This window comes from Micromonospora sp. NPDC047740 (genome assembly GCF_043204735.1).
Taxonomy (GTDB): Bacteria; Actinomycetota; Actinomycetes; order Mycobacteriales; family Micromonosporaceae; genus Micromonospora.
In genome coordinates this window covers 1-57,671 of the sequence record NZ_JBIDCT010000006.1, presented here as the reverse complement: position 1 = coordinate 57,671, position 57,671 = coordinate 1, and the positions used below count along the sequence as shown (strand labels likewise).

Annotated in this window: 36 protein-coding genes and 4 pseudogenes (1 of these 40 running past the window's edge); 24 read left to right on the top strand and 16 right to left on the bottom strand. The window is 70.1% G+C overall.

The window, feature by feature from the left end:
- A protein-coding gene (locus tag ACGF4F_RS13080; RefSeq protein WP_393077250.1) for a hypothetical protein crosses the window boundary here: on the bottom strand, window positions 1–639 show its 5' end (the start). 3,069 nt of this gene lie to the left of the window's left edge; 639 of the gene's 3,708 nt are visible here — the first part of the coding sequence; its start codon is at window positions 637–639; its stop codon lies beyond the left edge, outside the window.
- On the opposite strand from ACGF4F_RS13080, the gene ACGF4F_RS13075 reads away from it, so the two are divergent.
- The 9 genes from ACGF4F_RS13075 to ACGF4F_RS13035 all read left to right on the top strand — a co-directional run bounded on the left by ACGF4F_RS13075 (window position 605) and on the right by ACGF4F_RS13035 (window position 11,174).
- Window positions 605–1,603, top strand: coding sequence for a LacI family DNA-binding transcriptional regulator (locus ACGF4F_RS13075; protein WP_357443561.1), 999 nt, complete (start codon window positions 605–607; stop codon window positions 1,601–1,603). The two genes, ACGF4F_RS13080 and ACGF4F_RS13075, sit on opposite strands and share 35 nt — an antisense overlap.
- Window positions 1,604–1,779: 176 nt before the next feature.
- Complete coding sequence (locus ACGF4F_RS13070) at window positions 1,780–2,676, top strand: NAD(P)-dependent oxidoreductase (protein WP_357443559.1); 897 nt, start codon at window positions 1,780–1,782, stop codon at window positions 2,674–2,676.
- Entirely contained in the window at window positions 2,673–3,944 is a 1,272-nt protein-coding gene (locus ACGF4F_RS13065; RefSeq protein WP_357443556.1) for an enolase C-terminal domain-like protein, read from the top strand. Before ACGF4F_RS13070 ends, ACGF4F_RS13065 begins: the two co-directional genes overlap by 4 nt.
- Before the next feature lie 160 nt (window positions 3,945–4,104).
- The gene (locus tag ACGF4F_RS13060; protein WP_357443554.1) at window positions 4,105–5,361 is read left to right on the top strand and encodes an extracellular solute-binding protein; all 1,257 of its coding nucleotides are present in this window, start codon (window positions 4,105–4,107) and stop codon (window positions 5,359–5,361) included.
- A gap of 115 nt (window positions 5,362–5,476) precedes the next feature.
- Window positions 5,477–6,388: a sugar ABC transporter permease gene (locus ACGF4F_RS13055; RefSeq protein ID WP_357443552.1), complete on the top strand. Its 912-nt coding sequence runs from the start codon at window positions 5,477–5,479 to the stop codon at window positions 6,386–6,388.
- Complete coding sequence (locus ACGF4F_RS13050; protein ID WP_357443550.1) at window positions 6,385–7,272, top strand: carbohydrate ABC transporter permease; 888 nt, start codon at window positions 6,385–6,387, stop codon at window positions 7,270–7,272. Before ACGF4F_RS13055 ends, ACGF4F_RS13050 begins: the two co-directional genes overlap by 4 nt.
- A gap of 107 nt (window positions 7,273–7,379) precedes the next feature.
- The gene (locus ACGF4F_RS13045; protein ID WP_393077243.1) at window positions 7,380–8,351 is read left to right on the top strand and encodes an acetylxylan esterase; all 972 of its coding nucleotides are present in this window, start codon (window positions 7,380–7,382) and stop codon (window positions 8,349–8,351) included.
- Window positions 8,348–9,484 (top strand): cellulase family glycosylhydrolase, encoded by a 1,137-nt coding sequence (locus ACGF4F_RS13040; protein ID WP_393077240.1) that lies wholly within the window; start codon window positions 8,348–8,350, stop codon window positions 9,482–9,484. The genes ACGF4F_RS13045 and ACGF4F_RS13040 overlap by 4 nt, the downstream gene beginning before the upstream one ends.
- Window positions 9,485–9,575: 91 nt before the next feature.
- Window positions 9,576–11,174: an FAD-dependent oxidoreductase gene (locus ACGF4F_RS13035; RefSeq protein WP_393077237.1), complete on the top strand. Its 1,599-nt coding sequence runs from the start codon at window positions 9,576–9,578 to the stop codon at window positions 11,172–11,174.
- Window positions 11,175–11,439: 265 nt separating this feature from the next.
- On the opposite strand, the pseudogene ACGF4F_RS13030 reads toward ACGF4F_RS13035, so the two are convergent.
- A pseudogene (locus tag ACGF4F_RS13030) lies at window positions 11,440–11,694 on the bottom strand (FAD-dependent oxidoreductase); the annotation flags it as partial.
- A gap of 35 nt (window positions 11,695–11,729) precedes the next feature.
- Window positions 11,730–11,927: pseudogene (locus tag ACGF4F_RS13025) on the bottom strand (hypothetical protein); the annotation flags it as partial.
- Window positions 11,928–12,360: 433 nt separating this feature from the next.
- Between ACGF4F_RS13025 and ACGF4F_RS13020 the strand changes: the two are divergent.
- A complete protein-coding gene (locus tag ACGF4F_RS13020; protein WP_393077234.1) occupies window positions 12,361–13,593 on the top strand; it encodes a hypothetical protein in 1,233 nt (410 codons plus the stop codon).
- Window positions 13,594–13,655: 62 nt separating this feature from the next.
- On the opposite strand, the gene ACGF4F_RS13015 is transcribed toward ACGF4F_RS13020, so the two are convergent.
- A complete protein-coding gene (locus tag ACGF4F_RS13015) occupies window positions 13,656–13,829 on the bottom strand; it encodes a hypothetical protein (RefSeq protein ID WP_357443538.1) in 174 nt (57 codons plus the stop codon).
- Between the two features lie 1,636 nt (window positions 13,830–15,465).
- Here ACGF4F_RS13015 and ACGF4F_RS13010 point away from each other — a divergent pair.
- The 5 genes and pseudogenes from ACGF4F_RS13010 (at window position 15,466) to ACGF4F_RS12990 (ending at window position 22,296) form a co-directional block, all read left to right on the top strand.
- Window positions 15,466–16,041 (top strand): annotated as a pseudogene (locus ACGF4F_RS13010) (IS607 family transposase).
- A complete protein-coding gene (locus ACGF4F_RS13005) occupies window positions 16,034–17,647 on the top strand; it encodes an IS200/IS605 family accessory protein TnpB-related protein (protein ID WP_393077231.1) in 1,614 nt (537 codons plus the stop codon). Before ACGF4F_RS13010 ends, ACGF4F_RS13005 begins: the two are co-directional and overlap by 8 nt.
- Window positions 17,648–18,651: 1,004 nt before the next feature.
- Window positions 18,652–19,059, top strand: a complete 408-nt coding sequence (locus ACGF4F_RS13000; RefSeq protein WP_357446575.1) for a PPOX class F420-dependent oxidoreductase — start codon at window positions 18,652–18,654, stop codon at window positions 19,057–19,059.
- Between the two features lie 409 nt (window positions 19,060–19,468).
- Window positions 19,469–19,555: pseudogene (locus tag ACGF4F_RS12995) on the top strand (IS5/IS1182 family transposase); the annotation flags it as partial.
- A 650-nt stretch (window positions 19,556–20,205) separates the two neighbouring features.
- On the top strand, window positions 20,206–22,296 hold the full coding sequence (locus ACGF4F_RS12990) for a bifunctional polysaccharide deacetylase/glycosyltransferase family 2 protein (protein ID WP_393077228.1): 2,091 nt from the start codon (window positions 20,206–20,208) through the stop codon (window positions 22,294–22,296).
- 69 nt (window positions 22,297–22,365) lie between these two features.
- On the opposite strand, the gene ACGF4F_RS12985 is transcribed toward ACGF4F_RS12990, so the two are convergent.
- From ACGF4F_RS12985 to ACGF4F_RS12970, 4 genes are all read right to left on the bottom strand, one after another.
- Window positions 22,366–23,406 (bottom strand): glycoside hydrolase family 6 protein, encoded by a 1,041-nt coding sequence (locus ACGF4F_RS12985; RefSeq protein WP_357446569.1) that lies wholly within the window; start codon window positions 23,404–23,406, stop codon window positions 22,366–22,368.
- A 451-nt stretch (window positions 23,407–23,857) separates the two neighbouring features.
- A complete protein-coding gene (locus tag ACGF4F_RS12980; protein WP_393077225.1) occupies window positions 23,858–24,664 on the bottom strand; it encodes a CPBP family intramembrane glutamic endopeptidase in 807 nt (268 codons plus the stop codon).
- A 7-nt stretch (window positions 24,665–24,671) separates the two neighbouring features.
- Window positions 24,672–29,222, bottom strand: coding sequence for an amino acid adenylation domain-containing protein (locus ACGF4F_RS12975; protein ID WP_393077222.1), 4,551 nt, complete (start codon window positions 29,220–29,222; stop codon window positions 24,672–24,674).
- 7 nt (window positions 29,223–29,229) lie between these two features.
- A complete protein-coding gene (locus ACGF4F_RS12970) occupies window positions 29,230–30,474 on the bottom strand; it encodes an LLM class flavin-dependent oxidoreductase (RefSeq protein ID WP_357446560.1) in 1,245 nt (414 codons plus the stop codon).
- Window positions 30,475–30,663: 189 nt separating this feature from the next.
- Here ACGF4F_RS12970 and ACGF4F_RS12965 point away from each other — a divergent pair, with 189 nt between their 5' ends.
- Complete coding sequence (locus ACGF4F_RS12965; protein ID WP_357446557.1) at window positions 30,664–30,942, top strand: acyl carrier protein; 279 nt, start codon at window positions 30,664–30,666, stop codon at window positions 30,940–30,942.
- Window positions 30,943–32,670 carry an acyl-CoA dehydrogenase family protein gene (locus tag ACGF4F_RS12960; RefSeq protein ID WP_357446554.1) on the top strand — a complete coding sequence of 576 codons (1,728 nt, stop codon included), beginning with the start codon at window positions 30,943–30,945 and terminating at the stop codon, window positions 32,668–32,670.
- Here ACGF4F_RS12960 and ACGF4F_RS12955 read toward each other — a convergent pair.
- Genes ACGF4F_RS12955 through asnB form a run of 4 tightly spaced genes read right to left on the bottom strand, consistent with a single transcriptional unit; the run spans window position 32,642 to window position 39,392 of the window.
- On the bottom strand, window positions 32,642–33,379 hold the full coding sequence (locus tag ACGF4F_RS12955; protein WP_357446551.1) for an amino acid racemase: 738 nt from the start codon (window positions 33,377–33,379) through the stop codon (window positions 32,642–32,644). The two genes, ACGF4F_RS12960 and ACGF4F_RS12955, sit on opposite strands and share 29 nt — an antisense overlap.
- On the bottom strand, window positions 33,376–35,634 hold the full coding sequence (locus ACGF4F_RS12950; protein WP_393077217.1) for a 7-cyano-7-deazaguanine synthase: 2,259 nt from the start codon (window positions 35,632–35,634) through the stop codon (window positions 33,376–33,378). The genes ACGF4F_RS12955 and ACGF4F_RS12950 overlap by 4 nt, the downstream gene beginning before the upstream one ends.
- On the bottom strand, window positions 35,631–37,475 hold the full coding sequence (locus tag ACGF4F_RS12945; RefSeq protein WP_393077214.1) for an amino acid adenylation domain-containing protein: 1,845 nt from the start codon (window positions 37,473–37,475) through the stop codon (window positions 35,631–35,633). The genes ACGF4F_RS12950 and ACGF4F_RS12945 overlap by 4 nt, the downstream gene beginning before the upstream one ends.
- A 42-nt stretch (window positions 37,476–37,517) precedes the next feature.
- Window positions 37,518–39,392, bottom strand: coding sequence for an asparagine synthase (glutamine-hydrolyzing) (gene asnB, locus ACGF4F_RS12940; protein ID WP_357446542.1), 1,875 nt, complete (start codon window positions 39,390–39,392; stop codon window positions 37,518–37,520).
- Window positions 39,393–39,599: 207 nt separating this feature from the next.
- On the opposite strand from asnB, the gene ACGF4F_RS12935 reads away from it, so the two are divergent.
- From ACGF4F_RS12935 to argH, 7 genes are read left to right on the top strand one after another with little or no spacing between them, the layout of a single operon-like run.
- Entirely contained in the window at window positions 39,600–39,815 is a 216-nt protein-coding gene (locus ACGF4F_RS12935) for an MbtH family protein (protein ID WP_357446539.1), read from the top strand.
- A 1-nt stretch (window position 39,816) separates the two neighbouring features.
- On the top strand, window positions 39,817–45,090 hold the full coding sequence (locus ACGF4F_RS12930) for an amino acid adenylation domain-containing protein (RefSeq protein ID WP_393077210.1): 5,274 nt from the start codon (window positions 39,817–39,819) through the stop codon (window positions 45,088–45,090).
- 5 nt (window positions 45,091–45,095) lie between these two features.
- Window positions 45,096–45,680: an NAD(P)H-dependent oxidoreductase gene (locus ACGF4F_RS12925; protein WP_357446533.1), complete on the top strand. Its 585-nt coding sequence runs from the start codon at window positions 45,096–45,098 to the stop codon at window positions 45,678–45,680.
- Window positions 45,677–46,630 carry a hypothetical protein gene (locus ACGF4F_RS12920; RefSeq protein WP_357446530.1) on the top strand — a complete coding sequence of 318 codons (954 nt, stop codon included), beginning with the start codon at window positions 45,677–45,679 and terminating at the stop codon, window positions 46,628–46,630. Before ACGF4F_RS12925 ends, ACGF4F_RS12920 begins: the two co-directional genes overlap by 4 nt.
- Entirely contained in the window at window positions 46,608–47,669 is a 1,062-nt protein-coding gene (locus ACGF4F_RS12915; RefSeq protein ID WP_357446526.1) for a pyridoxal-phosphate dependent enzyme, read from the top strand. The genes ACGF4F_RS12920 and ACGF4F_RS12915 overlap by 23 nt, the downstream gene beginning before the upstream one ends.
- Window positions 47,666–48,868 carry an ATP-grasp domain-containing protein gene (locus ACGF4F_RS12910; RefSeq protein ID WP_357446523.1) on the top strand — a complete coding sequence of 401 codons (1,203 nt, stop codon included), beginning with the start codon at window positions 47,666–47,668 and terminating at the stop codon, window positions 48,866–48,868. The genes ACGF4F_RS12915 and ACGF4F_RS12910 overlap by 4 nt, the downstream gene beginning before the upstream one ends.
- 1 nt (window position 48,869) lies before the next feature.
- Window positions 48,870–50,345, top strand: coding sequence for an argininosuccinate lyase (argH, locus tag ACGF4F_RS12905; RefSeq protein ID WP_357446520.1), 1,476 nt, complete (start codon window positions 48,870–48,872; stop codon window positions 50,343–50,345).
- A 3-nt stretch (window positions 50,346–50,348) separates the two neighbouring features.
- On the opposite strand, the gene ACGF4F_RS12900 is transcribed toward argH, so the two are convergent.
- The 4 genes from ACGF4F_RS12900 to ACGF4F_RS12885 form a co-directional block, all read right to left on the bottom strand.
- Window positions 50,349–52,139: an ABC transporter ATP-binding protein/permease gene (locus tag ACGF4F_RS12900; RefSeq protein ID WP_357446517.1), complete on the bottom strand. Its 1,791-nt coding sequence runs from the start codon at window positions 52,137–52,139 to the stop codon at window positions 50,349–50,351.
- 2 nt (window positions 52,140–52,141) lie between these two features.
- On the bottom strand, window positions 52,142–53,155 hold the full coding sequence (gene sbnB, locus ACGF4F_RS12895; RefSeq protein WP_393077205.1) for a 2,3-diaminopropionate biosynthesis protein SbnB: 1,014 nt from the start codon (window positions 53,153–53,155) through the stop codon (window positions 52,142–52,144).
- 14 nt (window positions 53,156–53,169) lie between these two features.
- Window positions 53,170–54,183: a 2,3-diaminopropionate biosynthesis protein SbnA gene (gene sbnA / locus ACGF4F_RS12890; RefSeq protein ID WP_357446511.1), complete on the bottom strand. Its 1,014-nt coding sequence runs from the start codon at window positions 54,181–54,183 to the stop codon at window positions 53,170–53,172.
- Window positions 54,180–57,671 (bottom strand): amino acid adenylation domain-containing protein (locus tag ACGF4F_RS12885; RefSeq protein ID WP_357446508.1); only part of this gene is annotated, 3,492 nt, incomplete at its 5' end. The genes sbnA and ACGF4F_RS12885, both read right to left, overlap by 4 nt.

Below are 57,671 nucleotides of genomic sequence, written 5' to 3'. Positions count from 1 at the left end.
AGCTCCGCCGGCGAAGGTGGTGACCGACAGCTTCTGCCACTGCGTGCCGGGCGAGAGCGCAAGGGTCTGCTGGTGCGCCTGCCCGGTGCTGTCGACAAGGCGCAGGACCAGGCCGGTCAGCTGGGCGCTGCGTACCGAGAGGTCGAGTCTTCGCAGGTCGAGCGAGGGGACGCCGCGCGCCATCTCGACCGTTCCGCTCGGCGCGTTCGCCTGGACACGGGCGGACGCGGTGCCACCCGCGGGGGCGTCGGTGGTGGTCGTGAGCGTCGCTGTGGCGCCGCTCGTCGTCACCGGGAACCACGGATCGGTGCCGTGTTCGAAGTCGCCGATCACGACGGGCCCGGTGTCGGCGGCGGCGGGCTGTGGGGCGGACAGCAGCGCCATGGCGGCAGCGAGGGAAGCCAGCAGCGTGAGCGCTCGGCGGGAGAGCGCCCTTTCGGAAAGCGGAGAGATCGTCCTGGGCATGAGCGCTCCTCGATGAGGCGTCGGATGATCGCGATCGGGGGACGGGGAGGCTTTGCGGTGCGAAATCGGTTTCGCAGTTCGGCATTTTTCGCTGGGCGGTCGGACTCTGTCAATGCCTTCGCGCCGGTATGCTCTCGGCATGCCGTCGAACCGCAACGTCCGGTTGAGCGACATCGCGGCGATCGCCGGAGTGTCGCTCTCCACCGCGTCCAAGGCCCTGAACGGGGGCGATCGGATCTCGGCGGAGACCCGGGCGCGCGTGCGTGAGGTCGCGGAGCGGCTCGATTTTCAGCCGAACGCGCTCGCGCGCTCCTTCGCGCTCGGGCGCAGCCGGACCATCGGGGTCCTGACCTACCGCGCGGCCAGTACCTTCGCAGGTCCGGTCCTCATCGGCGCGGTGCTGCAGCTCGGCGAGTTGCAGCAGGCGTCCCTCGTGTTCGACGAGGACCTGCTCGTGCCGCGTCAGATGACCAAGAGCATCCGGGCGCTCCAGGCGCGCCGCATCGACGGTCTTCTCGTCGTCGGGGACGGTCACGAACGCGTGTCGCCGTCGGTGACGCACCATTTCGGCGTACCCGTGACGTACGCGTTCGCGGCGTCGGACCAGCGCGAGGATGTCGTCTACCTGCCCGACAACGAGGGCGCGGGCCGCCTCGCGACGCGGCACCTGGTGGAGCGCGGTCGTACGCGTATCGCCCACATCACGGGCAGTCGGGACAGCATCGCCGTGCGCCTGCGTGAGCGCGGAATGCGTACGGAACTGGAGGCTGCCGGGCTGAAGCAGGCCGGTGAGACCCGGCACGGATCCTGGTCTCACGGATGGGGCGCCCAGGCGATGTCCGACCTGCTCGATTCCGGTGTCGAGATCGACGCCGTCTTCTGCGGCAACGACCATATCGGCCTGGGCGTGCTTGAGGTCTGCGCCGCGCGCGGCCTGCGGGTGTCCGCGGACATCGCCGTCGTCGGCGTCGACAACTGGGAAGGCATCGTCCTGGACCAGGGGATCCGCCGGCTCACCACCGTCGATCTGGAGCTGCAGCGGCTCGGCCGGCTCGCCGCCGCCGATGTCCTTTCTCCCGAGCGGGCGCCCGGCGAGCACCTCGTGGCGCCGACCCTCGTGCTCGGTCCTTCCTCCTGACGCACGGCCGGACAGCGCAGCGTTCCTGACCGCACGGCAGTCCTGACGGGACTGCCGTGCCTCGGCATGCGCCGCAGCGGTCCGTCGGCATCCGCGTATTGACATCCTTCGGGGCGTGTGCTTCTCTGCTGCGAAAGCAGTTTCGCAACATGTCTCCGACAGTGAGGATCACCGGCGTGCCTGAGCTCATCCGACCCACCCGAGTGTTGGTCACCGGTGCCGACGGGACCGTGGGCCGGCCGACGGTCGAGGCGCTCGTCGACCGCGGCATCGCCGTCACCGCGCTGTCCCGTACATGGTCCGCGCCGACCCCGGCGGACCGGGTCTTCACGGGCGACGCCGCCGATGAAGTCCTGGTGCGAGACGCGCTCGCGGACGTGGACGCGGTCGTTCATCTGGCGGCGACGGCGCACCCCGACCTCGACACGCCGCGGGCCGTGTTCGTCGGGAACACCTCCGCGACATTCACGGTCCTCGCGTGCGCCGGGGAGGCCGGCATCCGCCGGGCGGTCATCGCCAGCTCGATCAACGCCTTCGGGGTACCGATGAACCGGCACGATGTGATGCCGGCGTACTACCCGCTGGACGAGGCGTCGCCCGTGGCGCACGACGACGCGTACTCGCTGTCGAAGTGGGTCGACGAGCAGGTCGCCGCCTTCGCTTGCAGCCGTTGGGACATGACCGTCGTCGCGCTGCGCTTCCCGCTCGTCCGCGAACTCGCCGCGTTGCGGGACACGGTGCGGCGCATGATCGCGATTCCCGCGGAACGGGCGCGCCTCGCCCGGGAGGGGTGGGCGTACCTGGAGATGGCCGATGCCGTCGACGCGATCCTGCGCGGCCTCACCCAGCCGATCTCCGGGATGCACACGCTTCTGGTCGCCGCGGCGGACACCATCCTGAACGAGTCCACGGAGGACCTTCTCGATCGCTACGCCGCCCACGTCCAACGCAGGCAACGATTCGAGGGGCGTCGAGCGCCGATCGACACGTCCGCCGCGCGCCGCGTGCTCGGCTGGGCTCCCGTCGTCTCGCTCGCCGAGGGCGGGGCATCCGTCATGGAGGCATCTGCATGAGCACGCAGGACGCAACGTCCCCCTTCGCCCAGCCCTGGGAAGCACCCGACGACGTGCGCATCACCCGGGTCCGGGCGATCGCGACCGCACCGGAGGGCATCCCGCTGCTGGTCGTCAAGGTCGAGACGAGCGACGATGGCCTCTACGGGTTGGGCTGTGCCACCTTCACGCAGCGCTGGCGGGCGGTCGCGACCTACGTGGAGGAGCATCTCGCCCGGCTGGTCGTCGGCCGCTACCCGGGCGACATCGAAGACCTCGTACGCCTCGCCAGGTTCTCGTCCTACTGGCGTGAGGGCCCGGTCGGCAACAACGCGATCTCCGGGCTCGACCAGGCGTTGTGGGACATCGCGGGAAAACGGGCCGGACGGCCGGTGCACGAGCTTCTCGGCGGCAAGGTACGCGCGGCGGCCGACACCTACCTGCACGCCGCCGGCGCGACCGTCGAGGAGACCCTCGACCAGGCAGAACGTCTCCGGGAGGAGGGGTTACGGCACATCCGGCTGCAGACGGGCCAGCCGGGCGCCGGCCACTACGGTGCCCCGGCGGTGCCCCACGCCGCAACCGCCGACCACCAGTACCCGGGCGGTTGGAACGTCGAGGAGTACCTGCGGCTCACCCCCGAACTCTTCGCGGCAGCCCGCGCCCGGCTCGGCCCCGACATCGCTCTGCTGCACGACGTGCACTCGCGACTCTCGCCGAAACAGGCCGTCGCGCTCGCCCGCTCGCTCGAGCCGTACCGCCTGTTCTTTCTGGAAGACGTCATCGCGCCCGAGCATTGGGACCGCCTGCCCGAGGTACGGACGGCCTCACCCGTGCCCCTCGCGGTGGGCGAGCTGACCACGTCGCTGACGGACGCGGCACGCCTCGTGCTCGGCGGGGGCGTTGACTTCATCCGCTCCCACGTCTCCGGCATCGGTGGCCTCACCGCGGCACGCAAGATCGCCGCCGCTGCGGAACTCGTGGGGGTGCGCACGGCGTGGCACGCCCCCGGCGACACATCGCCCATCGGTGCGGCAGCCAACGTCGCGCTGGATGTGACCAGCCCGGCCTTCGGCATCCAGGAAGGCCACGTGTACACCCCCGCCGTGCACGAGGTCTTCCCCGGGACGCTGCGCATCGAGCGCGGCTGGCTGCGCCCCAACGAGGCACCGGGCTGGGGGATCGACCTCGACGAGGCCGCCGCCGCCCGGTTCCCCGCCGGGCTCTCCGCGCACGACGCGTGGGCCGCGCGGGTCCGCGGCCGGGACGGAGGACTCATCGCTCCCTGACCGGCAGCCCCGCCCACACTCAGTGATCCACCACCAACACCGTCCGAGGAGACTCATGAAAAGCACAAGAACCCGGCTTCTCGCGCCGGCAGCCCTCGCCGTCGCAGCGCTCGCCCTCGCCACCGGGTGCAGCGGGCCGAACAGCGACTCATCCGGGCCCGTGTCGATCACCGTCGCGGGCATGCCCACCAATCAGCAGCCGGAGGAGCTCAACAACTTCAACCGCGACATCGCCGACTTCACCAAGGCCAACCCCGACATCAAAGTCACCGGCGACGAGGCCACCTTCGACGTACGCACGTTTCAAGCACTTCTGGCCGGCGGCAAGCTCCCGACCGTCTTCTACGTCCCCTTCACCGAGATGCAGGGACTGATCGCTCGCAAGCAGATCGCGGATATCACCGGCACCATCCCCAAGGACTCCGCGATCGGCCGGATCAACCCGTCCATTCAGAAGATCGTCAAGGACTCCGGCGAGCACATTTACGGGGTGCCAGTTCAGGCGTACAGCATGGGTCTGCTCTACAACCGTGACCTGTTCAAGAAGGCGGGCCTCGACCCCGACAAGCCCCCGACGACGTGGGACGAGGTCCGCGCGGACGCCAAGGCGATCCAGTCGGCCACCGGCGTACAGGGCTTCGCGAGCATGACGAAGGACAACACCGGCGGCTGGGTGCTCACCACGATGAGCTACGCCAACGGCGGCACCATCGAGTCGGCGGACGGCAAGAACGCGACCGTCGACAACGACGCCACCCGCAGCGCGCTCGAGTTCTACCGCTCCCTGCGGTGGGAGGACAACACCTTCGGCTCGAACTTCCTGATCGGCTACAACGACGCCATGAAAGCGTTCGCTGGCGGCAAGATCGGCATGTTCGTGCAGGGCGCGGACGCGTACAAGACGCTCGTGTCGAACATGGGCATGAAGCCCGACGACTTCGGCCTCGCGCCGCTGCCGCAGGCGGCTCAGGGCCTGGGTACGCTCGGCGGCGGTACCGTCGCGATCATCAATCCGCGGGCCTCGGCCGCCGAGACCAAGGCCGCGATCAAGTGGGCGGAGTACCGGTACCTCCGCAAGTACGGCAGCCAGGAGGCGGCCGTCGCGGACGCAAAGGCCAAAGCGGCCGACAAACAGCCGGTGGGCGAACCGGCGCTTTCGCTCTTCGACCAGGCGACGACCGACAACTATCTCGCATGGGTGAAGGACTACGTCAACGTGCCGCGGCAGAACTACGCGGCGTACCTCACCTCCGCTCAGACGATGGCTCTGGTCCCCGAGCCGCCGACGAAGACGCAGGAAACGTACGGGACGCTTGACACTGTGGTCCAAGCAGTACTGACGCGCAAGGATGCCGACATCGACGCGCTGCTGAAGGACGCCCAGCGCAAGGTCCAGACGACCATCGACGCAGGCTGATCTCCGCTACCGGCTCCCCGTCCCGCCGCGGTCGCCGTGACGCGACGGGGAGTCCACCCGAACAGACGAGGTGATCTCGGTGACTGTCCAGGCACCGTCCCGGCCGGCGTCCCGCATGCAGCAGACCGTGGCGAACCGTCCTTCGCGGGGGCTCATGGGCTGGGTACGCCGTGGTGGGCTGTCCACGCTGGTGTTCTTCCTGCCGCTCTTACTGTCGTTCGGCCTCTTCTCGTGGTGGCCGATCCTGCGGTCGCTGCCCCTGAGCATGCAGCAGACCAATTTCCTGACGGCCGACTGGGTCGGCCTCGACAACTTCACGCGGGTCCTGGCCGACCCGCTGCTCCTGACGGCCGCGCTCAACACGCTGTGGTTCGCGCTGCTGGCCCTCGTGATCGGGTTCCCCGTGCCGGTGATCCTGGCGGTCTTCATCGCGGAGTTGCGTCGCACCCGGGGACTGGCCTCGGCGCTCGTGTACCTGCCCGTGATCTTCCCGCCCGTGGTCGCCGTCCTGCTGTGGAAGGCATTCTTCGACCCGAGCCCGACCGGCGTGCTCAACACCATCCTCGGGTGGGTGGGGCTGGGCCCGTTGTCGTGGCTCAACGACGGTGATCTCGCCATGACCTCGATCGTGCTGCAGGCCACCTGGGGGTCGTTCGGTACTGCGACAATCATCTATCTCGCCACGCTGATGGGCGTACAGACCGAGCTGTATGACGCCGCGGAAACAGACGGGGCGAGCGCCTTCCGGCGGTTCTGGCACGTCACTCTCCCGCAGATGCGCGGCGTGCTGCTCGTGATGATGCTGCTGCAGTTGATCGGCACCTTCCAGGTCTTCACCGAGCCTTACATCATGACCAATGGCGGTCCCGAGAACCGCACCGTCACGATCCTCATGCTGATCTACCGGTACGCGTTCGTATCCGGGGACTACGGGCGCGCGACGGCCTTGAGCCTACTGCTCGCGATCGCCCTGTCCGGCCTTTCCTGGATCTACCTCCGGGCGACCAAGCACTGGAGCAGCTCATGACCGCCGACGCCGAACGCAGCCTCCTGTCCCGTATCGATCGGCGCCGACCCGGCGTACGGATCGCCCTCGTCGCCGTCCGAGTGCTGCTGTTCGCCGCTCTCACCGTCTTGTGCCTGGGACCGCTGTTCTGGCTGTTCAAGGCCGCGACATCGACCACGACCGAGACGCTCTCCGCGCCGTTCTCGCTCTGGCCGAGCGGGGTCCACTGGAACACCTTCGCCGAGGTGTGGACAAAGGTCGACTTCGCGCGCTACTTCGTCAACACGCTCTGGCTCATGGCGGGGTCGCTGTTCTTCGGGCTCCTCGTCGCCACGACCGGTGGCTACGGGCTCGCCATTCTGAAGCCAAGGTACGCGAAGGCCGTGTTCGCAGCGATCCTCGCGACGCTGTTCATCCCCGGCGTCATCTCGCTCGTCTCGCTCTACCTGACGGTGATGGACATGCCGCTCGTGCGCGTCAACCTGATCGGAACCCTGTGGGCGGTGTGGCTGCCCGCCTCGGCCAACGCGGTCAACGTGCTGCTCATGCAACGGTTCTTCGCGGCCATTCCCGCCGACCTGTTCGAGGCGGCCCGAATCGACGGCGCGGGTCCCTTCCGGGTCTTCGTCTCGCTCGTGCTGCCGATGTCACGGCCGATCCTGGGCGTGGTGAGCCTGCTGACGCTCGTCGGGGCATACAAGGAATTCCTGTGGCCACTGCTGGTGCTGCCGAATCCGCAGGACCAGCCGATTTCGGTCGCGCTGCCGCGGCTGGAGAGTTCCGCCGACTTCGCGCAATTCATGGGCGCCCTGTTCATCTCCGTGATCATCCCGGTGGTGCTCTTCCTCGTGTTCCAGCGGCAGTTCCTGCGGGCGGCCGGCAACTCGGGAGCCCTGAAAGGTTGACATCCTCCTCTCCCTAACAGGAGGGGATTCTCCGGGCCGCCCCAAAGGTTTCCGCTGCAGTGCCGGCCGCCCTCGTCCGCCGAATGCCTGATCTCGGAAGGAACCCCATGCCTCGATTCGACCTCCCCCTCGACGAACTCCGCGCTTACCGGCCCGAGGTCCGCGAACCGGCGGACTTCGACGACTTCTGGACGCGTACGCTCGCCGAGGCGCGCGCCGCGGGCGACAAACCGTCGTTCACGCCGGTCGAGTCGCCCCTGGCGGCATGCCAGGTCTTCGACGTGCGGTTCTCCGGGTACGCGGGCGAACCGGTCGCAGGGTGGCTGCTCGTTCCGGCCAATGCCGAGGCGCCGCTGCCCACCGTCGTGCAATACCTGGGTTACGGTGCGGGTCGCGGCCTGCCGCACGAGTGGCTTCCCTGGGTTGCCGCCGGATACGCGTTCCTGGTCATGGACACGCGCGGGCAGGGGGCGCAGTGGGGCGTCGGCGGCCTCACGCCCGATCCGCACGGCAGCGGCCCTGCCGCCAGTGGCGTCATGACCCGCGGCATCGACAGCCCCGAGACCTACTACTACCGCCGGGTGTTCACCGATGCCGTATGCGCGATCGACGCTGTTCGGGAGCACCCGCTCATCGACGCCGCTCGCGTGTCGGTCTGCGGAGGCAGCCAGGGCGGCGGCATCGCGTTGGCCGCCGCCGGGCTGGCCGGCGGTCTCGTCGCCTCCCTGCCGGACGTCCCGTTGCTGTGTCACTTCGAGCGGGCGGTGGGCCTCACCGAGCGTGACCCGTACCAGGAGATCGTCCGATACCTCGCGGTGCAACGAGGCATGACAGAGCGGGTCTTCACGACTCTGTCGTACTTCGACGGGGTGTCCTTTGCGTCTCGCGCGTCCGCGGCGGCGCTCTTTTCGGTCGGTCTGATGGACCAGACCTGCCCTCCGTCCACGGTGTTCGCCGCGTTCAACGCGTACGCGGGGGAGAAGACGATCACGGTCCACTCCTACAACGGTCACGAAGGTGGTGCCGCAGGTCAGTGGACGCTCCAGGCGTCGTTCCTCGCGGATCGGCTGGGCCGGTGAGCACCTCAGTCCGCTACGGCGTCAACTACCTGCCCAGCCGCGACTGGTGGTACGCGTGGGTCGACTGGAACGACGCTGCCATCGCGCGTGATCTCGACGTCATCGCCGGACTCGGCTTCGACCACGTGCGCATCCAGTGCTTGTGGCCCTTGTTCCAGCCGAACCCGGCGTACGTCTCCTCGGCCATGCTCAACCGGCTCGTACGCCTGCTCGACCTCGCCGAAGCGCGCGGCCTGGCAGTCTGCCCGACAGTGCTCGACGGCTGGTTGAGCGGCTTCGACTTCCGTCCCACCTGGCTGCGGGATGCCAATCCCTTCACCGAGCCAGACGCGATGGACGCCGCCGCGCTGTTGGTGACCGCAGCCGCCAGGGCCGTCTCTGCGCACCCGGCCCTGTGGTGTCTCGACATCGCGAACGAGCCGAACGTGCTCATGCGACAATCCGGCCTCGGACCAGGCGCCTGCGATGCCTGGGCACGCCGCATGGTCACGGCCGCGCGCGCCGGGGCACCGGGCGTACCGGTGACCGTTGGTGTCGATCACGAACCCTGGATGACCGGCGACTGCGCGCTCACCGCAGACGCGGTGGTGGACATCTCGGACCTGGTCGCCATCCACGCCTGGCCGTACTTCACCGGGGCGCTCGCGCGGTTCGGTGACCAGGAGCGCGGCGCGTGGGCAATCCCCGACTATCTCGCCCAGGTCGCGTTGGCGACCCTCGGCGGACGGCGGAAGCCGCTGTGGGTGCAGGAGGTCGGCGTGTCCGACCTCTGGCTCGACCGGACGACGGTGCCGGACTTCGCCGAACGGATGCTGCGGCGGACCGCCGCGATCCCGGAGGTCACCGCCGTGACGTGGTGGGCGTCGCACGACATCGATCGCCGATTCCGCGGCTTCGACGAGCTCGAATACGGACTCGGTCTCATCGACACGAACAACTGTGTGAAGCCGGTCGGGGCGCGGGTCCGCGACGTGATCGCTGAGCTGCGGGCTCACCGCACGCCACCCGAGCTCGCCGTACCTGGCATTCCGCTGCCGGCGGGAACTGTTCCGGACCTGGATTTCGCGTCGGAATGGTTCGCCCAGCTGGGAACCGACGCCGGCCCACGGATCGTACGCGAGGACGCCCGATGAGGGCGCCAGCTCCTCGGTGCCCGACGCGCCAGTGGAGCCCGACCCCGGCCGACCGGCCCATGAACCCGAGACGCGAAAGGGGAACGACTGCGTGAGTACGCAGCTGCAGACGGATGTTCTGGTGGTCGGCGGGGGAGTCGGCGGCGTCGCCGCCACGCTGGCCACCGCCAAGCTCGGCCGCAAGGTGATACTCGCCGAGACCACCGAGTGGCTCGGCGGCCAGCTCACCAGCCAGGCGGTGCCACCGGACGAGAACGCCTGGATCGAGACCCAGCTCGCCGCCGTCAGTTACGCCGACTTCCGGCAGCGCATCCGCCGTCACTACCGGGACAACTACCCGCTGACGCCGCGGGCCGCCGCCGACCCGCTGCTCAACCCGGGGCTGGGTCACGTCAGCCGGCTGTGCCATGAACCCCGCTCGGCCCTGGCCGTCATCGATCAGCTGCTGGCACCGTGGCAGTCCGCCGGTCGCGTGACGGTCCTGCTGCAGCACGAACCGGTCGCGGCCGACACCACCGGGGAGCAGATCACCGCGGTCACCCTGCGCCGCCCCGACGGCAGCGACATCACCGTCACCGCCGACTACATCCTCGACGCCACCGAACTCGGCGACCTGCTGCCATTGGCCGGAGTCGAGCACGTCATCGGCGCCGAAGGCCAGGACACCACCGGCGAACCCCACGCGCTGCCGGTCGCCGACCCGCTCAACCAGCAGGCGATCTCTTGGTGCTTCGCCCTCGAACACCGGCCCGGCGAGGACCACACCATCGACCGCCCGGCAGGCTACGACTTCTGGCGTACCACGGTCGCCCCGTTCTGGCCCGGCCCGCAGCTGTCCTGGATCGACGTCGAACCGATCACCCTCAGTACGCGCAACCGGCCCATCTTCCGCGATGACCCCGCCAGCGGGCCCGCCGACGACCTGTGGCACTACCGGCGGATCCTGGCCGCCCGCCAATTCACCGGCACCACCTTCGCCGACGTCACCCTGGTCAACTGGCCGCAGATCGACTACTGGCAGGCCCCGCTGCTCGGCGTCGACGACGCCACCAGGGCCGCCGCGCTCCACGGCGCCCGCGACCTATCGCTGTCGTTCCTGTACTGGATGCAGACCGAGGCACCGCATCCGGACGGCGACGGCACCGGATACCCCGGGCTACGGCTGCGGGGCGACGTCACCGGAACCAGCGACGGACTAGCCATCGCCCCCTACATCCGCGAATCACGCCGCATCCAGGCCGAGTTCACCGTCCTGGAGCAGCACGTCGGCGTCGACGCCCGCCCACCCGGAGCCGGCAGCCAGGTCTTCTCCGACAGCGTCGGCATCGGCCACTACCGCATCGACCTGCACCCCAGCACCGCCGGGCGCACCTACGTCGACATCGAGTCGTACCCGTTCCAGATCCCGCTCGGCGCCCTCATCCCGATCCGGGTCGACAACCTGCTCGCCGCCGGCAAGAACATCGGTACCACCCACATCACCAACGGCTGCTACCGGCTGCACCCGGTCGAATGGAGCATCGGCGAGGCCGCCGGCGCCATGGCGGCCTACTGCCTCGACCGAGGCGTGCCACCCCGCAAGGTCCGCATCGACCACACCCACCTGGCCGACTACCAGCGGCTGCTCACCGACACCCTCGGCGTCACTCTCGCCTGGCCAGACGAGATCCGCAAACACCGAACACCGTGAATCCGCCCGGGAAGAGAAGGAACATCACATCGCGTCCACCTGAGACGGCCTGCGGGGCACGTGAGACCCGTACCGGCGACGAGGTGGCGCCGCCGCAGACGCCGACCCCGCGTACCCGGCCTTCGTCGCCCGGTCCAACCCGCAGGTCGCCATGATGCTCGCCGGCCGAGCGGCGAAAGGGCGCCCGAGTGCGGCTGTGTTTCGGTGATCCTCATGGCCCGGCTGCGACACTGTCCGCGCATCCGGCGAATGAGGATCTGAGGGCCTATGCGGCGGGCCATGCGATGACCTGGCCGCGCTCGACGAGTCGGGATTGGAGTTGGGCAACGTCGATGTCCTGCACGTCGGTGTGTTCGCGCAGGGACTGCACCGCGGCAACCGCTGCGGATTCAGCCAGGACGCAGAACACCGGTTCCATCCGGGTGGCCGCGTAGCCGATATGAGTGGCAGACAGGCAGACCGGGACCAGCAGGTTTCCGCAGTCGGACTGCCACGGGGGGACCGCCCGGTAGGGAACCGGTAGGGAATCGGATACGGCTCGCCGGTGCCCATGTGGCCGTCGAGAAACATGTCGCCCTCGGTCGCCACACCGAGTTGCCCGGTCGCCGGATCGCGATGCGGTATCCGCCGTACCGGGTAGACGTCCACGCCGAACAGGGCGAGGCCGATGCTGTCGCTGGGATCCGCCTGGTTGACAACGTCTGCGTATGTGACGGTGTAGATCCCGTCGAGCCGCCGCGACACCAGCACGTAAAGCTGCGGTGGTCAATCCCACCGGCCATGTCCGGCGCGTGCTGTCGATGACCGGGGTACTGCCGTTGCTCACCGAGCCCGACTCCGACGATTAGCGCCGGTGCACCCGCTTTCTGTTGGACCGCCGTACAGGGTCGCCCTTGTGGGGCCGGTTGATGTCTCCGTCACCGGGCCGCTGGGCAGGGTGGGGACGGCGTCGGATCCGTCGCTGAGGTCCGCGTAGAGGAGGTTGTGCACACGCCCCGGTTGGCCATCGGTGGCGGATGCGGTCATGACCTTGTTGAGCTGGACGCGGATATCGTCATTCCGGTCGGAGCAGCCGGCGGAGATCGTATGTCGTCTGTTCGTGGGATGGGTCGGGTGGACTTTTGGCTGATGGCGAGTAAGGTCAACTAGCTGTCCGCACCTGTGCGTTCAGAGGAGGCAGGCGACCGTGGCCGAGAGATCGACCGCTCGCCCCGCCGATGGGGCCGCCCAACTTAACGACCCGGCAAGTGACATAGACAGCTGGATCTCTCAACTGTCGCGACCGGCAGCAAGCGACTCGGACACAAACTCCGAGTGGCAGGCGGCCGCCGCGCCGCAATGGCGCGACGACGTCTCGGATCCCTACGAGGAGTTGTACACACCCGCGGAGACGAACCAGGAGCACGACGGGCGGCACGCACGGCACCGGGCACACCAATACGAGGATGAGTCCGAGCAGTTCGACGGGGCGTACGGCCAGTGCGAGCGCGCGTACCGGCAGCCGGACCCGATTGCCTACCCGGAACCGGAGCGTGACGAGCCCGACCACACTTATCAGTACGACGAGCACGAGCTGGCCGATCGGGAGCAACGGCGGGCCCCGGAGCCGTATGTCGATGCCGGACCGGTCCACGAGGACGCGTACGCGGCGCTGCAGGAGACATACGTCCTACCGGAGGTGGGCTATACCCACGAGGAACACCATCCGCAGGACGATGACCCCGGCCGCAACGGGTACCGCCACGAGGAGCCCGATGCCCAGGACCTCGAGGCGGTCGAGGACGGGCGGCCACGGGTGCAGCACCGGAAGCTTGATGCCCGCCCACGGCCGGCCAGCCGGCGGCGCCGGCTGATCACGGTCGGCGGGCTTGCCTTGGGGATGCTGCTCGGCGCTCTGGCGTTCATGTGGGGGTCGAGCCCGCCGCCGGAAGGCGGGCTGCCGCTGTCGACCGCGACCATCCCGCCGGACGCGTCTGAGGAGCCGATCACTCTCCCTGTGATGCCGTCAACGGCGCCCACTTCCGCGACGCCGAGCAGCTCTTCCGCCACGCCCAGGACTACACGGTCGGTCACACGGTCCGCCACGCATAGCGCCACACCGTCAACCACAGGTTCCGCCGCGCCGCCCTCGAGACGCGCCGTGACCACGCCGACGCCGACGCCGACCCAAAGCTCGGGTCCGCTCCTGCTCGGCCCGTCGAGCAACGACGGGGTGGCGACCATGGCCCAGCAGTACTGCGATCAACACGCCGCCGGAAGCTCAGCCCAGCCCCGCAACGACGGCCGTTGGCAGTGCACGAAGCTTCTCTTCGCGTCCGTCGTCGAGATGGACGTCGCCTGCCGCGACACGTACGGTGCGGGCGCCTACGCACAAACGTCGAATCCTGGCGATCCATACGCTTGGCGGTGTTACCGCTGACAATCATGGCTCCGCCACTGAGCCCGATCTCTGGCCGGCGTCCTACAACCACTTTCAGACACCTAGCGGCGTTGCTGATGCCGCTCGATCTCCTTCTCCAGCAGCGCGAGGCGAGCATAGATGTCAGCGAGGTGCGCTGCTGCCTGCTGCGTACGAGCATGTAGGTCGTCCAAGGTGCGGCAGATCTGGTCCTCGGCGTGATCTGGGACCGGAACGGGCGCCTCGGCCGTCGTCATCCCTGTTCTCCCCAGGTCGAGCAGCCCGTTGGCGGGGCAGCAGTTGCCCACACCGTACCCGGGCCTCTGACCAGGTAAACCATCATGCCGTGCGATCGGCGCCGTGTCATTGGCCTGCGATTCACTTGATCGGCCGGGCGGCGCCGAGGGGCGGGTGGAACCGCTCGAGGTCGTCGGCGTGTACCAGGTAGTGGTGGGTGAGCACCGTGACGTCGTCCCCTGATGCGCGAGCGGTGGTCGATCGCGAGCGGCTTCGTCGGCCGGCCACCTGAGCGTCGAGTGCCCTACGCCCTCACGGCCAGCCCTTCGTCACCTGCTCACCGAAAGGCAGGACCAGCGGCACCACATCGCGAACACTGTCTGCGCACGTCCGCTCACGCAAATGTAACGGCTGGAGGGGCGTACCACTTGTCATGGTGGAAGGTCGAGGGGCGTGGCCCTCGCGGTAGGCGACACGAACTCGTCCCGCTCACCCGAACAGCGCACCAGACGCTCCGTTGAAGGCAATCCGGTGGCGTACTCAACGACCCGCACCGAACCGACACGCCGGCGTGGCCGCCACGCCGCCGTATCCGTCTGGAACCAGTGTCGCGGTCACCGTGGTGGCCGGTAGGTGGGTTGGTCGATCTGCGCCAGGTCCAGTCGGGCCGCGTGGGTGCGCTGTTGGGCTGCCTGCGCGGGATGTCGCTCACTCCGCTGTACCCCGGGGTTGAACGGCGGGGCTGCCGGTCGGGTGATCATCGGTAGCACCGCCAGGCGTACGGGTCACCCGGATTCGATGTCCGTGCGTAGGCGCCCGAATCGTACGTGTCGCGGCAGGCGACGTCCATGTCGACAATGGACGCGGAGAGAAGCCTCGTACATTGCCACCGGCCGTCGTTGCGGGCCTCTGCTGAGCCCCCCGTGTACCGATCGCAGTACCGCTGGGCCATGTTCGCCACACCGCGGCTGCTCGATGGGCCGAGCAGGACCGGGCCCGAGCTCTGCGTTTGCGTCGGAGTGACCGACGGTGTGGCGCTGGGCGTGCCGGAGGAACTGCGTGGCGCCGCTGAACTGGGCGACGTGGACGGTACCTCCGGGAAGACGATCAGCTCCTCGGACGGGTCCGGCGGTGTGGTGGCCGCCGACACCGGCAGCCCGCCTTCCGGTGGGTGGCCCGACCCCCACATGAACGCTAGGGCGCAGAGCAGCGCCCCTAACGCGAGCCCTCCGACCGGAATCAGCCAGCGGCGCCCTCGGCTGGCCGGTCGCGGGCGGGCACGCCCGTGGCTGTGCTTCCCTCGATGCCGCCGGTCCTCCTCCGCCTTGGGGTCCTGCGGGTTGGACTCCTCGTGGCGGTACTCGTTGCGGCCGGCGGAAACATCGTGCGGGTAATACCCCTCGTCGGTGTAGCCCGCCTCCGGCAGGCCGTGCCTTTCCTGCTGCGCGCCGTACGCGCCTCGTGGACCGAACTGGCCTCGATCGGTCGGTACGGATCGTGGTCCCGGCGTTCCTCCCGATAGGCCTGGTCGTGCTCGTGGTACAGATAGGCCCGGTCGGGCCCGTCGTACTCGGGTTCGGGGTCGGAACTGCCCTCGAATGAGTGTGCGTGAGTGTGTATAAGGGCAGTCTGGGTGGGTGGTGCTACGGTCTTCGCGTGAATCTGACTGAGTGGGCGCGAGCGCAGGGGATTAGTCCCCACACGGCGTATCGCTGGTTTCGTAACGGGACGCTTCCCGTGCCCGCTTAGCGTGTTGGGCCGCGCATGATCCTGGTGAACGTCGAAGCCAACACCACTGCGGAAGCTGTCGGAGGGCTGGGCTTGTATGCCCGTGTGTCCTCCCACGATCAGAATACTGACCTGGAGCGCCAGGTCGCCCGGCTGTCGTCGTGGGCTGTGAAGGCCGGTCACCGTATCGTGCGTGTTGAGGCGGAGATCGGCTCCGGGATGAACGGCAGCCGCAGCAAGGCACGTCGCCTCCTCGCCGATCCGGACGTGACCACCGTGGTGGTGGAGCACAAGGACCGCCTTGGGCGGATGAATGTGGAGCTGGTTGAGGCCACTTTGTCCGCGCATGGCCGTCGTTTGGTCGTCCTCGATGACGGCGAGGTTGCCGACGATCTGGTGCGGGACATGGTGGAGGTGCTGACCTCGTTCTGCGCTCGCCTGTACGGCCGCGGCTCGGCTCGTGATCGGGCACGGAAGGCGCTGGAGGCCGCCTGGCATGGGTGAGCTGCGCCCGATCGATACGCCGTTCGTCGTAGTCGGCCCGTCCGGTGTCGCGATTCGCGACCGGCTCAAGGGACTGACCAGTGAGGATGAGGAGGTTCTGCGGCTGGTCGGTGACCATCTCGGCAGGCTTGCCGGGAAGGACCTCAAGGCCCGTTGCGTGACCGGCCTCGACCACGACAGCGACGCCTGGGCCGAGCGGAAACGTGCCCTGACGCTGGAGTCGTCCTCCCGCTGGGCCGGGTCGATCACGAAGGCCACGCACGACCAGTGGGCGCTGTCGCGCCGCGCTCAGCTTGCCCACATCCAGGGCCTCGAAGCCGGTATCAAGATGATCGCGCAGCGGCTGTCGCTGCCGGTGGGTGAGAAGGGCAGCAGGCGGGCTCCGGGCGGTTACCGCACCGCACAGGAGCGCTTCGTTAAGATCCGGCGCCTGCGTGTGCTCCAGGACCGGCTTGAGCGTGAGCGCAACGACCGCGCCGCGGGCCGAGTCCGTGTCGTCCGGGGCGGGAAGCGCCTGCTGCGCAACCGTAACCACCTCGACGCCGCCCAGCTCACCGAGGCCGAGTGGCGGCGCCGGTGGGAGGCCGAACGGCGGTTCCTGCAGGCCGACGGCGAGTCGGGGAAGCGGCACGGGAACGAGACGATCCGCGTCACCCCCGGTGGCGAGGTCTCCGTCAAACTCCCGGCCCCGCTGGCGCACCTGGCCAACGCGAAGCACGGCCGGTACGTGCTCGCCGCGACGGTGTCATTCCCACACCGTGGCGATGCCTGGCGCGACCGCATCACCGCCAACCGGGCGGTGGCCTACCGCATCCACGAAGACGTGGACCGGCGCCGCTGGTACGTGACCGCGTCGTGGACGATCCCTGCGGCCCGGATCATGCCGCTGGCCACCGCCACGGTGAACGGGATCATCGGTGTGGATACCAACGCCGACCATCTCGCCGCCTGGCGCTTGGACGAGCACGGCAACCCAGTCGGTGAACCGCGCCGCTTCTCCTACGACCTGTCCGGCAACGCGGACCATCGTGACGCACAGGTACGGCACGCCCTGATCCGGCTTCTGCACTGGGCCAAGCGGCACGGGCTGAACATCGCGATCGAAGACCTCGACTTCGCGGCGCAGAGCACGCGGGAGAAACACGGCCGCCGCAAGCGGTTCCGCAAGCTCATCTCCGGCATGCCAGTGGCCAAGCTGCGGTCCCGGCTCGTCAGCATGGCGGCCGAGTTGGGCATCACCATCGTCGCTGTCGATCCCGCCTACACCTCCAAATGGGGCGCCCAGCACTGGCAGCGCCCCCTGACCAGCACCAACCGCAAGACCACCCGTCACGACGCCGCCAGCGTCGCGATCGGACGACGCGCCCTCGGACACCCGATCCGGCGACGGACGACACCGCCCCCCGACGACCAGAGCGATCGCCGCGGGCATCGGAGCGCCCAGGCCGAACCTGGTGCCCGAGAGCGCGAGGGAACCCGCCCCCACATTCCCGGACCACGGACACGATCCGATGAAGCCGGACGCGGAGCGAACGCGGGAAACCAGTGTGCCCAACACCGTTCGGGGCACACGACTGAGCCTGTCCAACCCATGCTCAGTCTTTAGGAACGGTAGGCCAGCGGGTCGGACGTACGCGTGCCCGTGCTGGCGGTACGCCCCGTCGTACTGCTCGTACTGTTCGTCGTACTGCTGGTGTCGGTGCCTTGCGTGTCGCCCTTCGTGCTCCTGGTGGACGTTCTCGGGCTGGTACGACTCCGGCAGGTCCTCACGCCACTGCGACGTGGCCGCCCCCTGCCACTCGTGGCACAAGTCGGAATCGTCTGCTGCCAGCCGAGACTGCCGAGAGGCCCAGCTGTCCAAGCCATTCGCCGCGTCGCCGTTAGGTCGCGCAGCCCGATCGCCGGAATAAGCGGTCGATCTCTCGGCCACGGTCGCTGGCCTCCTCCGAAAGCACAGATACGGACAGCTAACTGACCTTACTCACCATCGGCCAAAAGTCCACCCGGCCATCACGCGAACAGGCGACCTTGAGCCCGTTCAGACGACCTGCGGCAGAGGCGTTAGGCGGGTGTAGCGGGCTGGCACAGCAACTCGCCCGTGGCCGGATCCTGGCACAGGTATCGGTGGCCCTCGTGCATCCACCCCCAGAGCCAGTCCTTGAACAGGGGTCGCCGGCAGTGCCGACAGGTGGCGCTTCGACTCTCCTCCTCGGGAGCCGGTTGTGCCACCTGGACAGGCGTTTCCACCTCTGCAGGCGCCACAACTGTGGGTTCCGACGAGGCGGTGGCGGAGTGGCGGGCTGGCCGGGGCTGCGGAGCAGGGATTGACGGTTTGGTCTCGACCATGCGTGTACTCCTCTGCGCCTCTACGACCGGGCCGGGCGGCACCCTCGGTTTGCCGCCACACCCGTCAGGGAAGGTGCTTAAGCCCGTTCTCTCCACAAAAGGAGGCGTTGCGGGTCGCCGTGCCGTTACGGCACCGCTGGTTAGCGGGGAAGGGGCGGGGTGTACAGGTCAAGCGTGACCTCGCCCGCCTCGCGCCGCAGGACGTCGCTTTCAAACCCCGGCGACCGCGTCCAACGCACAAACTGAACGTGTAGTTTCCGGACCATGGCCTTCACCGATGAGGAGATCGCGTACCTGCGGTCGCAGCCGCTCGGGCGGCTCGCGACGCTCGGCGCGGGCGGTCAGCCCGACGTGGTGCCGGTGGCCGTCGAGTTCGACGGGACCTTCCTGTGGGTCGGCGGTGGCGCCACCGTGCGCGGCACCCGGAAGTTTCGCAACATCGCCTCGGGAAACCACAAGGTGGCGCTGGTGGTCGACGACCTGGTGTCGCTCGAACCATTCGTCGCCCGGGGCATCCGCGTGTACGGCCACGCCGAGCAGCCTTTCGAGCGGGTCGGCCTGGTCGGTCCGGGCACCTACCTGCGCATCACGCCCACCGTGTCTTGGAGCTGGAACCTTGCCGGCGTGCCGGCCGGCGACACGTGGTACCCGTCGAACAAGACAGCGCACTAGCCCAGAACCGAACGGGCAGCGATCAGCGCCATCGGCACCGAGGAAACGGCCGGCCGGCGCGACACCGCCCATCGATCTACCGACCGTCACGCGACAATCCACGAACACGCTGAATTCAGTTGAAACGGCGTCTTACTGGGCGTTTTGATCTTGTCTGGGTGTGATTGGCGGCATACGGCCGGCCGAATGCCAGGCCAGCAGAGCAGCCGACTCATGGCTATCGGCACTATTTGCCCTGACTGATGCCGCACCGATATGCCAGCTTCGTTCCGCAGAACGTGTCTGGTTCAGAAAAGCCCTCGTATCGCCGGACTGCAGGTGCGATCCACCAGCTGGTCTACAGTAGACCATTGGCATGGTAGCGCCAGGCGATGCCGGTGCGGTTGACGTGGAGGCCCTAGCCGACAACTCCGCCAGCATGATCCGCATCGCGATGATCGACAACCTCACCAAACGCATCACCCACGAAACCACCCCAACCTGGCGAGACATCTGAAGGCGGCATTACCTACAAAATACGTGAATCAGACGCCCTCTTGAAGAGTTGCAGGCGGACGGAACGGGGGCGACGAAGGCGAATCCTTTCCGCAACTAAGATCCCGCGCGTGGATCAAACCGCCATCATTCCCGCCGTACCAGAGCCACCCCCGGTCTTTGTCGATCCAAGCGGCCGGCGGCGGCGGTGGCTGCGCCGCCTCGCGTACGGCTTCGGCGTGCTCGGTGTCGGCTACACGCTGGTGGTGGGGGTGAGCTTCGCTGGCGGTCCGGCGCGTCCCGAGACCGTCTTACCGTTTGTCGAACCCACTGCGAGCCCGTCCTGGCAGCCGCCCCCCGCCCTCTCGCCCGATCAGTCGCCCACCGCTGGTGCCTCCGCCAGGCCTTCGGCCCGGCCCACCTCGCTGCGTACCGGCACGCCGGCGGCCGGCTCTGGCGCAACATCCCGTAGCTCCACGTCTGCCAGGCCGAGTGCGCCCCGGCCCTCCGTCCCGACGTCGCCGAAGCCCAAGCCGGAGCCCACATCGCCAGGCCCGACCGGGCAGGGGTCTGCCGGTGACTGACCGCAGTGGCTTGGGGCTGAAGGCCCAGCGTCACGCGCGCCGGACGTACCGGCGTATTGTGCCGCGCCCCAGTTGGACGGTGCTCGCGATGGTGTTCGTGCTGCTCGGGGGGTTGCTCTTCGTCGAGGCGTACGCCAACGCCGCCTTCGTGCCCGATCACAAGGCCACCCCCAGAGGCCAGGACAACGTGCCCACCGAGGTACGCGACGGCGGCCCCATCCTCAACGTCGGCGCCGACGGGCGTACCCAGTCGCACCGCCTGCCGCCCCGTACCCTGGCGCTGACCTTCGACGACGGGCCGGATCCACGCTGGACGCCGGAGGTGCTCCGGGTGCTGGCGCGGCACCAGGTGAAGGCAACCTTCTTCGTCCTGGGCACGCAGGTTGTCCGGCATCCCGAGCTGGCCCGGGAGATGGTGGCGGCCGGACACGAACTCGGCGTGCACACGTTCACCCACGCCAACCTTGCCGACCTCCCCGCCTGGCGACGGCAGCTGGAGTACGAGCAGACCCAGATGGCGATCGCCAGCGCCACCGGAGTCCGGACTTCCCTTTTGCGCTTCCCATACTCGTCGCGCGCGGACGCCTATACGGACGGGGACTGGCCGCTGCTGCGGCAGGCCGGTGAGCTGGGCTACCTAACGGTGGTCAACGACGTCGACAGCCTGGACTGGGCGAAGCCCGGCATCGAGACGATGATCGCCAACGCCACGCCGTCGGGATACGCGGGAGCAATCGCGCTGTGGCACGACGCCGGTGGTGACCGGTCGGGAACGGTCGCCGCCCTTGACCGGTACATCCCGCTGATGAAGGCGCGCGGTTACCGCTTCACCACCGTGACCGAGGGGCTGAACCTCGCGCTGGCCGGGGCGGGTGTTGCGGTGGCGGGGCACACCCCGGTCAGGCTCGGCGAGCGGTGGCGCGGTGACGTGCTGGCGCTGGCGGTGCGCGCTGCTGATGCCACGTTCAGCGTCTTCGGTGTGCTCTTCGTGATCGTCGGGGTGCTCACGCTCGGGCGTACCGTCCTGCTGTTCCTGCTCGCCCTGCGGCACGCACGCCGGCGGCGGCGTCACGACTGGTCGTGGGGTCACCCGGTGACCGAACCGGTCTCGGTGGTCGTCCCGGCGTACAACGAGAAGGAGGGCATCGCCGCGGCGGTGCGGTCCCTGGCGGGCGGCGACCACCCCGGCGGGATCGAGGTCGTCGTGGTCGACGACGGATCCACCGACGGCACCGCCGACATCGCCGAGGCCCTCCGGCTGCCGAACGTACGGGTGGTGCGCAAGCCGAACGGGGGCAAGCCGAGCGCATTGAACACCGGCGTCGCGTTGGCGCGGTTCAACCTGATCGTCATGGTGGACGGGGACACCATCTTCGAGCGCGACTCGGTCCGGCGACTGGTCCAGCCGTTCGCTGATCCTCGCGTGGGTGCCGTGGCCGGCAACGTCAAGGTGGGCAACCGTGGCAGCCTGATCGCCAAGTGGCAGCACATCGAGTACGTCATCGGATTCAACCTGGATCGCCGCCTGTACGAGACCCTGCGGTGCATGCCCACCGTCCCAGGCGCGATCGGCGCGTTCCGCCGGCAGGCGCTCAACGAGGTAGGCGGGATGACCGACGAGACGCTGGCCGAGGACACCGACATCACCATGGCGCTGGGCCGGGCCGGCTGGCACGTGGTGTACGAGGAGACGGCCCGCGCGTGGACCGAGGCGCCGACCACCCTCGGACAACTGTGGAAGCAGCGGTACCGCTGGAGCTACGGCACCATCCAGGCGATGTGGAAACACGCGGCTTCGGTCTTCGACCGGGGCGCCTCCGGGCGGTTCAGCCGCCGCTGCCTGGCCTTCCTGGCGCTGTACGGGGTGCTGCTGCCGCTCGGCGCGCCGGTGATCGACCTGCTCGCCGTGTACGGCCTGCTCTTCCTCGACCGGACGGAGACCGTACTGGCCTGGCTGGCGATGCTCGGCCTGCAGTTCGTCACCGCGATCACGGCGTTCCGGCTGGACCGGGAGAAGCTTGGAGTGCTCTGGGCGCTTCCGCTGCAGCAGTTCGCCTACCGGCAACTGATGTACCTGGTGCTGCTCCAGTCGGTGGTCACCGCGTTGACCGGCGGCCGGCTGGGCTGGCAGAAGCTGCGCCGGACCGGGCTCGCGCCGCCAGCACCCGGCCGAGCCTAAGCTGGGGGTCTGTCTCGACGTGGGTTCCGTTCTGGCCTGGGTTGATGTGATGTTGCGGCGCGTCCGGGATCAGCCGGCCGCGTCGCGGGCGAGCGCGAGGGCATACTCGGGCCACCAGACCCCGCGTTCGGGTTCGCCGGGGCGGCAGGCTCCGTCGGACTCACCCGGGTACTTGATCCAGAGCAGCGCGTCGACCCGGTCGAGGCCGGGGGCATCGGTGGGTTCCTCGCCGAGTGCCCGGCCCGGCGGGTTGCACCAGCTCGGTGCGCCGTCCACGGTGGCGCCGGCGGCCGGGCCGTTGCCGTTGCGACTCGTGTCGATCACGAACCGGACATCGCCGCCAAGGGCATCGGACAACCGGTGGCCGTACCGGACGTTGTCCCGCGTACGGAGGAAATTGGCGACGTTGAGCGCGAACCCGTCGGCGTCGCGGACGCCGGCTTGGCCCAGTGCCGCGGCCAGCGACGCAGTGTCGCTGATCCACTCGGGGTGCCCGGCGTCGAGGTAAACCCGGGCCGCGCCGGTGCTCTTGAGCACGGCGACCGCGTCGCGCAGCAGCAGGAGCCGTTCCTTGAGGTTGCGGACGCACCGATCCACAGCGTCCGGGACCGCGCCGGGTTCGAGGACCACGATGACCGGCCTGCCCTCGATCCCGCCGGCCAGTTCACGGATCCAGCGCTGGTACTCCTGGCCGGTCGCTGCTCCCCCGGAGCCCTGCCGGTCACAGTCCCGGTCCGGCACGTTATGAATGACCAGGACCGGTGTCTGGCCCGCGATCGTCGCCCGGGTCAGGTAGCCGTCAACCTCCTCGCGAACCGGGGCATCGCCGCCGACCAGCCACTTCGCGCTCGGGCGGGTGCTGATCCGGCGCAGCGTCTCCGCGTCGGCGACCCTGCCGGCACGCTCCCATCGGTCGACCTCCTGAGCGGCCTCGCTGTCCGGGTCCACATAGAAGACAGGGGGCGGCGGGGGCGGCGAGAACGACGCGGAGTTGTCGACCCCACGTTCCGCAGCGCCACCGCCGCAGCTCGACAGCAACGCGATCAGTGCGACCCCGGCTGGAACAAGGGCCCAACGGCGTCGCCCGGGACGGTAAATGGTGCGTACCACGGCGGTCAGGCTACCGGCGTCTGCGCCGCCGACAGTTTCGCGGGCACGTCGCGCATCGTCCTACCGTCGTGACCAGGCGGTGGGCGACGTGCTTGCCGATGCCAGCCCTCCACCGCCCAGACCCGATCCGGATACCTGCGACCGTCCGCGAGCATGTCGGCGTAGCCGGCCTTATCGGTGCCGTACCTACTGTGATTGCTCAAGATGGGAACCCGCGTGAGGGACGCGATTTCCACTCAGAGCTAGGCAGAGTCGCCCTGCGGTAAGCAAGCTGGCAGCCGGCCGGCAGGCAAGCCCTCGACGGAGTGTCAGGTCCTGAGACTGATCTGTCACACAGGTCCCGAGATTGGACACCGGCTGCCGGCGTGTCCCACCACATGCTTGAGAGATGCGTCCCACGACATGGTTTACACATCGCCTAGCAGCCATCGTTAACCGCGCAGCGGCTGCATCAGACCTGTAGATAGATCAGGAGGCCGATCGTGGTGTTGGCGACCACGTGGGCGGCGAACGGATAGCCGATGCCGCCGGTCCGCAGCCGGATCACGCTGAGCAGGTAGCCCCACACCCCGGCCATCACGATGCCGAGCGGCCCGGAAGGGATGCCGTTGGCGTGCGAGATGCCGAACGCCACCGACTCGATCACCAGTGCCAGGTGGATTCCCCAGGTGTTGATGAGTTCGGTCTGCAGAACGCCACGGAACAGCAGCTCCTCCCAGGCCGAATTGACGAGGGCGAATCCCAGGATCACGGCGAACGCCTGCCACGGGGAGGCGTGCTGCAACTGGCCCAGGAACTCCGAGAGCTTGGGATCGTCGATGAGGGTCCAGAGGAACAGCCCGAGGACGCTGGTGACGACGACAGCGATGAAGAGCGCGATCCCGCCGGGCGTCAGCGGACCCCACCTCAGCCACGGCGCAATCGGACGCAGCAGTCCGCGCCGGTGCAGCACCCAGCCCGCCACCGCCGGCGCGACCACGAACAGCGCCGTGACCAGCGCCGGCGGGAAGCCTGCGAACACGTACAGGGAGAACAGGAATGCGACCAGGTCGCAGCAGATCACCAGGCGGAGCACGGCGGGCGACGGCCGCAGGGCCGCGACCAGCGTGATGAGCAGCAGGGCGATGCCGCCAGCCAGAGTGAGGGCGGGGCTCTCCGGCACGAGGACCACGGCGATGGCGAGGGCGGTGCCCAGGGTCAGCGCTCGCTCGGTGCGGGAGGAGGACGCCACCACCGGCACGGTCATCAAATCGTGCATCGTTCTCCTATCCGAATTGCGCCTCGAACTCCTCAATCTCCCATTGTTCCAGTTCGACCAGCGCCACGTCCGAAGGGGTGAGTCCGTTGGCCCCGGTCCGGGTGACATAGTCACCCAGTTCGTGAAGGATGGCGAGCCAGCGGTCTGCGATCTCGCCGGCCTTTCCCTCGTCGAGGACCTCTTCCGGCCAGGTCATCCGCAGGGACAGGCGGGGACCGCCCGGTTCCATCTGGACGATCGCCACGACGTCCAGGGCGTGGGTCAGCGGCATCTGCGGCGGCTGATGGGTCAGCGCGAAGGAGTTCTCGTCGGTCAGCCAGTAATCGTCGCCGCCCCTGGCCATCCGGAACCGGCCGAGGTAGTTGAACCGGACCTCGGGGGCCGGCAGCGCGGCCAGCACCGGGCGGGTCACCGGGTTGAGGTAGCGCAGCAGCCCGTACCCGACGCCCCGGAGGGGCAGTGCGCGCAGTTGCTCCTTCACCCGCTTGACTGACTCGACCGCGCGGACGCCAGGAGGGAGGTCGCCGGCGAGGTCGAAGCGCACCGGATAGATGCTGGTGAACCACCCGACGGTGCGGATCAGGTCCAGGCCGGGCACGACGTCCTCGCGGCCGTGGCCCTCGAGGTCGATCGGTACGCCCGTGCGGCTGCCGGTGACCTCGGTGAGCGCCATCGCCAGGCCGGTGACGAGCACATCCTGCGCGTCAGCGCCGAACGCCTGGGCGGCCCGGTCGAGGAGCGCCTCGGTCTCATCGGCGCCAAGGGTGCGCACCAGCGACTCCACCTTGCCGGCCCGGTCCCGTTCCGCATCGAGGGGGCGGCTGGCCAGCGTGGGCGCGTCCGGCACCAGCATGCCGGTCCAGACCGCCAGGGTGTCCGCCAGCGCGGGGTCCTGGGCCGCCAGCACCAGCTGCTCGGCCCAGCGCTTGACGGACGTCACGGGCCGGTCCACGGTGGCCTGCCCGGCGGCGGCCAGGTCGGCTAGCAGAATGTGCCATGACACGGCGTCCACCGCCAGGTGGTGGGCGACTAGCAGCAACTGGCCCGCGTCGGCGAACCAGACCACTTCCAGCATCCGCCCCGCCGCGGGATCCAGCCGATCGCGGGCTTGAACGAACTCGCTGCTCAGATCTCCACCGGTCACCCGCCGTACGCAGTTGCGGGCGTCAACCGCTCCGACCGGTGGGACGGACAGGCCCCACACCGTGCCGTCGCCGCTGCTGATCAGGCGCGCCCGCAGCGCGTCGTGCCCGTCGAGCACCGCCTGGACCGCGGCGATCAGCTGCTCCTCGCCGAGCGGCGGTACCTTCACCACCAAGCTCTGGTGGAAGCCCTGGACGTCGCCGCCGATCTCGCGCAGCCAGTGCATGACCGGCGTTGCCGGGACCCGGCCGGTGCCGTCGTCCGGCGCCGCTGCGCCCGCGTCCTCAGGCGTCGCGGTCGACGCCGCGCCGGCCAGCAGGGCGGGCGTCCGATGCCGGAACACGTCCCTGGGGGTCAGCAGCATGCCCGAGTTGCGGGCCCGCGCGGCCACCTGGATGGCCAGGATGCTGTCGCCGCCGAGCACGAAGAAGTCGTCGTCGGCGCCGATCCGGGCGATGCCCAGGACGTCGCCGAAGATCCGGCACAGGTCGTTCTCCTGGGGCGTGGCCGGCGCGCGGCCACCGGACCCGGACGCCAGGTCCACCGGCGGCAGCGCCTTGCGGTCCACCTTGCCGTTCTGGTTCAGCGGCAGGGCGTCCAGCGGGACGAGCACGGTCGGTACGGCGTAGTCGGGCAGCTGGTCGGCGGCGTATGCGCGCAGGGCCTGCAGATCGGAGCCGCCGACGACGTAGCCGATCAGGACCTTCTGCCCGGCCGGGCCGTCCACCGCGACGACCACGGCGTCGGTCACGCCCGGCGCGCCGCGCAGGACCGCGTCCACCTCGCCAGGCTCGATCCGTTGTCCGCGGATCTTCAGCTGGAAGTCGCGGCGGCCGAGGAAGTCGAGCTGCCCGTCGGGGAAGTAGCGCACCCGGTCGCCGGTCCGGTACATCCGGGCGCCGGTGTCGCCGGCGAACGGGTCGGGGAGGAACTTCGTGCAGGTCCGCATCGGATCGGCCAGGTAGCCGCGGCCCACGCCGATGCCGCCGATGTAGAGCTCGCCCGGCATGCCGAGCGGCACCGGCCGCAAGTTGTCGTCCAGCACGTATAGGCGGGTGTTGCGTAGCGGGCGGCCGACCGGCACCCGGGCCACGTCGTACGGGGAATTCTTGGTGAGCACGGCGTGCGAGACGTCGTCGGAGCACTCGGTGGCGCCGTACGCGTTGATGATGTTGGCATTCGGGTGGAGGGCGAACCAGCGCACGCACATCTCCGGCGGCAGGACTTCGCCGTTCACGATGTACCAGCGGAAGGCCGGCAGGTCTGGCGCGGCGGTGGCCGGCCCGCCGCCGCTCCATGCGGCGAGCGTCGCGCGCATGAAGGACGGCACCACCTCGAGGATGGTGACCTTCTCGGCGGCGATCAGCTGGAACAGTGCGAGCGGGTCGGCGGCCATCTCGTTGCCGACGATCCGGGTGTGGCCGCCGACCAGCAGCGGCGCGACCATCTGCCACACCGAGACGTCGAAGGTGAGCGGCGCGTTGTGCGCCACCGAATCGGCGGCGGTCATGCCGAGGTCGCGGACCTTCGCCACAAGGTGATTGATCATCCCGTGCTGGGAGACCATCGCGCCCTTCGGTCGGCCGGTGGAGCCGGAGGTGAAGTAGACGTAGGCGAGATAGTCGTCGTCCCCGGCCAGCGGACCGAGGTTGTTCGGGGCGTCGCGGTCCTCGTCGAGGACCACGATCTCGATCGGCCGGTCCGCAGCGGCGGCGATCGCCTCCGCCAGCCCGGCGTGCTCAGGCTCCACGAGCAGAAGAGCAATGCCGTTGTCGTGGACGAGCGAGGCGTTCCGGGTCGGTGCGGCATCCACATCCAGCGGGACGTACGCCGCGCCCGCGCCCCAGATGCCCAGCATGGACGCGACGACCTGCACACCCCGGCCGGTCAGCACGCCGACGAGCACCTCCGGGCCGGCGCCCGCCTGCCGCAGCTTGCCGGAGATCGCGCTGCCCCAGCCGACCAGCGCGGCGTAATCCAGGATGGTCCGGTCATCCACCGCCGCGACGGCCCGGGGTGACTCCGCGGCGACCTTCCGGATGCGCTGGACGACGTTCTCGAAGGACTCGCCCTCGTCGGTGGCGTTCCAGTCGACCAGCACCCGCTTGCTCTCTGCGGGCAGCAGGACCTCGGTGTCGGCGATCGGGCGGTGCGGGTCGGCGGCCAGCCGGTCCAGGAAAGCCAGCACGCGGTCGGCGTGCAGGTCGAGGTCGTCCGCGGTGTAGCTGCGCGCCGTGGCCGCGAGGTCGAGCACCAGGTCCGGGCCGGCTCCCGGGTGCGCGGTGAAGGCGATGTCCTCGACCGGGCCGTACGACACGTAGCGCAGCGTTGCCGGTGTCCCGGCGAAGTCGAACCGCTGGTCGATCGGCAGGACGTTGACCTCAGGTCCGTACAGGCGGCGCCCGGAGTCGAGATAACCCAGGTCGCGCCGGAGGAACTCCTGGTTGTACCGCTGATGCCGGACCAGCCGCTGAGTCTGCAGGCCGACGGCCCGGATCAGGTCCACGACGGTCGCGCCCGGTTCGACGGTGAGCCGCAGCGGCAGGACGTTCGACATCATGCACGGCGTCCGGAGGGCGGCGGGCGTGCGCCGCGCGGTCACCGTCATTCCCAGGACGATGTCGCGCGCGCCTGTGGTGCGATGCAGGTAGGCGGCGACCCCGGCGAAGAACGCACCCGGCCAGCCCTGGCTGGACAGGCCCGCGGCGGCGGTCAGCGAGTCCAGGGCCGACGGCGGGATCGTACGGGTCAGGCGCAGTTGGCCGTTGCCGGGCAGCGACACGGTGTCCGCGAAACCGGCGACCTCGGGCCGGTCGGCGAGGTGGTCGTTCCAGAAGGTCCGGTCACGCTCGTAGTCCGCCGAGCCGCGGTAGCCGGCCTCCTCCTCCAGGAGTTCCTCGACCGTCGCCCAGGATGCCTCGGGGCAGCGGGCCCCGGTCACGTCGGCGGTGTAGAGCTCGGCGACCCGGCGGGCGAGCAGGCCAGCGCCGTACCCGTCGATGACGACGTGGTGCCCGCGCATGTACCAGATCCAGTGCTCGTCGCCGAGGGCGAGCAGGGCGGTTGCGAACAGGTTCCGCCCGGTGAGATCGGCCGGGCGGTCGATGTCGGCGGCCATCCAATCCACCGCGGCCTGCCGGGGCTCAGCCGTACCGGTCAGGTCGACGTGCGGGAAGTCCATGTCCTGGGCCGGCGCGACAACCTGATGGAAACCGTCATCATCGAAGGACACCTGCAGCCGGATCGCCTCGGACTCCTCCATCACCCGGCGCACCGCCCGGTGCATGGCGGACCGATCGAGCGGGCCGGTGATCTCCACGTACTGGCCGGCGGTGTAGGAGCGGTCGTCCGGGTTCAGGTACTGCGCCGTCCACACGCCGGACTGCGCGGCCGAGAGCGGGAGCCGTGACTGCATGCGTATCTCAGCCCTTCTGCACCGCAGAACGCGGCAACGCGGTCGGCATGGCGGTACGGGGCACCCGGTATTCCGGGTCCACCTCGCGGGCCGCGGTGCGGCGGGCCAGCGCGGCCTCGATCGCCGGGGCCAGCCGCTTGGCCTTGGCCAGCTCCGCGCTCTCGTGCCGCTCGGCGAACTCCGGCATCACCTCGCGGGCGAACAGCTCCATCGAGGAGCAGATGTGCTCGTGTTTGATCCGGCCGGACTGGGCGATCAGCAGGATCTGGTCCACGCCGGCCGCCTCGTACTCGCGGAGCGTCCTGCGGATCTGCTCCGGGGTGCCGATGCCGCTGTACGCGCCCTCGAGCACCGCGGGAAACTCCTTGTCGACCTGGTCTCGCGGCGTGTCGAGCCCGAGGTCGCGAGCGAGGTCGCCCTTCCCGGGCACGTGCGAGCCCAGACCCCAGTAGTAGGCGAGCGACCGGGCGAAGAACCGGTGGTCGGCCAGCCCGCGCTCGCGCGCGGTGGCCTCGTCCTCGTGGCACATCAGGTAGAGCGTCATGGCGACCTGGGGATTGACCGAGTAGCCGGCCGGCACGCAGTCCTCCGACTCGATGGTCGCGTAGTAGTCGCCGATCCACTTCTCGGCCTCGTCCGGTGCGACGAAGGAGAAGGTGAGGGCGCCGAGGCCGTGCCGGGCGGCGTGCGTGAGGCTCTCCCGCTTGCTGCACGCGGTCCACATCGGAGGGTGCGGCTTCTGCAGCGGCTTCGGCACGATGTTACGCGGCGGCATCTGCACGTACGTGCCGTCGTACCCGGCAAACGGCTCCTCGACGAACATGCGGGTGACCGCGTCGATCGACTCCCGCCATTGCGCTCGCTTGGCCGACATCTCGATGCCGAACGCGCCCAGCTCGACCTCGGTGCTGGACTCGCCGGTGCCGAACTCGGCCCGGCCGTTGCACAGCAGGTCGAGCATGCCGATCCGCTCCGCCACCCGGGCCGGTGCGTTGATCCCCGGCGGAAGCACCATGATGCCGTGGCCGAGCCGTATCCGCTCGGTGCGCTGGCTCGCGGCGCCGAGCAGCACCTCGGGCGCCGAGCAGTGGCTGTACTCCTCGAGGAAGTGATGCTCCACGGCCCACGCGTAGTCGAAACCGAGCCGGTCGGCCAGCTCGATCTGCTTCAGCGTGTCGTGCACGATGCGCAGCTCTGAGTCAGGCCGCCACGGCCGAGGGAGCTGAAGCTCGTAGAACAGACCGAACCGCATGATCGTCCCTTCGCGAGGAATGCTGCCGCCGGAGAATACGATAAGAGGAATTCGCGGCCTGCCGGACCTGGATTTGCCGCCGGTCCCGGTCGCTCTTAAGCGCCGATTAAGGTGCCTTTTATGGCCCGCTGTTACTGTCCTGACAGTCTCGCCCGCGATACCCAGTGCCGCGTCCGGAGGAAAATAGCGATGACAAAGAGCCTTGATATCGGGAGCACGAGTGAGCTTCAGTCCTGGTTGCGGGAGCGGATCGCGTTCTATCTGGACCAGCCGGCGGACACCATCGATCCGGACACCGAGCTGGCACACTATGGCATGAACTCCGTCTACGCCGTCAGTCTGCTGGCCGACCTGGAGACCAAACTCGGCGTAGAAATCGATTACATGCAGGCGACGTGGGGCTATCCCACGGTCAACAAGCTCGTCGAATACCTCGAGGCCCTGCCAGCGAATCGCGAGGGTGAATAGGTGACTGGATTGTTGTCCCCCGCCCAGGTGCTGGCGGGTGCCTTCGACGATTACCTGGGCGACCCCTACGCGGGCGGGACGCCGTTCTCCTACGACGAGATCGTCGCCGGTGACGAGGCCTCGGAACTGCCGCCGAACGCCCGCTCGACGATCGAGAAGTGGGGGTTCCACGAACTCCTCGTGCCGGTGGAGCAGGGTGGCCGGCTGCGCACCCTGGACGAGCTGCTGCACGTCTGCCGGGTTCTGTCCCGGCGCAACCCGACGATCGCCGTGATGTACGGCTCCACCCTGCTGGCGGCGAACCCGGTGTGGCTGTGGGGCAGCGCGCGGCAGAAGCGGGAGCTCGCGGGCGAGCTGCTGTCCGGTGGGCTGGCCTGCTTCGGGGTGTCCGAGGCCGATCACGGCAGCGACCTGCTGTCCACCGAGGGGACCCTGGTCCGCGAGAACGGCGGCTTCCGCCTGAACGCGGCGAAGTGGCCGGTGGGCAACGCCACCCGGGCCCGGTTCGTCACCGTGCTGGCCCGCACCGGCGAGCATGACCTCTCGCTGGCTCTGGTGGACAAGCAGCAGCTGTCCGACGGCGCGGTGCGCAACCTGCCGTTCGTGCGCACCCTCGGCCTCAAGGGGCACGACCTGAGCGGAGTCGAGTTCCACGATGCCGTGCTGCCGGGTGACGCGTTGGTCGGGCCGCCCGGCATCGGGGTGACCCAGGTGCTCAAGACCCTGCAGATCACCCGGACGGCCATCGCGGCGATGTCGCTGGGCGTGATGGACGCGGTGCTGCGCATGGGGCTCGGCTACGCGATGGACCGACGCCTGTACGGCGATCGGATCTTCGCCATTCCGATCATCCGGCATCAGCTCGTACAGGAGCACGTCAACCTCTTCATCGGTGAGTGCACGACGCTGCCGATCTCCCGGGCGCTGGTGCTCGCGCCGGAGCGGCTGAGCCTCTGGTCCGCGATCGCGAAGTACCTGGTTCCGGTCATGGCCGAAGAGACGGTGCACAACGTCGGCGTGGTGATGGGCGCCCGCAGCTACCTGCGCGAGGGCGTCGCCTCCGGCGCCTTCCAGAAGCTGCAGCGCGACCATGCGATCGCGAGCGTGTTCGAGGGCACCACCCACGTGAACCTGCACTGGATCGCCGAGCAGTTGCCCGCCGTGGTGGCCGGCGCCGGCGAGCCGGACGACGCGGCGCAGGACCTGCTGCGGCAGCTGTTCGACCTGGGCGACAACACCGCGGCGTGGCACCCCGACGGGCGACGGCTGCGCCTGGCCAACGGCGGCTTGGACGAGATCACCGGGGCCTGGCCACTCGCCGTCCGCCGCGCCGAGGCGCTGCTGCGGGGGCCGCGCCCGCCCGCGGCCAGCGCCGAGATTCTGGACCTGTGCGCCAGGCTGAGCGAGCTGCGCGCCGCCCTGCACCACCGCATCACGGCCACCGAGTCCTGGCAGTCAAGCTCGGTCGCCGCCATCACGGCCGCGCGGGAGCACTGTGCCCACCACGCCGCCGTGTCATGCCTGCTGATCTGGCTCGACAATCGGGATCGCCTCGGCGGTGCCTTCGCCGACGGCGGGTGGCTGGTGCTGTCGCTTCAGCGGTTGCTGCAGCGCCTCGGCGTGACCGTCGCGGTCGACGAGCGCCACGAGGCGGAGCTGGCGCAGCAGTTGGAGCGCGGCGCCGAGAAGAAGGACTGGTTCACCCTGGCATCACTCCCGGCCGGATGAGCGTCGGCGTGCCCGACTCGCCGCGCAGCCGGTCGAGACACGCCAGCGCGAGAGCCTGGAGGCTGGACACCATGGCGTCGGCGGGCAGGCCGGCGGCTTCGTACGCGATGGGCAGTTCGGTGCAGGCGGCCAGCACCGGAACCCGGTGCTGGCGCCACAGCCCGCGGGTCGCCGCCGCGAACACCTGCCCGGCTTCGGCCGTCCGTCCGGCCTTGACCAGGACGCTTGTCTGCTGAATGGCAGCCTGAGCCGCGGCGCCGGGCACGTGCAGCGGGTAACCCAGCCGGCGGGCCCGGTGCTGGTAGAGACCGCTTGCCACGGTGCCGGTGGTGGCCGCGAGCCAGCCGCCGCCGGGCGCCCGCCGGACGGCCTCCCGCAGCGTCGCGTCGACGATGTGCACCAGGGGCAGCGGCAGCTCGTCGCCGATCCGGTCGATGAAGACGTGCGCCGTGTTGCAGGGGACGGCCAGCAGGTCTGCCCCCCAGCGCACGAGATCCAGCAGGCCCGCCCGGATCGGGGCCAGCGGGTCCAACCGGCCGGCAAGTACTGCGGCGCTGCGGTCCGGGATGGCCGGCTCGGAGATCAGGAGTACGCGCGGGTGCTCCTGATCGCTGGTAGCCGGCGATTCGGCGGCCAGCAGGCGGAGGAACTCGGCCGTCGCGGCCGGACCCATCCCGCCGAGGACGCCGAGGTTTCGCCGGATCGTCATGCGGCCGGGGAATCGCCGGCCGAGAGGTTGCCGGCCGGCCGCTCCAGCCGGGCTGCGATCCGGGCGGGATCGACACCGGCAGCCGGCCCGCCGGTCCAGTGCAGACGGAGTCGTCCGTCGATCAGGCTCACGCCGAGCTCCAGCGGATACACGGCCGGCAGCGCGGCCAGGCCGTGGCCCGGCAGGGCTGAGGGCTGGAATGGCTCGGCCTGGCTGGCCTCCGCCCCGAACGGCCCGAAGTAATGCAGCCGGATGGGCGCGATGTCCGGCCCGGCGACGGGCCCGACGGCGAGAAACGGGCCGAGCGTGGTCGTGGACCCCGCCGTGTGGTCGACGACGTCCACGGTGAGCGGGGGCGCGCCGATCACGGCCAGCACGGCGGTGATCTCCGCGGGCTGGGCGGTGGGCGGTGATGTCCGGTCGAGCTGGGCGAGGAACGATCCGGCCGGCGGCGGCTCGGGAGCCGCGTCGTCGAGCCAGTCCCACACGTCGGCTAGATCGGTCAGCAGCAGCCGGAACGAGCGGACGTCGAGGACCAGGGCGTGCGCGGCGAACAGAAGCAGGCGTGCGTCGTCGGTGTCGACGACCGCGCAGCGCACCACCGGGCCGGCCACCGGGTCCAGCTGTGCGAGCAGCCGGTCCGCCACGGTCGGCAGCAGGTCGATGCGCGGCTCGGGGCGCCCGCTGAGGTCGACCCGCGGCACGGCGATGCGCCCGATGCCGCCGTCGACCTGCGTCCACCCGCCGTCCGGGCCGGGCGGCACGAAGCGCAGCCGGAGCGCGTCGTGGCGCAGCATGAGCCGCAGCACCGCGCGGCGGACCTTGGCGAGGTCTGCGTCGTCCGGCAGCCCGACCAGGGCGACCCGTCCGGGCGTGCCGCTCTCCGCCAGGATCTGCTGCTGCGCGGGGGTTAGCGGGAACGACTCGGCGGATGCTTGAGGGGGTTTCGGCTCGACGGTGGCCGGGGCCGGGGAGGGCAGTTCCTGCCGCTGCAGCACGCCGCCGTCGCGAGGGATGCGGTCGACCGCCACCCACTGCTCGGGAACGAGGAAGTCCGGCAGGGTCCGCGCGGAAAAGCTGCGCAGCGTACCCGCGGTGACCGGCCCGCTCGCCACGTAGTAGGCCACCAGACGGCGGCCGAGGCGCTGCCGGCCGGCCGGATCGGTATAGCCGATCTTGGCGAGCATGCGCCGGACCCGCGGGATGTCCACGGGCGTGCGGAGCTCCTCGTCCGCGGCTGCCCGCTCCAGGTGGCCGAGCCGCACCTCCCAGCGGGTGGGCGACTCGTAGTTGTGGTAGCCGCGCTCGGCACTGTGGACGTACACGCCGACGTCGTTTATCAGGCAGTTGGAGCTGCAGAAGCCGGTGTCGGTGGGCTGCGTCCAGGCGGTCGCCTCCTCAGCCAGGTAGCGCAGGATCTCGCCCTTGCTGACGTCGCTGTAGCGGAAGAAGTCGACCACCTCGGACGCCTCGACCGCGTTCGGGTCGACCCGCTCACCGATCTGGTGGTAGACCCGGCGCCCGACCGCCAGCTGCTCCTCGATCTCCCGCGGGTCGAAGATGCCGCGCCGGTAGAACCAGCTCAGGCGCTCGTCGATGATCTGGCCGCGGGACAGGCCGGTGACGATGACCGGGATCTTGCGTTGCGCGGCCAGTTCGGTGCTCAGGCCCAGCAGCGAGCGAAAGCATCCGTTGCACACGCTCTGGTGCTGCCGGAGGCTCTCCACGAAGACCCGGTTCTGGTCCGCTCGGCCGAGGGTGACGTGCTCGATGCCCAGCTTGGCGGTGATGTTCTCGACATTGCGTAGCGCGGTCTGCGAGATGAATCCGTTGTCGAAGGTGAATGTCATCACCCGCAAGCCCAGGTCCACCAGGCGGTGCAGCACGTACGTGCTGTCCTTGCCGCCGCTGAACAGGAGCAGGACGTCGTATTCCGGGGCGCCGCCCGCGGTCTTCTCCCGCACTTTCCGCAGGAAGCCGTCGACATCCCCGAAGTACGAGTGGATCGCCGCTTCGTTGCCGGTGTAGAGGCGGCAGAAGTAACAGGTGCCGCCGTCGTCCAGGTCCGCACCGGGGTAGGCGGCGTCCATGCCGCAGCGCGCGCATGCCCGCGCCACCTCGGTGGCCGGCGCGGAGCCCTGGTACACGACGGCGCAGTCCGCGACGTTCTCGTGCGCCAGGATCGCCGTCTCGACCTCCTGCTCGAGAACGCGCGCCTGTCCCTGCTGCAGCGTCGCCGGCTCCACCTGCGTCATCGCGTACCCCCCGCAACGTCGGTCAGCGCGTCGAGCAGGTCCTCGGCCTGATCGGGCTCGCTCGCCAGGGCCTCCTCGAGCTGCTCGGCCAGCGCCTCGATGGTGCGCGCGGTGAGGAACGCCTGGAGGTGCACCTCCACGCCGAACTCCGCGCGCAGCCGGGAGAGCATGGTCATGACCAGCAGCGAGTGCCCGCCCATGTCGAAGAAGTCCTGCCGGACGCCCACCTCCGCCACCGGAAGCAGCTCCTCCCACAGCCGGGCGAGGGCCTTCTCGGTCGGCGTGCGCGGCGGCACGACCTCTTGGTCGTCCTGGGCGGCCGGCACCACCGGAACCGGCAGGGCGCGCCGGTCGATCTTCCCGCTGATGGTCCGCGGGAGCTGGTCGAGCGGCACCAGCACGGCGGGTACGGCGCTGGGCAGCAGCCGCTGCGCGACGTGCCGGCGGATCTCATCGTTGTCCGACGGGCTGGACAGCTCGAGGAAGGCGCACAGCGAGGACGCCCCATCGGGCTGCTCATGCACCACCACCGCCGCGTCCCGTACGGCCGGGTGGGTACGCAGCACGCTCTCCACCTCGCCCAGTTCGACCCGGACGCCGCCGACCTTGACCTGGTGGTCCTTGCGGCCGATGTACTCCAGCTCGCCGGTCGCCAGCAGACGGCCGAAGTCGCCGGTGCGGTAGACCACGTCCGCCGGGTCCCCGGTCAGCGGGTTGGTGACGAACGCGGCGGCCGTCTCCTCGGGTAGGTCGCGGTAGCCGAGCGACCGGTGCGGCGTCCGCAAGTAGATCTCGCCCATCCGCCCCTCCCGGCAGGGCCGCCCGGCCGCGTCGAGGAGCAGCACCTCCGTCTCCGGCATGGGCCGGCCGATCGGGATCGAGGCGGCCTGCGTGTCCTCAGCGGTGACGAAGCGGTAGGTCTTCGTCATCGTCGTCTCCGACGGGCCGTACAGGTTGAGCAGGCGGATCCGCTCGCCGTACCGCTCGAACCACCGGGCCGCGTCGGCGGGGGACAGCCGCTCGCCGGACATCGCGATGCAGCTCAGGTGCTGCAGTTCGAGCCCGTCCACCGAGGCAAGGCCGCGAAAGATCGACGGGACGCAGTGCACCAGCTGGATGCGCTCCGCATCGATCCAGCGGAGCAGGCCGGGCGGGTCGAGGAGCAGGTCCGGCGGCGGAATGACCACCGTCCCGCCGTTGGCGAGCGGGACGAACAGGTCCCGCAGCATGGCGTCAAAGGCAGGCGAGGTGAGGTGGCTGACCCGCCAGCCGTCCTGCGCGCCGAGCAGCTCGGTCTCCCAGCGGATGTAGTGGTCGATGGCGCCGAGCCTGCCCACGATGCCCTTCGGCCGGCCGGTGGAGCCTGAGGTGTGCATGACATAGCACGGGTCGTCGGCCGCCGGGATGTGCCGGACCGCCTCCGCGTCGAGCGTGTCCTGATCCGGGTCGCCCACGTCCGCGCACAGCAGGCGGGCGCCCGGCAGGTGCGTACCGCAGAACTCCTCGGCGGCCGCGCCCTGCACGATCGCGTGCCCGGCGGCGGTGCCGGCGAGGATGTCGCCGTTGCGCGCCTGGGGCGCCGCCAGGTCGACGGGGACGAAGACGGCACCGATCTTCAGGACGGCCAGGATGGCGATGATCGTCTCGTCCCGGTTCGCGGTGAGCACCGGGACGAGGTAGCCGGGCCCGACGCCCGCCGCGCTCAGCCGGCCGGCAAGCCGGTTCGCCGCGTTCTCCAGCGCCGCGTAGGTCAGTGTGCGTTCGGGGGACGACACCGCACGGCGTCCCGGCGACCGCTCGGCCGCTGTGCGGACCAGCGAATGGATCGCCTCGAAAGCCATCCTCTTTCCTTCCTCCGTTACGGCCATGCCAAATGCCGGGAATCAATGGTGGTCGGGCAGGTCGAACTCATCGAGCAGCACCCCGAAGCTGAGGACGACCAGCAGCAGGTCGTCGCCCACATGCGGATGCACGTCGAAATCGGCGCTCAGGTATTGGGATTTGAGCCGCTCGACGGTGTCGGGATTGAAGTAGCCCTGTCGTTTGATGCGGGCGTGTGACAGCAGGTCGTTCGCCCATTCCGGATGCTGGCGCAACAGCCAGGGGCTGCTGGGCGCCCGGAAGCCGAATTTCTCCCGCTGAATGATCTCGGTGGGCACCAGCCCGTGCGCCGCCTGCCGGAGTAGGTGCTTCTCGCCGCCCTGTGGGGTCACCATCAGGCGCGGAGGTATGGTCCGGGCGAAGTCGATGACGTCCAGATCGAGGAACGGGTAGCGCGCCTCGACGGCGTTGGCGAGTCCCATCCGGTCGCCGTGGTCGGCCAGCAGGTGGTCGGAGAGCCGTAGCTTGAAGTCCAGGTAGGACCGCTGGTGCAGCGGATGCCGGTTGCGCAGCATCTCGTGGTCGACGAGCGGCAGGGCCAGACACTCGAAGGTGTCGAATTCGGCTGCCGCCTCCGCCGAGTACAGCTCCAGCTTGGTGTCGCTCCAGGCCAGGTAGTCGCGTTCGTAAAAGACCTTCTCGTCGCCCCACAGGTGCTGCCGGGCCTCGGCCTCCAGCAGGTCGAGGACGCCGCGACGGTGCGGCAGGCCGGTGCGGTCGATCTGGTCGAAGCGGTAGCCGGGATAGCCGCCGAACAGCTCATCGGCGCCCTCCCCGGTGAGGATGACCCGGACCCCCGCGCGCCGCACCGCGGCCGACAGGGACAGCGAGCAGGTGTTATAGGTCTCCTTCACCGGGCACTCGGCGTGCCGGATCATCCGGCGGAAGCTCTCGGCGGCGTCCGCGACGCCGAAGATCTCCTCGTGATGGACCGAGGAGAGCTTGGCCGCCATCAGCCGCTGGAAGGGCGACTCGTCGATGCCGGCGTCGCGGAAGGCGATTGAGAAGGAGTGGCGCCGGGTGTGCGGCGAGACCTCGCCGACCAGGGCGCCGATGAGCGACGAGTCCAGTCCGCCGCTCAGGTAGAACCCCACCGGCACGTCGGCCAGCAGCCGCCGCTGCACCGACGTCGCGAGCAGGCCGCGCAGCCGCTCGACGTAGAACTCCTCGGGCCGTTCCGCGGGCCCCTCGCCGAGTTCGGGATAGTCCAGGTCCCAGTAGCGGACCTTCCGCACCTGCCCGTCCTGGACCAGAAGATAGTGGCCGCTCTCCAGGCTGTGCACGCCGGCGAACATGGTGCGCGGGCTGACCAGCCCGGGAAACGTGAGCACCTGGTCGAGGCCCGCCAGGTCGACCGCGCGCGGGACGGCCGGGTGACTCAGGACGGTCTTGTTCTCCGAGCCGAAGACGAAATGGCCGGCAGTCCGCGCGTAGAACAGCGGCAGGATCCCGACGTGGTCCCGGGCCAGGAAGAGCCGGCGCCGCGCCCGGTCGTAGATCGCGAAGGCGAACTGCCCGCGAATCACGTCGAGCAGCCCCGTCCCGCGCTCCTCGTACAGGTGGACCAGAACCTCGACGTCGCTTCCGGTGCGGAAGGTGTGCCCGCGGGCGGTCAGCCCGTCCCGGAGCTCCCGGTGGTTGAAGATCTCGCCGTTGCAGACGAGGACCACGCTGCCGTCCTCGTTGGTGATCGGCTGAGCGCCGGTCGTGAGGTCGATGATGCTCAGCCGCCGGAAGCCCAGTCCGATTCCCGGGTCGGTGAACCGCCCGGCACTGTCCGGGCCCCGGTGCTCCAGCGTGGCCGTCATCGCCGACAGAACCTCCTGGTCGACGGGGTGGTCCCCGCGGAGGTCCAGATACCCAGCGATTCCGCACATGGCTCCGCACTTTCCTCGGGGCTGATGGCCGCATACATCATGCGGGCCGGTGCGGTATTCAGTCATCGGTCCCGAACCGGCCTGAAGACATTCTTTGCCGATCACCATGCAGCCGCTTAAGCCGCAGCTAAGTCGAGTGTTAGGAGCGATTGTTAGCCTGCCGGAAGCCAGTACCGGAATCCATTCGAGACGGACCGGAGCATCGCTGTGACGAATCCTTTCGACGACGAGGGTGCGCCCTTTGTGGTTCTCGTGAACGATGAGGGTCAGCATTCCCTGTGGCCGACGTTCGTAGACGTGCCGGCCGGCTGGACCGTGGTGTTCGGCGAGGCTGACCGCGCCGCCTGCCTGACCTACGTGTCCGAGAACTGGACCGACATGCGGCCGAGGAGCCTGGTCCAAGCAATGGAACGGCAGGCGTGACGTGGCGGACCGGGTCCGAGTGGTGGACATCCTGCCACTGACGCCCTTCCAGGAGGGCGTGCTGTTCCACGCCCTGTACGACCGGGAGGGCCCGGACGTGTACCACGTCCAGTACTCCCTCGACCTGGCTGGAGACCTGGACCCGGCCGCGATGCGGGCCGCCGCGGACGCGCTGGTACGGCGCAACGCGGCCTTGCGCGCCGCCTTCCGCCAGCGCGACAACGGCCAGTCGGTGCAGCTGATCGTCGAGGGCGTGGCCGCGTCATGGCGCTTCGAGGACCTCCGGGAACTGCCCGCCGAGCGCCGGGACGTCGAGGTGGCCCGGCTGACCGCGGCGGAGCTGGACCGGCGCTTCGACCTGGCGCAGCCCGCGTCGATTCGCTTCACCCTCATCCGCAGCGCGGACGACCAGTGGCGCCTGCTGCTCACGAACCACCACATCCTGCTGGACGGCTGGTCGATGCCGGTGCTGCTGCAGGAGCTCTTCCGGCTGTACGAGCGGCGCGGCGACGCCGGCGCGCTGCCGGCTCCGGTGCCGCACCGCGACCACCTCGCCTGGCTGGTCCGGCAGGACGCCGAGAAAGCCCGGGAGGCATGGCGGGCGGCCCTGGCCGGCCTGACCGAGCCGACGCTGGTCGCCCCGGCCGACCCGGCCCGGCTGCCGGTCATGCCGCACAAGCACACGATCGTGCTGCCAGCCGAGTTGGCGGCGGCGATGACCCGGCTGGCGAAGGGGCACGGCCTCACCGCGAACACGATCATCCAGGGCGCCTGGGCGATCCTGCTGGCGCGCCTCACCGGCCGGGACGACGTGTGCTTCGGCGCCACCGTCAGCGGCCGGTCCGACGAGGTGGCCGGCGCCGAGGAAATGATCGGCTCCTTCATCAACGTCGTGCCGGTCCGGGTTCGCCCGCGGGCGTCGCGCCCGGTGGTCGAGCTGCTCGCCGAGCTGCAGGAGCAGCAGGCCGAGTTGCTGCCTCACCAGCACCTGGGCCTGACCGATATCCAGCGGACGGCCGGCCTGAGCCAGCTCTACGACACGGTGGTGATTGTCGAGAACTACCCGCTGGACCTGGCGAAGTTCAAGAACCTCGGCGCGGGGCTGTCGCTGGCCGGTGCCGACGTGCACGACGCGGCCCACGTCCCGCTCCGGCTCGTGGCCATCCCGTTCCCCGACTGGCAGCTGCAAATCGACTACCGGCCGGACCTGTTCGCCGCGGCCGAGGCCAAGACCATCGGCGACCGGCTCATCCGGCTCCTGGAGCAGATCTCCGGCCACCCCGAGCGCGCGCTGGGCCGGCTGTCGATACTGGGTCCCGACGAGCGGGCCCGGCTCATCACCGAGCTGACCGGGGCGCACCGGCCCGACGCCATGAGCAGCCTGCTGGAGCGGGTGCACGAGCTGGCGGCGGCCCACGGCGAGGCGCCAGCGGTGATCGCGGACGGCGTCCGCATCACCTATGCGGAGCTCGTCGGCCGAGCCGGCGCGCTGTCCCGTCAGCTGTTGTCCCTCGGCATCCCGCCGGGCGGCAGATGCGCCATCTACGCCGAGCGCGGCGTCAACGTCATCGTCGGGGTGCTCGGCACGCACGGGGCCGGCCACGCCTTCCTGCCGCTCGACACCCGAGCCCCGGCCGCCCGCAACGCGTCGCTGCTGCAGTCGAGCGGGGCGGATGTCCTGCTCGCCGGCCCCGAGCACGCCGAGACCGCCGCGGAGATCTCCACGGCTGCGGGGGTGCGAGTCGTCGTCCTCGGCGAGGTTGCCAAGCCGGCCGGCATCGAGCCGCCCCCGGTCCAGCCGGATCAGGCGGCGTATCTGCTTTACACCTCCGGCAGTACCGGACTGCCCAAGGGCGCCCTCGTCCATCACCTCGGCATGGTCAACCATCTGGCGGCCAAGAACGAGGACCTCGACCTGGTCGCCGCCGACGTCGTGGTGCAAAACGCCCCGCTGACCTTCGACGTCTCGGTGTGGCAGATGCTCGCGGCGCTTACCGTCGGCGGCTGCGTCCTGGTCGTCGACGACGACACCGCCCTCGACCCGGTGGCGCTGTTCCGGCAGACCGACTGGGAGCGGGCCACAGTACTGGAGGTGGTGCCGTCGCTGCTGCGCGCCGCGCTGGACGCCTGGGACGACGGCGCGCCGCTGCCCAGGCTGGAGACGCTCCGCTGGCTGCTGGTCACCGGCGAGGCCCTCTCCGCCGACCTGTGCCGGCGCTGGTTCCGGCATTTCCCCGGCGTGCCGATGGTTAACGCGTACGGGCCCACCGAGTGCTCGGATGACGTGACGCACGGGTTCATCCGAAGCGCGGCGGACGTCGCCGGCGTGGTCGCGCCGATCGGCCGGGCGGTCCGCAACACCGAGCTCTACGTGCTGGACCAGACGCTCCAGCCGGCCCCGGCGGGCACGGCCGGCGAGCTGTACGTCGGCGGGCAGGGCGTGGGACTCGGCTATCTCGACAATCCGGTCGGCACGGCGCTGGCGTTCGTGCCGGATCCGTTCTCCGGCCGGGCTGGCGCGCGCCTGTACCGCACCGGCGACCTCGTACGCAGACTTCCCGACGGACAGCTCGAGTTCCTCGGCCGGACCGACCACCAGGTGAAGATCCGCGGGCGGCGGGTCGAACTGGGGGAGATCGAGGCGGCGCTGCGGACCACGCCAGGCACCCGCGACGCGGTGGTGATGCTGCGCGCCGACACAGCCGGCCACGAGCGGCTAGTGGCCTACCTGGCCGGGCCGGTCGACCCGCAGGACGCGCACAAGACGGCGGAGTCCCTGCTGCCGCCGCACATGGTGCCGGCGGTGTTCGTGGTGCTGGACAGCCTGCCGGTCTCCCCGAACGGGAAGATCGACCGCAAGGCCCTGCCCGTGCCGCAGAGCCCCGCCGGCAGCAGCGGGCGGGCGCCGCGCACCGCGACGGAGACGACGCTCGCGGACCTGTTCGCCGACGTCCTCGGCACCGCCGGCGTGACGATCGACGACAACTTCTTCCAGCTCGGCGGGCATTCGCTGCTCGCTACCCGGCTGGTCAGCCGGATCCGGGCCACCCTGAACACCGAGCTGCCCACCCGGGCCATCTTCGAGGCACCCACCATCGCCGCCCTCGCTGCCCGCCTCACCGAGGCAACCGGCGGGAGCCGGCCCGCGCTGACCGCCGGGCCGCGGCCGGCCGGGCCCCCGCTGTCCTACGCGCAGCGCCGCCTGTGGTTCCTGGCCGAGCTCGAAGGTCCGAGTGCCACCTACAACCTGCCCAATGCGCTGCGGTTCGACGGCCCGATCGACCACGACGCCCTGCACGCCGCGTTAGGTGATCTGATCGGCCGGCACGAAAGCCTGCGCACCCTGATCCGAGTCGTCGAGGGGGAACCGACCCAGCACGTCCTCGAAGACTTCTCCGTGCCACTGCAGCGGCACGACAGCACCGCGCCGCGGTTGCCCGACGACCTCGCCGCCGCCGCGCGCCGGCCGTTCCACCTGGACCGTGAGCTACCGCTGCGCGCGGACCTGTTCACTCTGGACGACCGGCAACACGTGCTGCTGCTGACCCTGCACCACATCGCGGGCGACGGCTGGTCCTTCGCGCCCCTCGCCGAGGACCTCACCACCGCCTATCAGGCTCGCCGGCAGGGACAGCCCCCCGGCTGGGCGCCCCTGCCGGTCCAGTACATCGACTACACGCTCTGGCAGCAGAAGCTGCTCGGCACCGTACGCGACGAGCAACTCGCTTACTGGCGCCAGAAGCTCGAAGGGCTACCGGACCACCTTGTCCTGCCCACCGACCGGCCCCGGCCGGCCATCGCCAGCCATCACGGCGCCACCACGCACTTCACCATGCCGGCCACCCTGCATCGGGACCTCACCCGCCTGGCCCGGCGGCACGACGCCACACTGTTCATGGTCATCCACGCCGGACTGGCCGCCCTGCTGACCCGCCTCGGAGCCGGCACCGACATCCCGATCGGCGCACCCATCGCCGGGCGTACCGATCCCGCTCTGGACAAGCTGATCGGCTTCTTCGTCAACACCCTCGTGCTGCGCACCAGCACGGCAGACAACCCCACCTTCACCGAGCTGCTGCAGCAGACCCGCGCCACCAACCTCGACGCCTACACCCACCAGGACCTGCCCTTCGACTACCTGGTCGAGGCCCTCAACCCCAACCGCTCCCTGGCCCGCCACCCGTTCTTCCAGGTCATGCTCGTCCTGCAGAACGTCGCGAAGGTCGACTACGCGGGCCTGGGCATCACTGACGAAGAGATCTTCAATCCGATCTCCCGGTTCGACCTGGTCATCGAGGTGAACGAGCGCTTCGGCGACAACGGCAGCGAGCGGGGGCTGCAGGGCTTCATCCAGTACGCCGACGAACTCTTCGACCGGGCGACCATCGAATTCTTCGTCGCCGCCTGGGAGCGGCTGCTCACCGCGGTTGCCGCGGACCCGTCGTTGCCAGTCGGCCGTCTGCCGGTGCTCGGCGAGCAGGACCGGCACGATCTGATGGCGGCCGGCAACGCCAGGCAGTCGTTCGTGCTCGACGACGCGCTGCAGCCGGTGCCGTACGGCGTGCTGGGCGAGCTGTACGTCAGCGCGGAAGGGCCGGCGGCGGACACGGTGGCCAACCCGTTCGGACCCCCGGGCACGCGTCTGCGGCGTACCGGGAACCTGGCCAAGTGGACGCGGCAGGGAGAGTTGCACGTCGCAGGCCGCGTCGAGGACCAGGTTTTGATCGACGGGGTGCCGGTGCACCCGGCGGAGATCGCGGCCCGACTGGCGGACGGCGACCTGCTGTCCCAGGCCGTCGTGGTGGCCGACGAGGACGGCCTGCTGGCCTACGTGGTGCCCCGGCAGTCCGGCACCGTAGTCCACGCCATCCGGCGGGCATGGAGCGAACGGCTGCCCGACTACCTCGTCCCCCGGCGACTGGTGCTGCTGGACGCGCTGCCGCTGACCGCCGCAGGCACGGTGGACACGGACGCGCTGCCCGCCCCGGCAGAGCCGGGCGCGGCGGGGCCGGCCTCGGCCGGCGGGCGGGAGACGATCCTGCGCAAACTCTTCGCCGAGGTCCTGGAGGTGCCGTCGGTCACCGATGACGACAACTTCTTCGACCTCGGCGGGCACTCCCTGCTGGCCGTCCGCTTGCTCAGTCGGATCCGCAGCGAGCTGGGCGTCGAGCTGAACCTGCGGGACGTGATGATGGACCCGACCGTTGCCGGCGTGGCGGAAGCCCTGGCCGGCGCGGCGCAGACCTCCCGGCCCCCGCTGCGGCGCATGCGGTGAGCGACATGGGCGTGATCCGCGTGGTGGCCCTGTGCGGAAGCCAGGCGCCGCAGTCGTCCACGGAGAGCCTGCTGCGGGTGGCGGCGACGCACGCCGAGCTGCTGGGCGCAGACGTGTGCTTCTTCCGGGGCGAGCAGCTGCGGCTTCCGCTGTACGGTTCGCCGGTCGACGCCCGCGACGCGGCGGCGGTCGGCGAGCTCCTCGCCTCGGTGGCCGCGGCCGACGGCGTACTGCTGGGATCGCCCTCCCATCACGGCTCGCTCTCGGGACTGCTGAAGAACGCCATCGACTACCTGGAAGGACTCCGGGACCACGCGAATCCGTACCTGACCGACAAGGCGGTCGGCTGTGTCGCCGTCGGTGCGGGTACGCAGGGCCCAGTCAACACGATGCGTTCCCTGCGCGACACGGTGCACTCCCTGCGCGGCTGGCCGACCCCGCTGGGCGTCGCGGTGGACCGCGCGTCGGCGCTGTGCCAGGGGATACCGAGCCCGGCCGTTGAGCACCAGCTCGCCCTGGTGAGCCGGCAGGTGGTGGAATTCGCGCTGGCACGCCGCGCCGGCGCTGGAGAGAGACGGGTAGGCAATTGAGCAGCCAGCAGGACGAGGCGCAGGGCACCCTGCTCCTTCCCGGCGACGGCGACCGCCGGGGGTGGGGGACCGCACACGGCCACCACGGCGAGCTTCTGCAGGGTGTCTTCGAGTTCGCCGGTTCCCTGCACCGGGGACTGGTCACGCTGCCCTGCCCGATCATGAGCACCGAGGTGAGCGTCGTCGTCACCGAGGAAACTCCGGAGTGGACGGCGCACCCGCCGTGGAAGACCAAGGCGTTGCTGGCCGCCCGCGCCACCGCCGACATCCTGGGCGAAAAGGCCGGCGGGGCCGTGTCGGTGCAGAGCAACATCCCTACCGGCTTCGGTATGGGGTCGTCCACCAGCGACGTCACCGCCACGATCCGGGCCGTGCTGAGCGCGTTCGGCGCCACCCTGCCCACCGACCGGATCGCACGCATCGCGGTCGAGGCCGAGCGCGCGGCGGACCCGCTGATGTACGACCGCATGCTGCTGTTCGCCCACCGGGAGGGCCTGATCCTGGAGGACTTCCAGGTGCGCATGCCCCGGATAAAGGTGATCGGCTTCGCCGCCCGCCCCGAGCCGATCGACACCTTGGCACTCGCGCCGGCCCGGTACAGCCGGTGGGAGATCGAGAGCTTCCGCACGCTGCGGGGCATGCTGCGCCGGGGCGCGGCCGAGGGTGACGTGGCGGCGCTGGGCCGGGTGGCCACCGCGAGCGCCCGGCTGAACCAGCGGTTCCTGCCGATCGAGCACTTCCCGCGGCTGCTCCAGGTGGCCGAGGAGACCCGGGCGGCCGGCATCGAGGTGGCGCACAGCGGCAGCGTGGCCGGCCTGCTCTTCGACGCCGCGGACCCGAATCTCGCCGGCAAGATCGACCGGGCCCGGCGTGAGCTCTTCCGCATCGGTATCTCCCGCACCTGGGAGTTTTTCACGGACGGGGACGATGAGCGCCTTCCGGATTCGTAAGCCCTTCACGGACGTCGTGGATTCGGCCGTCCTGCCGCGGCTCATCCACCTTTCCGGCGACCTGTACGCCGCCGCCTTCCAGCTCATGAAGCTCCTGCCCGCGCAGTTCGTGCTGCAGCGGGCCCTGGAACAGGGGCAGCTGACCGAGCGCAGCACGGTCATCGAGACCACCTCCGGCACGTACGGGCTGGGGTTGGCCATGGTGTGCCGCCGGCTCGGGCTACCGCTGATCCTGGTCGGCGATACCGCCATCGACAGTCACCTGCGGCGCCGGCTGGAGGCGCTCGGCGCCCGGGTGAGCATCGTCAGCGGACAGGCCGCCCGGACCGGTGGGATCCAGCAGGCGCGCCTCGACCGGGTGGAACGCATCCGGGCGCGGCACCGCTCGCCATTCACCCCCGGCCAGTACGACAACACCATGCACGCCAACGCGTACGGCCGGGTCGCCGAGCTGATCACCGAGTCGTTCCCGCAGGTGGACGCACTGATCTGCCCGGTCGGCTCGGGCAGCTCCTCGACCGGCATCGCCGGTTTCCTCCGGCTGCTCTGGCCCGATCTCGTGCTGATCGGCGTCGACACCCCCGGCAGCGTCCTGTTCGGCGCGCCGAACGGCCGGCGCCGACTCCGCGGCCTGGGCAACGGACTGCTGCCGAAGGTGCTGGACCATTCACTGTTCGACGAGGTGCATTGGGTGCCGGCCGGGGACGCGTTCGCCATGACCCGGCGGCTGCACGCCGACCACACGCTTTTCATGGGCCCGACCAGCGGTGCCGCCTACCAGGTGGGGCAATGGTGGACGCGGCACAACCCGGGCGGCACGGTGCTGGCCGTGATGCCCGACGAGGGGCACCGCTACCAGCGGACCGTCTTCCACGACGCGTGGCTGCGGCGGGAGGGGCTGGCCGGCGTCGAGGCGCCCCGCGAGCCGACGGAGATCGCCCATCCGGGCGACCTGGAGGACCGCTGGAGCCGGTACGCCTGGGGGCGGCGCACCCGCGACGAGGTCGTCGACCTGCGGGCGGCGGTGGGTACGCGATGAGCGACCGCATCCTCGTCCTGGTGGAGAGCAACACCTCCGGCACCGGACGGCTCTTCGTCCGGCGCGCCCGGGCGAGCGGCCTGAGGCCCGTGCTGCTCACCGAGAACGCGTCCCGCTACCACTGGGGAGACGACGAGCCGGACGTCGTCGCGGCCCGGACGGACGACCTCGACGACGTGGTGCGCGCGTGCGCGAGGCTGGCCGGCGATCTGGCCGGGGTAGGCACCAGCTCGGAGTACTACGTGGGCATCGCGGCCGCGGCTGCGGGCCGGTTCGGGCTGCCCGGCGCCGACCCGGCCGCGGTCGAGGTCACCCGGGACAAGGAACGGCAGCGCGAGCGGCTGCACGCCGCTGGCGTTCAGGTCCCGCGCTTCGCCGGCGTCTCCGATGCGGACGAGGCGGCGGTCGCGGTTGACCGGCTCGGCACGCCGGTCGTCGTCAAACCGGTCTCCGGCAGCGGCAGCCGCGGCGTGCGCCTGTGCGGCACCGCGGAGGAGGCCGTCCGGTACGCGGGCAAGCTGCTGGGCGAGCGGGTCGACGAGCGCGGCCGGCCGCTGCCGCAGCGGATCCTGCTGGAGCAGTACGTCCCAGGGACGGAGTTCTCCGTCGAGCTCTTCGGCGGTGTCCCGGTCGGCGTGACGCGCAAGCATCTCGGCGCACCGCCGTCCTTCGTGGAGGCCGGCCACGACTTTCCGGCGATGCTTTCCCCGCCGGACGAGGACGCTTTGCGAGACGCGGCCCGGCGGGCGGTGTTGCGGCTCGGGCTGTCCTTCGGCCCGGCGCACGTGGAGCTGCGCCTCGGCCCGGACGGCCCGGTGCTCATCGAGGTCAACCCGCGGCTGGCGGGCGGCTGGATTCCCCGCCTGGTGCAGGAGGCGACCGGCCTGGACCTGGTGCTGCAGACCGTCCGCGGGTTCGCCGGCCTGCCGCCGCGCCTGTCCCAGGACGTCGCACCGCGACCCAGCTCGATCCGTTTCCTCATCCCGGACACCGAGGGCGAGCTGGTCGCCGTGCACGGCGTCGAGGACGCCGCGGCGATCCCCGGCGTCGTCGAGGTGCAGATCTACCGCGAGCCGGGCACCCTGCTGGCCCGCAACGGCGACTTCCGCGACCGCATCGGCCACGTCGTCGCGCAGTCCGGCGCGGCCGCCGAGGCGGCGCTGCACAAGCTCACACCGGAGATCCGGAAGGAACCCTGAGTTGACAGCGACAGGAGGGGCGGACACCGGACGGCTGACCACCGGCCTGGACCCCGAGCTTCAACGCATGCTGCTGGAACCCCGCTGGAAAGTCACCGCGCCGTGGAAGGCCGAGCTGGACCGCATCGCCCGGGTGGACCTGGCGCACGTGGTCATGCTCGCCGAGAGGGGCATCGTCGGGCGGGCCGCGGCCGCGGCCCTGCTGGCGGCCGTCACCGATTTGCGCCGGCAGGACTTCCGGCCGATCGAGGGCCGGCCCGCGCCGCGCGGGCTGTACCTTGCCTACGAGGGCCACCTGATCGAGACGCTGGGCGAGGGGGTGGGCGGCCTGCTGCACACCGGCCGCTCGCGCAACGACCTCAACGCCACCTGCCTGCGGCTCGGCTTGCGCGAGCCGCTGGCCGAGCTGATTCACCGCCTGATCCGGCTGGAACTCGTCCTGATCAACCGCAGCCGGCGGTACGGCGAGTGCGTCATGCCGGCCTACACCCATTTCCAGCCGGCGACCCCCATCACGTACGGGCATTACCTGACCGGCCTGGCGGGCGGCCTGGCCCGGGAGGTGGACGCGCTGCTGGCAGCGGGCGAGGGGCTGGCGTACAGCTCGCTAGGTGCCGGTGCCGTCGGTGGCACCTCAATCCCGATCGACGCGGATCGGACCGCCGAGCTGCTCGGCTTCGCCGGCCCGCTGCGCAACTCGATCGACGCGGTAGCCGCGCGGGACGTGGTGCTGCGAATCGGGGCCGCGGCCGCGACGCTGGGCGTGCTGCTGAGCCGGGCCGCGACCGACCTGCTGCTCTGGTCGTCACAGGAGTTCGACCTGCTGACGGTGCCCGATGACCTGGTGGGCTCGAGTTCGATGATGCCGCAGAAACGCAATCCGTTCGTCCTTGAAAACGTACGCGGCAAGTCCTCGGCTGCGCTCGGGGCGTTCGTGACCGCGGCCGCGGCGATGCGCAACGAACCGTACACCAACTCGATCTCGGTGGGCACCGAGGGAGTCAAGCCGATATGGGACGCGCTGCGCGAGAGCAGCGACGCCGCAGCGATCCTGGTCAAGGTGTTCTCCCGGACCACAGTGAACCCCGCGGCCATGCAGCGGCGCGCGCGGGACGGCATGACCGTCGCGACGGCGATCGCCGAGGAGCTGGTGCGCAGCGGCGTCCCGTTCCGGCGCGCCCACCACGAGGTGGGCCGGGCCGTGCGGCTCGTCCTGGACGCGGAGGCGTCGTCGATGGGTGAGGCGCTGAAGGACCGCATCGAGGACGTGCCGACGGAACCGGCGGAGGTGTGCGCCGCGGCCGAGTACGGCGGCGGCCCGGGTCCCCGGTCCCGAGCCCGGGCGATCGCCGAGGCCGGTGAGCGCGCCGTGGCCCACCGGCGCCGCCTGCTCGGCTGGACGACGGGATGGGAGGCGGGAGAGGAGCGGCTGGCCGCCGCCGTGCAGGGGATCATCACCGGCACGCCGACGGCGTGAGACTCACAGCCGCCAGCGTAACCAGCGGGCCGACCCAATCAGGCCGAGCAGCGCCATCCCGGTGAGAACGACGAGATCGACGGTCAGCGGCATACCCAGGTCTCCGCTCATCGTCCGGCGGAGCGCGTCGGCCGCGTACGTGGGCGGCAGCGCCCATCCCATGATCTGCAGCGGCACCGGGAGCGCGGCCGCCGGGATCATCACCGGGGCGATCAGCAGCAGCGCGAACACCAGGATGTTGGTGACGATCGCGATGATGTCCACCCGGGCGAACAGACTGCCGATCATCATTCCCAGCGATGCCAGGGACAGCGCCGACAGCGGCAGCACCAGCAGCAGGAGCGGGGAGGGTGACAGCTGCAGGTCGTACAGCATCGCCCCGGCCACCATCGGGGTGAGCAGGCCCGGAGCTATCAGCAGCAGCCGGGAGAGCATGAGCGCGGAGACGAACGAGACCTTGCTGATCGGCAGTGACGCGTAGTACATGATCGTGCCTTCGGCCTTGAGCATGCCGACCCGTTGCGCCAGGTTGCTGACGTTCTCGGTGGTCAGCGCGAAGACGGTGGCGCCGCTGATGATGTAGAGCATGCTCTGCCGGTCGGTCAGCCCGGAGCCGATCTTCGTCATGCCAAAGACCATGGCGAGCGGCATGAGAACCCCGAACAACACATTCCACACCCAGGTGGTACGGGCTCCGAGCATCTGTTCCAGCCACAGGTGGCCCACCTCGCGCACCCGGCGGCCGATCGACTCCCGGGCCGGCGGCCGCGGGCGGGGGGTTGCGGCGGGAACGGCCGGGGGCACCGGCGCCGCCGGCGGCGAGGGGAACTCCCGCCGGTCGCCGGTAGCCTCCAGTTCCAGATAGGCCTCCTCCAGGCTGGGGCGCGCGACCCGGAAGTCGTCGACGCGCTTGAGCCGGACGTCGGACACCACCACGTCCATCAGCGCGCCGATGCGATCCGGTTCGGCCCGGATCACGTACCCGCCCTCCTTGCCGCGCGGAGCCAGCGAGCCGAACGACGCCAGCCGCGCGGCGGCGGCCGGGGTGAGCGTCTCACCCTCCTTGAGGCGTAGCTCCAGCCGGACCTGGCTGCCCAGGTGCTCCTTGAGTTCGCCGGGAGTGCCCTCGGCGACGATCCGGCCGCCGTTCATCACGGCTACCCGGTGCACCGCCTGCTCGGCCTCGTGCACGTTGTGGGTGACCAGCAGGACGGTGGTGCCGTCCTCCTCGTTACGGCGTCGCAGCGCGTCCCACACCAGCCGGCGACTGCGCGGGTCCAGTTCGTTCGTCGGCTCGTCCAGCACCAGCAGCCGCGGCCGGCCGACCAGCGCCATGGCGAGGTTGACCAGGCGCAACTGGCCGCCGCTCAACCCGTTGACGTAGCGGTCGGCGTCGGCGGCGATGCCGAACTCGTCGAGCAGGTCGTCGCTCTGCCGCCGGGCGGCCCCGCCGGACAGCCCGCGGAGCCGGCCGGTGTAGGCGAGTGCCCGCCGCACCTCGATGAGCCGCATCGCCAGGCCCTGCTGCGGCAGGAAACCCACCAGGTGCTTGACTGCCTCCGGCTGCCGGACGACGTCCACGTCCGCCACCCGGATCGATCCCGATGTCGGCGTGAGCAGTCCCAGGATCTGCATGACCATGGTGGTCTTGCCCGCGCCGTTGGCGCCCAGCAGGCCGAACACCTGACCCGGCGCGACGGCCAGGTCGATGTCGACGTTGGCGTGCACCAGGGCGCCACCCTTGCTCCGGTACGTACGGGTAAGGCCGTTGATGTCCAGGAACGGCTCGTCCATGGCTAACCCGCGGGGAAGAAGCCGGCCACCGGGCTTCCTCCGCCGAGTCCGGCCACCCGGTCGTAGACGTGCTTGCCGACGGCCAGGTCGAGCACGCCCAGCCCGAACGGGGAGAAGACGACGGCTCGCCCCGGGTCCCGGGTGAAGCCGCCCGTCAGCACATCGGCGAGTGTGCCGTCGATGAAGTTCTGGTGTCCGAACCGCTCCGCCGCGAGGTGCAGCGAGGTCCGCTCGCGCACGACGTGCCCGATGTCGTCGGTGACGTTCTGCGCCGCAGCGATCAGCGCCGGGTCGAGGTCGCGGAGCGAGACGTGCAGCACAACAGGGGCGTGCCGGAGGAGCTGTGGGTCGGCGAGGTGCGGCGTGCCCGCGACGGTCGCGAGGATCACCAGGTCGCACGCGGAGAACGCCTCACGGACGTCGCCGACGGCCTTGACGTCGGGCGCGTCGGTCTCGCGCAGCGTCTGCGCGAACCGCTCGGCCGCCGCCGGATCGGTGTCGAACAGCCGGTACCCGCCGATCTCCCAGCCGAGCTCGGTGAGAAAGCGCCGGATGTGCTCGGCGATCAAGCCGGTGCCGACGAAGCCCACCCGCCCGGCACGCCGCCCGCCGATCAGTTCCTCGGCGGCCAGCGTGGCGGAACCGGCGGTGCGGGCGGCCGAGATGAGCGAGGACTCGAGGCACGCGTACGGGAACCCGGCCCCGGCGTCGTTGAGCAGCAGGATGGCTGACGCCCGCGCCAATCCGTGCGTGATGTTGCCGGGAAAGCTGGCGATCCACTTCACGCCCGAGACCCGGAACCGCCCGCCCAGGTAACCGGGCAGCGCGATGATCCGGTCCCGTTCCCGGTCTGGGAAGCGCAGGAAGCTGCTGTGCGGCAGCGACGAGTCGCCACGGGCGTGCGTCAGGTAGGCGTCACGCACGATGTCCTGAACCGTTTCCCGGTTCCCTTCGATCTGCTCGGCGACCTCGGCGCCGCGGACGACGAGCAGTGCTTCGGGCGGGGCGTAGGGCATGCTCTCTCCTCCAATCACACTGATGCCGTTGAGGAGATCAACACGTCGTCGATCCGCTCCGGATAGGTCTCGGCGACCCACTGTGGGTTGAAGACGGTGTCGGCATAAGCGTTGCCGCGGTCGGCGCACAGGAACACGACCCGCGGGCGGGGCCCGCGGTAGCCGGCGAAGTAGCGCTGGACGGCCGCGTAGACGCTGCCGCTGGACCCGCCGGCGAAGATGCCGTGCCGCTGCCACAGCTGGATGCAGCCGACGATGCTCGCGTACTCGGACACCAGCATGGTTTCGTCGATGAGCGCGTGCTGCAGTAGCGGCGGGACGATGCTGGAGCCGATGCCGGGGATGCGCCGGCGGCCCGGGGCGCCGCCGAAGATGACCGATCCCTCGACGTCGACCGCGATGACGCGTACGCGCGGATCGGTCTGCTTCAGACGACGGGACAGACCAGCGATGGTGCCGGCCGTACCGACACCGACGAAGACGTGGGTGATACGGTCCAGCGCGTCGCACAACTCGGATGCGGTGAAGCGATAGTGCGCGTCCGCGCCGTCGGTGTTCGCGTACTGGTTGGGCCAGTAAGAGTCCGGCAGTTCCGCGCACAGGTCCTGCACCCGTCGGAGGCGCGACTTCAGGAAGCCGCCGGTGTCGTCGATGTCGTGCACCCGCTCCACCCGGCTGCTGAGCGCCCGCAAGAAGTTTTCGGTGGTCCGGTTGACGTTCGAGTCGATCACCGGGACGAACTCGAGACCGAGCGAGGCGCAGAGCGACGCAAGGGCGATGGCGAAATTGCCCGAGGACGACTCGACCAGGACCGACTTCGGGGTCACCTGCTCGCGCAGGATCGCCTGCCGCAGGATCCACAGGGCCGACCGGTCCTTGGCGCTGCCGGAGAAGTTGCTGAACTCCAGCTTGGCGTAGAGGTCCAGCCGCTCATCGGCCAGCGGGACCAGCGGTGTCGGCATCATCGCCGCGGCCAGCGACTCGACGTGCCGCATCAGTCCGTTGCGGTCCCGGTTGCCGCTCGTCATGCCAGTCTCCGGCCGAGGATGGCGCCGATCTCGTCCACCGCCGGTTGCTCCATCATGTCGTTGTGCGCGCCTGAGACCGGGTGTTGTTCGACCTGTCCGGTCACGTAGGGCTCCCAGCCGAGGTGCGGCTGGTCACCCTCGACCGAGAAGAACAGCACGTCACCCTCGAACACCTCAGGCTTGGACTCCCGGACGATCGCGCGGGTGTTGATCGCGGCGTCCACGAACGCCGGGAAGATCCAGTCGCCGAGATGCTCCCAGCCGCCGTATTCCTCCCGCAGCAGCGCCAGGACAGCTTCCCGGTCCCGCTGCCGGCCGTCGTCCCGCCTGAGGAATTCGACGATCCGGCGCAGGACCATGTCCTCGTCGTCGTCACCCTGCCGGCGGTGCCAGTCCGGCACGTACGAGTCAAGCAGCGCCAGGAAGCTGACCTGTTCACCCTCCTGTTGCAGGGCCGTGGCGACGGCATGCGCCACATTGCCGCCGGAGGACCAGCCCAGCAGCCGGTACGGCCCGTGCGGCGCGACCGAGCGGATCTGCTTCACGTAGTCGAGCGCCATCTCCGCCACCGAGCGGGGCAACCGGTCGGGCTCCAGGATCCCGCGGGCCTGCAGGCCGTACACCGGAACATCGGCCGGCACGTGCTCGGCGAGCCGGCGGTACGCCCAGCTCAGCCCGTACAGCTCATGGATGCAGAACAGCGGCGGCTCACTGCCCCACGCCCGGATCGGCAGCAGCACGGCGACATCGTCCCGGCCGGTCCGCTCGCCGATCCGCTCGGCGAGCGCGGCGACCGTGGGCGACTCGAACACAGTCCGGATGCTCACGTCCCCGCCCAGCTCGGCGCGCACCCGGCTGACCAGCCGGATCGCCAGCAAGGACTGGCCACCCAGCTCGAAGAAGTCGTCGTCGATGCCGATCTCCGGCACGTCCAAGATCTGGCCGAACAACCGGCACAGCGCCTCTTCGCGGTCGGTCCGCGGCGGCCGGCGCGGTCCCCGGTCCGCCCGGGCCGCGTGGGGCAGGGCGCGCCGGTCCAGCTTGCCGTTGTGCGACAGCGGCAGCCCGTCGAGCACGACCATGGCGTCGGGGACCATCGGAAGCGGCAGCCGCTCACGCAGGTGCCCGCGCACGTCCTCGACCAGGCGGTCCGGGTCGGACCATCGCTTCACCGGTGGCGGATTGGCGCCGCCGCGCACCTCGCGGACGGCGTACAGCGTCACCAGCCGGGTGCGGTGCAGCGCCGAGGTAACGCCGGAAGTGACCTGGAAGCCCTTCCCCTTGAGGAGTTCGGTGATCGCGTCGAGGCGGCCGTTCACGTCGTGCACCTCGGCGACGACCTGGTCGATGATCGGCCAGTGCGTGTCCTCGATGCCGCGCAGGATGTCCTCCTCGCTCTTCTCCGCGTCGACCTTCAACAGGTCGATGCGGTCGACCCCGGTCTCGCGGATCATCTGGGACAGCGTGCGCACCCGGGTCGACACGATCTCCTGCCGCATCCGGTCGCTGACCAGCTCGTCCACCATCGCACGCAGGCCCTCGACTCCCGGCTCGGTGACCTCCTGCCAGGTCTGTTCCGTGTACGCCTGGACGACCGTCCGGTCCTCGTCGGTGTCCGCGTAGCGCCCGGACATGATGGACAGCTCCGGGTAGTAGGCGAACTTCACCGTCCCGTCGGCGTCGGACAGGCCCATCGGGTGCAGCCGCGCGTTGACGCCGTGCAACCGGGTGTTGAGCGCGAGCACCTGGAACAGGTCCGGGATCGGCTCGAAGGCGTGCACCACACCCTTGGGGGCGCGCGCCGCGGCGTACAGCGTGAACATGCCGATGTGCGCACCGACGTCGAACACGCACGCGTCCTCCGCGATGACGATGCCGTTGCGCAGGTACTCCTCATCCTCGAAGATCTCCTCACGCAAGAACGTGGTTTCCGACCGGTTGCGGTAGAAGACCGACATCCCGTCCGGGAAGGTCATGCGCGGTACGCCGTCGACGGTCCCGTCCTTCTCCAGTGCCAACAGCGCCCGGACCGCGGCCGCCCTGGACCCGTCCGGCACCAGGTAGCCGACCAGCCGCTGCTCGCCGCGCTGGTCGACATCGAGCGTCACGACGGCCTCGGCCACCGCCTCGTGCGCCAGGATCGTGCTTTCGATCTCGCCGAGCTCGATCCGCATGCCGCGGAGTTTGACCTGGTGGTCGACGCGGCCGAGGAAGTCGAGGGTGCCGTCGGGGAGCCAGCGGGCGAGGTCGCCGGTGCGGTAGAGGCGGCTGCCGGGGGTGCCGTGCGGGTTGGCGGTGAAGCGTTCGGCGGTGAGGTCGGGGCGGTTGTGGTAGCCGCGGGCGAGTTGGACGCCGGCCAGGTAGAGCTCGCCGGGGACGCCGGGTGGCAGCGGCCGGAGGCGCCGGTCCAGCACGTACACCTGGGTGTTCCAGACCGGCCGGCCGATCGGCACCGAGGCACCTTGCCGGCCGGGGGTGCAGGGGGCGAAGGTGACGTCCACCGCCGCCTCCGTGGGCCCGTAGAGGTTGAAGAGCCCGGCCTGCAGCGTCGCGTGGAACTTCTCGGCCAGGTGGGCGGGCAGCGCCTCGCCGCTGCAGATGACCCGCGTCAGGCTGCGGCAGGCCGTGGCGGCCGGCTCTTGGAGGAAGGTGGCGAGCATCGACGGTACGAAATGGATGGTCGTGATCCGCTCACGCTGGATCACGGCGGCCAGGTAGTCGGGCTCGCGGTGGCCTTCCGGCTTGGCCATCACGACGGTTGCGCCCACGAGGACCGGCCAGAAGAATTCCCACACCGAGACGTCGAAGCCGGCCGGCGTCTTCTGCAGAACCCGGTCCTCGGGCGTGAGCCCGAATTCGGCCTGCATCCAGTCGAGGCGGTTGACGATCGACCGATGCGACACCATGACGCCCTTGGGCCGGCCGGTGGACCCGGAGGTGTAGATGAGGTACGCGGTGTGGTCCGGGTGCGTTCCGGGCGTCGGGTTGGTGGTGGGCCGGGCGGCCACGGCCGCAGCGGTTTCCGGGTCGTCGAGGTAGAGGACGGGGACGCCCTTCGCGCCGTTGCCGGTGGTGGTGATGAGCAGCCGGGGCCGCGCGTCCGCGAGCAGTTGCTGGATGCGGGTGGCGGGGTGGTCCGGGTCGATGGGGAGGTAGGCGGCCCCGGTCTTGCCGATGGCCAGCAGGGTGATGAGCAGCTGGGTGCTGCGGGGCACCGCGACGGCGACGGTGGTCTCGAGGCCTGCGCCGAGGTGGTGAGCAAGCTGATTGGCGCGGTCGTTGAGCTGTTGGTAGGTGAGTGTGGTGGCGCCGTCGGTGACCGCGATGGCGTACGGAGTGCGTGCGGCTTGCTGCTCGAAACGTGTGCTCAGCGTGCCCGGGCGATGCTCGGCGGTGGTGTTGTTCCAGGTGGTGAGGATCTGGTGGTGTTCGTTGGGTAGGAGGATGTCGAGGTCGTCGATGGGGGTGTGTGGGTGGTTGGCGGCTGC

Coding starts and splice junctions, on each gene's coding strand:
- ACGF4F_RS13000 (WP_357446575.1), top strand. CDS start 18,652: ATGGCCTTCACCGATGAGGAGATCGCGTACCTGCGGTCGCAGCCGCTC.
- ACGF4F_RS12925 (WP_357446533.1), top strand. CDS start 45,096: ATGGGCGTGATCCGCGTGGTGGCCCTGTGCGGAAGCCAGGCGCCGCAG.
- ACGF4F_RS12900 (WP_357446517.1), bottom strand. CDS start 52,139: ATGGACGAGCCGTTCCTGGACATCAACGGCCTTACCCGTACGTACCGG.
- ACGF4F_RS13065 (WP_357443556.1), top strand. CDS start 2,673: ATGAGCACGCAGGACGCAACGTCCCCCTTCGCCCAGCCCTGGGAAGCA.
- ACGF4F_RS12965 (WP_357446557.1), top strand. CDS start 30,664: ATGACAAAGAGCCTTGATATCGGGAGCACGAGTGAGCTTCAGTCCTGG.
- ACGF4F_RS13045 (WP_393077243.1), top strand. CDS start 7,380: ATGCCTCGATTCGACCTCCCCCTCGACGAACTCCGCGCTTACCGGCCC.
- ACGF4F_RS12970 (WP_357446560.1), bottom strand. CDS start 30,474: ATGCGGTTCGGTCTGTTCTACGAGCTTCAGCTCCCTCGGCCGTGGCGG.
- ACGF4F_RS12915 (WP_357446526.1), top strand. CDS start 46,608: ATGAGCGCCTTCCGGATTCGTAAGCCCTTCACGGACGTCGTGGATTCG.
- ACGF4F_RS13055 (WP_357443552.1), top strand. CDS start 5,477: ATGCAGCAGACCGTGGCGAACCGTCCTTCGCGGGGGCTCATGGGCTGG.
- sbnA (WP_357446511.1), bottom strand. CDS start 54,183: ATGACGAGCGGCAACCGGGACCGCAACGGACTGATGCGGCACGTCGAG.
- ACGF4F_RS13005 (WP_393077231.1), top strand. CDS start 16,034: ATGGGTGAGCTGCGCCCGATCGATACGCCGTTCGTCGTAGTCGGCCCG.
- asnB (WP_357446542.1), bottom strand. CDS start 39,392: ATGTGCGGAATCGCTGGGTATCTGGACCTCCGCGGGGACCACCCCGTC.
- ACGF4F_RS12945 (WP_393077214.1), bottom strand. CDS start 37,475: ATGGCTTTCGAGGCGATCCATTCGCTGGTCCGCACAGCGGCCGAGCGG.
- ACGF4F_RS12975 (WP_393077222.1), bottom strand. CDS start 29,222: ATGCAGTCACGGCTCCCGCTCTCGGCCGCGCAGTCCGGCGTGTGGACG.
- sbnB (WP_393077205.1), bottom strand. CDS start 53,155: ATGCCCTACGCCCCGCCCGAAGCACTGCTCGTCGTCCGCGGCGCCGAG.
- ACGF4F_RS12950 (WP_393077217.1), bottom strand. CDS start 35,634: ATGACGCAGGTGGAGCCGGCGACGCTGCAGCAGGGACAGGCGCGCGTT.
- ACGF4F_RS12955 (WP_357446551.1), bottom strand. CDS start 33,379: ATGACGATCCGGCGAAACCTCGGCGTCCTCGGCGGGATGGGTCCGGCC.
- ACGF4F_RS13050 (WP_357443550.1), top strand. CDS start 6,385: ATGACCGCCGACGCCGAACGCAGCCTCCTGTCCCGTATCGATCGGCGC.
- ACGF4F_RS13075 (WP_357443561.1), top strand. CDS start 605: ATGCCGTCGAACCGCAACGTCCGGTTGAGCGACATCGCGGCGATCGCC.
- ACGF4F_RS12910 (WP_357446523.1), top strand. CDS start 47,666: ATGAGCGACCGCATCCTCGTCCTGGTGGAGAGCAACACCTCCGGCACC.
- ACGF4F_RS12980 (WP_393077225.1), bottom strand. CDS start 24,664: ATGCACGATTTGATGACCGTGCCGGTGGTGGCGTCCTCCTCCCGCACC.
- ACGF4F_RS13015 (WP_357443538.1), bottom strand. CDS start 13,829: ATGACGACGGCCGAGGCGCCCGTTCCGGTCCCAGATCACGCCGAGGAC.
- ACGF4F_RS12990 (WP_393077228.1), top strand. CDS start 20,206: ATGGTGTTCGTGCTGCTCGGGGGGTTGCTCTTCGTCGAGGCGTACGCC.